Origin of the sequence: Nocardia higoensis NBRC 100133, assembly GCF_000308595.1 — a bacterium.
In the GTDB taxonomy this organism is placed as follows: domain Bacteria; phylum Actinomycetota; class Actinomycetes; order Mycobacteriales; family Mycobacteriaceae; genus Nocardia; species Nocardia higoensis.
This window is the reverse complement of sequence record NZ_BAGA01000109.1, coordinates 115,344-170,894: the sequence shown is the minus strand read 5'-3', so window position 1 is coordinate 170,894 and position 55,551 is coordinate 115,344. Positions and strand designations below refer to the sequence as shown.

Here is a 55,551-nt window from a genome sequence, read left to right as displayed (position 1 = left end):
AACCTTCGACGCCCGGGGGAAAGCCTCCCGGATTCTGCCCACTGACCTGTAGAACCGCGGTTCGACCGGCTCTGTCTCAATGGACGAGTTTCAGGCCGACGACGCCGCCGACGATCATCGTCAGGAACACCAGTTTCAGGACGCCGACGGGTTCCTCGCCGGTCGCCATGGCGTAGGCGACGGTGAGCACGGCGCCGATGCCCACCCAGACCGCGTAGGAGGTGCCGACGGGCAGCTCGCGCATGGCCAGGGCGAGGCCGGTCATGCTGGCGGCGAGGGCGGCGAAGAAGACGAGGGTGGGGCCGAGGCGGGTGAAGCCTTCGGTTCTGCCGAGGGCGGTGGCCCAGACCGCCTCCAGGGCGCCGGACACGACGAGCAGGATCCACGACGGGGACATGGCCGATCTCCTCGGGCCGTCTTGTCGCGTTCCGGGTACGGCGCCCCTCGTCCGGAAGCCCGCCTGCCGGGCTTTCCTCCACCGTGTCACCGGCGGCTGCCGAATGGCAAGTTCCGGCGACCGAGGTCACCACCCGGGCGCCCACCCACACCTGGGTGGGGATTCGCTCCACCTCGGGGAACGATCCGGGCACCCGAGGCCCCTGATGCGCGATGCGGGATTGCCGGAGAGTGGGAACCGTAGTCGTCCAGGAATCGGAGCCCGCAATGTCCACGACCCGCATGATCGCCGCCACGCAGGAGCGTCGCGTCACGGTCGTCGCCGACGACGGGGTGGCGCTGGCGGTCCGCGAGTACGGGCCGCGCGATGCCGAACTAACCGTGGTCCTCGCGCACGGACACTGCCTGCGCACCCAATCGTGGGCGCACGTCCGCGCCGCGCTGCTGCGCGAATACGCCGGCGCCCGGGTGGTCTGTTACGACCACCGCGGTCACGGCGACTCGGCGGCGGCGCCGTACCAGACCTATCACCTCGACCAGCTCGGCCACGATCTGCGCGCGGTGCTCGACGCAGTGGCCCCGTCCGGGCCGGTCGTGCTGGCCGGGCATTCCATGGGCGGGATGACGGTGCTCAGCTACGCCGCGCAGAACCCGCACGAGATCGGCACCAGGATCGTCGCAGTCGCGCTGCTGGCGACGGCGGCGAGCGGTGTCGCGGACGCCGGTTTCGGGCGGCTGCTGCGCAATCCGGCGATCCCGCTGTTCCAGCGGGCCGTGCGGCGGGCGCCCGGCGTGATGCATCGCGCGAAAGTACTGGCCTGCATGCTGTTCGCGCCGGTGATCCGGGCGGCGGAGTTCGGCAATCGCCGGGTGGGCCCGCAGGTGCTCGCGCTCGCGAACGCCATGCACAACGAGACCTCGATCGTCACGATGGCCAGCTTCCTCAGCGCGTTCCTCACCTACGACCGCACCGACGCGCTGCCGTTGCTCTCCCGCATCCCCACCGTGGTGCTGTGCGGGTCGGCGGATCTGATGACCCCGCCCTCGCACGCCATCGAAATGGCCGCCAGGATCGAGCACTCATCCCTCGCGATCGTCGAAGGCGCGGGACATTCGGTGATCCTCGAGCAGCCGACGCAGGTGGCAGAGGTGCTGGCACGCCTGCTGGCCCGGGTTCGCCGGGACGATCGGGTCGCGCACACGGCGGCCTAGCGGACGCGATTCGGCTCGGCCCGCACGGCTACGATCTCGCGATGCAGATTTCGATGTGGGTGCCGTATGACGAAGGCCGGCTGCGCCGCACGCTTACCTTCCTTTCCCGCTCACAGCTCAGAGTTCTCCGCGCTCTGGGTGTGCTCGGCGCTCTTTTCGGCCTCTTCTTGGTGGTGCGGACACCCGCCTCGCCGCCAGCCTACCTCATGGTGGCGATCGGGCTGTTCCTCGTGTTCGGCATGCAGCCGCTGGCGGTGGCCTGGTCGATACGGGGCCAAGCCCAGGCTGTCAAGGACAGCCAGCACATGACCCTCGACGAGGAGTGGCTCACGGTGATCACATCACTGACCGAGACGCGGCTGCGCTGGGCCGGGATCAACCGCATCGTCGAGACGCCCGAGGTCTGGTACGCCATGTACGGCAAGTACCAGGCGGTGGCCATACCGAAGGAAACGATGACCGAGCAAGAGCGCGCCACCTTCACCGCCTTCGTCGCGGCTCTACCTGCCGGGGGACGGCCGGGACACGGAAACGTCGACCGGACGGCCGAATCGACGTAACTTCGATGGGGTGACGGTTCCGACTGACCTCCCCACCACCGTCGGCGAACTGCGCGCGGCCGGCTACCGGCCGCGCGGGGTGAAGGCCGAGATCCGTGCGAACCTGCTGGCGAAGCTGGCGGCGGGGGAAGACCCGTGGCCGGGCATCGTCGGCTTCGAGCGCACGGTGCTGCCGCAGCTCGAGCGGGCGCTGCTGGCCGGTCACGATGTCGTGCTGCTCGGCGAGCGCGGTCAGGGTAAGACCCGCCTGCTGCGCACCCTGCTCGGGCTGCTCGACGAATGGACCCCGGTGATCGCCGGAGCCGAACTCGGCGAGCATCCGCTCGAGCCGATCAGCCCGGCCGGGCGCAGGCTGGCCGCCGAACTGGGCGACGATCTGCCCGTCGCGTGGCGGCACCGGTCGGAGCGCTACGCGGAGAAGCTCGCCACGCCGGACACCTCGGTGGGCGACCTGATCGGCGACGTCGACCCGGTCAAGGTCGCCGAAGGCCGCAGCCTGGGCGATCCCGAGACCATCCATTTCGGCCTGGTGCCGCGCGCGCATCGCGGCATCGTGGCGATCAACGAGCTGCCGGACCTGGCCGAACGCATCCAGGTCGCGCTGCTCAACGTGATGGAGGAACGCGACATCCAGGTCCGCGGCTACACCCTGCGCCTGCCCCTGGACGTGCTGCTGGTCGCCACGGCCAATCCCGAGGACTACACCAACCGCGGCCGCATCATCACCCCGCTCAAGGATCGCTTCGGCGCGGAGATCCGCACCCACTACCCGCTGGACGTGACCGCCGAGATCGCGCTGGTCCGCCAGGAAGCGGATCTGGTGGCGGAGGTGGGGGAGCCGCTGATCGAGGTGCTGGCCCGGTTCGTACGCCACCTGCGGGATTCCCCGGCGATCGACCAGCGATCGGGTGTGTCGGCGCGGTTCGCGGTGGCGGCCGCCGAGACGGTCGCCGCCGCGGCGCTGCGACGGTCGGCGCTGACGGGGGAGAGTCCGGCCGTGGCCAGGCCGGTCGATCTGGAATCGGTGGCGGTGGTGCTGCGCGGCAAGCTGGAATTCGAGTCCGGCGAGGAGGGGCGCGAAGAGGAACATCTCGCCCACCTGCTGCGCCGCTCGTTCGCCGAGGCCGCGCGCGACCGGCTGGGCGGGCTGAACCTGCGGCCACTGGTGGAAGCCGTCGCGGCGGGCCATCCGGTGACCACCGGCGACCGGGTGCCGGGTGCGGAGGTGCTCTCCGCCCTGCCGGAACTGCCGGTGCTGCACGAGGTCGCCGAGCGGCTCGACGTGGCGGCTTCCGACCACCCCGCGCGCATCGCCTCGGCGGTCGAATTCGCTTTGGAGTCCCTGTTTCTCGCGCGCGAGATCGCCAAGGATGCCACCGGGTCCGACGACGGCGCCACCGTGTACCGACGATCATGACCGGCGCCGACCGCTATTCCTACGGCCCGTATCACGACGGACCGGACCCGCTGGCGCCTCCGGTGGACCTGCGCGCCGCGCTCGACATGATCGGCCAGGAGGTCATGTCGGGTAGCTCGCCCCGTTCCGCGCTGGAGGAACTGCTGCGTCGCGGCACCCGCGAGATGCGCGGCCTCGAGGAGCTGACCAGGCGTGTGTGGCAGCGTCGCGCCGCGATCACCCGCGACCACCGGCTCGACGGCACGCTGCGCCGGGTCAGGGAACTGCTGGACGAGGCACTGGAAGCCGAGCGGCGCGCCCTGTTCCCTGATCCCTCCGACGACGCCCGCTTCGCCGAAGCACAGCTGGACGCCCTGCCGTCGAGCACGGCCGCGGCGGTCGGTGAGCTCGCCGAGTACTCCTGGCGTTCGGAGACCGGCCGGGAGAACTACCGGGCCATTCGGGATCTGCTCGGCCGGGAACTGCTGGAATCGCGGTTCGAGAGCATGAAGCAGGCGATGCAGAGCGCCACCCCGCAGGACCTCGATCGGGTCCGCCGGATGATGACCGACCTCAACGACCTGCTCGCCGCCCACGCGCGCGGCGAGGACACCGAGCAGCAGTTCGCCGAGTTCATGGCCGAGCACGGCGAGTTCTTCCCCGAAAATCCGCGTGACATCGAGGAATTGATCGACACGCTCGCCGAGCGGGCGGCCGCCGCGCAACGCATGATGAATTCGATGTCGCCGTCGCAGCGCGCCGAACTCGAGCAGCTGATCGACCAGGCCTTCGGCGATCCCCGGCTGGCCGAGCAGGTCGGCGCGCTCGACGCCAACCTGCGGCAACTGCGCCCCGGCGCGGACTGGAACTCCGCGCGCAGATTCCGCGGCGACGACCCGCTCGGTATGGGCGAGGGCGCACAGGCGCTGCAGGATCTGGCCGAGCTGGACGCGCTGGCCGAACAGCTCTCGCAGGCTTATCCGGGTGCGCAGCTCGAGGACATCGATCTGGAGGCCCTGGCCCGTCACCTCGGCGAGGACGCGAGTGTCGATGCCGCCCGACTGGCCGAGCTGGAGCGCGAACTGCGCAGGCAGGGCATGTTCGAGCGCGCTCCCGACGGGTCGTTGCGATTGACCCCGAAGGCGCTGCGCCGCCTGGGTGAGGTGGCGCTGCGGGACGTCGTCGGGCAGTTGCGTGCCAGGAGAGGCGAACGTGACACCGCTCGGGCCGGTGCGGCGGGCGAGCCGACCGGGGCGTCGCGGGCCTGGCGGTTCGGCGACACCGAGCCGTGGGATGTGTCGCGGACGGTGCGCAACGCGGTGCTGCGGTCGGCCTCGACCGGCAGCCGGACGGTGCGGCTGGATGTGGCGGACGTGGAGATCATGGAGACCGAGCAGCGTTCCCGCGCCGCGGTCGCGCTGTGTGTGGACACGTCCTGGTCGATGGTGCAGGACGGGCGCTGGGTGCCGATGAAGCGCACCGCGCTGGCCCTGCATCAGCTGATCAGCACCCGATTCCGCTCCGACGCGCTCGACCTGATCACCTTCGGCCGCCACGCCGGCACCGTCGACATCGCCGAGCTGACCGCGCTGGACGCGGTGTGGGAACAGGGCACCAATCTGCACCACGCGCTGCTGCTGGCCGGCAGGCATCTGCGCAAGCATCCGGACGCCGTGCCGGTGGTGCTGGTCGTGACCGACGGCGAGCCCACCGCCCACCTGGAACCCGACGGCGAGGCGTACTTCCAGTGGCCGCCTGCTCCCCGTACCTTGGCGGTGACCATGGCGCAGGTCGATTCGCTGGCCAAGCTCGGCGCCTCGGTGTCGGTCTTCATGCTCGGCGAGAATCCCCGGCTCGAGGCGTTCGTCGACCTGGTCGCGCGCCGCAGCGGCGGCCGGGTCATCGCCCCCGACCTCGACGGCCTCGGGGCAGCGGTGGTGTCGGATTATCTCCGCGGCAGGCGGGGCTGAGAAGCCGGCCGCACCCGGCGGCTAAGCCGGCCCCTGCGCTCGGCGGCGAACCAGCCTTTCGGCTTCAGCGGCGCAGGATCTTGCGGGCGGCCCAGTTGCCGACGAACTGGACGACCTGCACACCCGCGATGATCAGCAGCACCGCGACGAAGGTCACCTCCCAATCGAAGCGCTGGTAGCCGTAGACCAGGGCGAAGTTGCCCAGACCGCCGCCGCCGACGGTGCCCGCCATGGCCGACATGTCGACGATCGCGATGACCACGAAGGTGTAGCCGAGGATCAGCGGGCCCAGCGCTTCGGGGATGAGCAGGGTGAGGATGATCCGTAGCGGTCCCGCGCCGACCGCCCGGGCGGCTTCGATGACGCCGGGGTCGACGGTCACCAGGTTCTGCTCGACGATGCGGGCGATGCCGAAGGAGGCCGCGATGATCATGACGAAGATCGCCGCGTCGGTGCCGATGGTGGTGCCGACCACTTCGAGGGTCACCGGCCCCAGGGCGGCGAGCAGGATGATGAACGGGATCGGGCGCACGATATTGACCGCCACATTGAGCAGCCAGTGGATCGGGGCGTTGGCCAGCAGGCCGCCTTTGCGCGTGGTGTAGAGGGCGGTGCCCAGGAACAGCCCGATCAGCCCGCCCACGACGAAGGTGGCCAGCACCATGTAGATGGTGGTGCCGACGGCCTCGGTGAGGACCGGCCGCAGCTTGTCCCAGTCGGTGTCCATCAGGATTCTCCGGATTTCTTCGTCAGGGACGAGCGGCGGCCCTCGAACTCGGCGATGACCGCGTTCACCGCCACTTCGGGGCCGTCGAGTGCCAGCGTGATGCTGCCGAAGGTCTTGTCCTGCAGTGTGCCGATCCCGCCGTAGACGATCTCGAAGTGCACGCCCGCGCGGGCGGCCGTGGTCAGCGCGGCGCCGACCCGGTTCTCGTCGTCGACGTCGACGGTGATCAGCCTGCCCCGATGCAGTTCGTCCAGTCGCCGACGTTCCTGGTCGGCCGGGCGGTTGTGCAGCACGCTGTCGACGAACCGGCGAGCCGGCGCGGACTGCGGCGCGGCGAAGATGTCGAAGGTGGTCGCCAGCTCCACGATCCGGCCCTCGGCCAGCACCGCGACCCGGTCGGCGACCGCGCGGATCACGTCCATCTCGTGGGTGATGACCACGATGGTGACGCCGAGTTCGCGATTGATCTTGCGCAGCAGGTCCAGCACCTCGCCGGTGGTCTCCGGGTCGAGCGCCGAGGTTGCCTCGTCGGCCAGCAGCAGCGACGGCGAGGTCGCCAGCGCGCGGGCGATACCGACGCGCTGTTTCTGCCCGCCGGAGAGCTGATCCGGGTAGCTGCGGGCTTTGTCGGACAGGCCGACGAATTCCAGCAGCTCGGCCACCCGCGCCTTGCGCTTCGCGCGCGGCCACCGGGCGACCTTCAGCGGATATTCCACATTGCCCGCCGCCGTGCGCGAGCGGAACAGGTTGAACTGCTGGAAGATCATGCCGATGTCGCGGCGCAGCTTGCGCACCTCGGACTCCGCGACGCCGGTGATGGGCGTCCCCGAGATCTCGACGGTGCCGCTCGTCGGCTTCTCCAGCCCGTTGATCAGCCGGACCAGGGTGCTCTTACCCGCGCCCGAATAGCCGATCACGCCGAGGATCTCGCCGCGCTCGATCCGCAGATCGATCTCCCGCAGCGCGATGTGCTGCTTGCCGCCGACCGTGAAGTTCTTGCTGACGTCGCGGAATTCGACTGCGGGAAAGGCGGATTCGCTCACTGCCCGTCGCGGATGGTCTGCTGCACCCGCTCCAGGATCTCTTCGAGCTCGGGACCGCTGCGGTGGACCTCCACCGAGGTGCCCTTCGACGATTCGGCCACCGCCGCCTGGACCGCGGGGTCGTGCCAGATCTCGACCAGCTTCAGGTAGGTCGGATCGTTCTTGTCCTCCGCGCGGGTGACGAAGGCGTTGATGTAGGGCTCGGCGCCGGGGCTGTTCGGGTCGTCCTTGAAGATGGCCGACTGCGGGTCGACGCCGGACCGCTCCAGGTAGGTGTTGTTGATGATCGAGGCGTCCACCGAGGCCAGCGAGAGCGCGGTCTGCGCGGCGTCGACAGGGGTCACCGTCACCTTGGAGGCGCCCTTGTCGATATCGGCCGGGGTCGGCGATCCGGTGTCCGAGGACAGCTTCAGCAGGCCGGCCGATTGCAGCACGAACAGCGCGCGCGCCTGGTTGGACGGGTCGTTCGGGATGGCGATCTGCCCGCCCTGCGGGATATCGGCCAGCGAGGCGTGCTTCTTGGAGTACAGGCCGAGCGGCACGATCTGGGTCGCGCCGATCGGGGTCAGGTCCGCGTCGTTCGCGACGTTGTACTCGCCGAGGAACTTCAGGTGCTGGAACAAGTTGACGTCGATCTGCCGCTGCGCCAGCGCGATATTGGGCTGCGAGTAGTCCGAGTAGTTGGTGATCTCCAGGGTGATGCCCTGTTCCTTCGCCTTCTCCTCGAACACGTCCCACTCCGGGCTGCTCTCGGTGGTGCCGATGCGGACCACGCCCTCGGCGACCTCGTCGTCACCACCGCAGGCGGTCAGGCTCAACGTCGCGGCGGCGACGACGGCGGCGATCGTCATGACCCGGGGGATTCTCACGCGTGCTCCTGGACGTTCGGTGGCATGGGGCATGTCCATGCAACCGACAGCGGCCTACGCGGACGACAGTTCGGATTGTGGTGAGCGTAAACCTGGCGGTTGCTCGCAATCTGTGCGCAATCGCAACGGCCGGGATGCCGCCATGTTGCCCGCTACTCCCGCGGTGGTGCCGGGTGGTCGCCCAGCAGCGGACCGGCCGGCGCACCGCCACCGGCCGTCGCGCTGCGCCTGCCCGCAGCTACCGCGCTCCGCTACCACGTTCGGAACCTACCGCCCCGTAGGGTCCTGATCTGCGAGGATGTAAGGGGTTGTGCCCGTATGTGTCCGGTCGTTCGGGCAGACTGGGCCCATGACCGACAGGGTGGGTTCGGATCCGCAGTACGACCTGTTCGCCGAAGAATTCCTCGACCATGCGCGCGAGGGGTTCTACAACGCCCATCTCGACAGGCCCGCCTGCCTGGAGTTGCTGGGGGATGTCTCCGGGCGCACGGTGCTCGATGTGGCGTGTGGACCGGGGCTGTACGCCGAGGAACTCGTCGCACGCGGGGCCTGGGTGGTCGGGCTCGACATCAGCCCGCGGATGATCGAACTGAGCCGTAAACGCGTGCCGCAGGGGCACTTTCGCGTCCACGACCTGAGCACGCCGATCAGCTGGCTGCCGGACGCCTCGGTCGACATGGTGCTCTTCGCCCTGGCCGTCGAATACCTCGACGACCGCACGGCGACATTGCGCGAGCTGCGCCGAGTACTGCGGCCGGGCGGCGCATTGGTGCTGTCACGCCAACATCCGACCGGGGACTGGCTACGCCACGGCGGGGACTACTTCGAGCCACGGGTGATCGAGGAAGTCTGGTCGAAAGGCTGGCAGGTGCGCTACTGGCTGGCCCCGCTGGAACGCACCTGCGAAGAACTGCGCGCCGCGGGCTTCCTACTGGAACGCGTGCGCGAGCCGCGCCCCGACCCGGCCGCCGCCGCACTCGACCCCGAACGCTACGCCCGCCTCAGCAGCGAACCCGTCGGCTTCCTCGCCCTCCGCGCCATCCCCGACCCCCGCGCCTGAATCTCCGACCGCTCCTGCCGATCGCGATGCGGTGAGCGCTTCCGGACGTGTGCCCGGACCGGCATGGCGTCCGGTCGATTTCATCATAGGTTGACATCGGTGCGAGCTTAGGTGACCATATCAACACGGCACAGTTGTACCCGAAACCTGTGCGGCCCAACGATAAAGCCTTGATCCGATGTTCGGATCGAGGCTTTTTTCGCGCTCGGAGGCGATCTCCGTCGAGTCTCCTCTGACCGAACCTCTGTGCTGCCCGATCTCTCGTCATCGGGATCTCACACACCTTGGGACTGCTGCACGAGTTGAATCAGGTGTTCGACAGCCTGACGCAGCGCATTCTCGGAGTCGTCGAACAGGAGCCGGATCAGCGGTGGAGCGATCCGTCCCGGGGGGTCCGGTGGTATCTGCCCAATGTCGTCGTGTCTCCGACGGTCACCGAGAGGGCGGTTTACGTTTGGCTCGTCGGCCCCGACTACCAATTGTGGTGCGACGACATCGACAGGTCGCTCGCGGAGAATTGACCGGGGCCGGGGCCGGGGGCGAATGCGTTAGCCGCTGACGTATTCGGCGAGGTGCTTGCCCGGTGAGGGGAGCGTTCTGCGATGCGACCTGCGGGGAGCCTTCGAAGACGATCAGGCCGCCGGTCGTGGTCGGCGCTGGGGCCGAGATGGATGATTCGGTCGGCGTGGGCCATGTCGACAGCGCTGTGGAGGTCGTGCGTGTCAATCGTCCTGATGTGCTCGTCTATGCCGCTGACGCCGAAGGGGCTGAAGAATCGGACGTTCTGGAGCGGTTCGAATGTCGGGTGACCGATGTAGTCTCGACGATCCGAGTGTGCTGCGCGAGTTCGGTCGAGTGTTCGATATACTCGCGCAGCGCATTCTCGGGATCGTCGGAGGAGAGCCTGATCAGAGGTGGAGCGATCCGAGTGCGGGCGTCCGGCGGGATCTGCCGAATGGCATGGTGATCACGACGGTCAGCCCGGAGGCGATCTATGTCGAACTCGTCAGTCCTGAATACCAGGCGTGGTTGGACGAGATCGACAGGTCTCGCGAGGAGGACTGAGCGGCGCTCGGCGCGGGATCGGTGATCAGCCCCCTACGTATTCGGCGAGGTGCTTGCCGGTGAGGGTGGACCCGTCGGCGATCAGCTCGGCGGGGGTTCCTTCGAAGACGACGGTGCCGCCGTCGTGGCCCGCGCCGGGGCCGAGGTCGATGATCCAGTCGGCGTGGGCCATGACGGCCTGGTGGTGTTCGATGACGATGACCGTCTTGCCCGCGTCGACGAGGCGGTCGAGCAGGGCGAGCAGGTTGGCGACGTCGGCGAGGTGCAGGCCGGTGGTGGGTTCGTCGAGGATGTAGATCTCGCCCTTGTCGGCCATCTGGCTCGCCAGCTTGAGGCGCTGGCGTTCGCCGCCGGACAGGGTGGTCAGGGGCTGGCCGAGGGTGATGTAGCCGAGGCCTACGTCGGTGATGCGCTTCAGGATCTTCTGCGCGGCTGGGGTGCGGGCCTCGCCCGCGCCGAAGAATTCGGCGGCTTCGGCAGCGGGCATGGACAGGACTTCGCTGATGTCGCGGCCGCCGAGGCGGTACTCGAGCACCGAGGCGTCGAAGCGCTTGCCTTCGCAGAGCTCACACACCGTCGACACGCTCGCCATGGGGCCGAGGTCGGTGTAGACGACGCCCGCACCGTTGCAGGTGGGGCACGCGCCTTCCGAATTCGGGCTGAAGAGAGCGGGTTTCACGCCGTTGGCCTTGGCGAAGGCCTTGCGGATGGGTTCGAGCAGGCCGGTGTAGGTGGCGGGGTTGGAGCGGCGCGAGCCCTTGATGGCGGTCTGGTCGACGACCACGACGCCCTCGCGCTTGCCGAGGTTGCCGTGGATCAGCGAGCTCTTGCCCGAGCCCGCAACGCCGGTCACGACTGTGAGGATGCCGGTGGGGATGTCGATGTCCACATCGCGCAGGTTGTTCTGGTTCGCGCCGCGGATCTCGAGCGCGCCGGTGGACTCTCGCACGGAATCCTTGACCGAGGCGCGGTAGCCGAGATGGCGGCCGGTGCGGGTGTCGGACTTGCGCAGGCCGTCGATATCGCCTTGGTAGCAGATGGCGCCGCCGTCGGTGCCCGCGCCGGGGCCGAGATCGACCACGTGGTCGGCGATCACGATGGTCTCGGGCTTGTGCTCGACCACCAGCACGGTATTGCCCTTGTCGCGCAGGCGGATCAGCAGTTCGTTCATGCGCTCGATGTCGTGCGGGTGCAGGCCGATGGTCGGCTCGTCGAAGACGTAGGTGACATCGGTGAGCGCCGAGCCGAGGTGCCGGATCATCTTGGTGCGCTGGGCCTCACCGCCGGAGAGCGTGCCCGCGGGCCGGTCCAGGGACAGGTAGCCGAGGCCGATCTCGACGAAGCCGTCGAGGGTGTGGCGCAGGGTGGTGAGCAGCGGGGCGACCGAGGGTTCGTCCAGATCGCGTACCCACTCGGCGAGATCGGTGATCTGCATGGCGCACGCGTCGGCGATGCTGATGCCCTTGATCTTCGACGAACGGGTCAGTTCGCTCAGCCGGGTGCCCTCGCACTCGGGACAGGCGGCGAAGGTGATGGCGCGGTCGACGAAGGCGCGGATGTGCGGCTGCATCGCCTCGCGGTCCTTGGACAGGAACGATTTCTGGATCCTGGGGATCAGGCCCTCGTAGGTGACATTGATGCCGTCGACCTTGATCCGGGTCGGCTCCTTGTAGAGCAGATCGTTGAGTTCGCGCTTGGTGTACTTGCGGATCGGCTTGTCGGGGTCGAGGAAGCCCGAGCCCTTGAAAATGCGGCCGTACCAGCCGTCCATGCTGTAGCCGGGGATGGTGAGCGCGCCCTCGGCCAGCGATTTCGTGTCGTCGTAGAGCGCGGTCAGGTCGAAGTCGGAGACCTTGCCCATGCCTTCGCAGCGCGGGCACATGCCGCCGGTGACGCTGAACTCGCGACGCTCGCGGATCTCGCGCCCGCCCTTGGTCACGGTCACCGCGCCCGCGCCGCTGACGGAGGACACATTGAACGAGTACGCCTGCGGACCGCCGATGTGCGGGCTGCCCAGGCGGCTGAACAGGATGCGCAGCAGCGCGTTGGCGTCGGTGGCGGTGCCGACGGTGGAGCGGACATTGGCGCCCATCCGCTCCTGATCGACGATGATCGCGGTGGTCAGACCCTCGAGCAGATCGACCTCGGGGCGGGCCAGGGTCGGCATGAAGCCCTGCACGAACGCGCTGTAGGTCTCGTTGATCATCCGCTGCGATTCGGCGGCGATGGTGCCGAACACCAGCGAACTCTTGCCCGACCCGGATACTCCGGTGAAGACGGTGAGCCGGCGTTTCGGGATCTCGACGCTGATGTCCTTCAGATTGTTCTCGCGCGCGCCCTGCACGCGGATCACATCGTGGGTGTCGGCAACGTGCGAGATGTCCTTGGTGGGGGCCGGGCTCATCGGTTCTCCATCGGTCGGCAGATCGGGGCTGTGAGTCGGGGCGAAAAGGTCAGCGGCGCTGCTGGATACGGATCATGTTGCCCGCCGGATCACGCAGAGCGAAATCACGTACACCGTACGGCTGATCGATGGGTTCCTGCACGATCTCCACATCGCTGGCCTGCAACTTTTCGAAGGCGGCGTCCACATCGTCGGAGGCGAGCAGGACCGACCCGTAGGTGCCCTTGGCCATCATCTCGGTGATGACCCGGCGCTCCTCGTCGGTGATGCCGGGGTCGGCGGCGGGCGGGTGCAGCACGATGGAGGTGCCGGGCTGTCCGGGCGGGCCGACGGTCAGCCAGCGCATGCCCTCGTAGCCGACGTCCTGGCGCAGTTCGAAGCCGAGGGCGTCGCGGTAGAAGGCCAGGGCGGCCTCGGCGTCGTCGTGGGGGAGGAAGCTGGAAGCGATGGTGATGTCCATGACGATCACGCTAGTTTCGACGGGTCCGGCTGCGCTTCTCGATTCCTGACCGGTCTGGTGACCTTCTTGACCACGAGGGAGGGCAGATCGACCGGCGCTTCGGCGGCCTGTTTGCGGTAGACGCTCGGCGAGACGCCGACCAGCTCGGTGAAGCGGGTGCTGAAGGTGCCCAGCGAGGAGCAGCCGACCTCGAAGCAGACCTCCGTGACGCTCAGGTCGCCTCGCCGCAGCAGGGCCATGGCGCGCTCGATCCGGCGGGTCATCAGGTAGCTGTAGGGGGATTCGCCATAGGCGGCGCGGAACTGCCTGCTCAGATGGCCCGCGGACATGTGCGCGTCGCGGGCGAGCGCTTCGACGTCGAGAGGCCGGGCGTATTCGCGGTCGATACGGTCACGCACTCGGCGCAATCGAGCGAGATCGCGGAGGCGCTGTTCAGAGCCATTTTTTCCGGTCACCTGGCCAATCGTCGCACATCTGCCGCACCCGGCCGGTGCGGGCGCGACCGGGAATGCGTGCCGCGTCGCGATCTCGTTGGCGGGGAGGTATCGCGAGTGCGCCTGCGCCGGCCGAAAGCACTGTTTCGAGATCGTGGAAACCGGACATTTTCCCGAAATCCGGGGCTATCCTGAGCGCCACCGATGCTCGCCGCGGCGGATTTCGCCACGGTCGGGAATGGGTGTCCTCATCGCTCAGGAGGTCACGATGTCGAAGCACATCACGGCTCGCACGGTCTGGCGATACCTCATGCGCGGATTCCTCCTCTACGGCGCGGGCGTCGGCGGCCTGATGCCCTGCTACGAGGAATGGCTGCGTCGCTCCGAGGACGAGGAACGCGCCGAGGCGCTGGAGCGCGCCGCGCAGTGGGACTGGTCGGTGCCACACCGCTGGTACGACGCCGCACACGGGCCGAGACAGAACTGAACCCAGCGCGGGCCCGCACCGCCGGCCGACGCGAACCGGCGGAGATCCGACGCGGCGAAGGACCGGCTCAGCGTCCGCCACCGGGGAGCGACGCCCGGCCCGAGGGCGGCGCGGCCTGCCCGGAGTCCTCGAGCACCCCCGGTACACCGTTTTCCACCACATAGGTGGCGCGGGTGTGGATCGGCCCGCCCCTGCGGTCGATGAAGGGGACGACCCGGAAGTCGTTGCGCCAGTGCCGATGATCGAGATCCACGCGTACATAGCCGCGCTGGGCATTGAAGAACCGCAGGTCCGGATTGGCGGCGAGGAGCACGCGGCCGATGTCGTCGATGTCGCGACCGTTGCCGCCGGTGGTGATCGACGTGCCGGTGAACTCCGCGGCGACCACCGGCGACCCCGGATCGGAATAGTCCGCGCGCAGGTTCGCGGCATGGTTCTGGTGCCGGTCCCCGGTGATGACGACGAGATTGCCGACGCCGTGACGCGCGGCCGTGCCCAGGACGAGGTCGCGGTCGGCGGTGTAGCCGTCCCAGGAGTCGGTCGAGATCTTCAGACCGGGCCCTGGGTCGATGTCGGTCTCGCCCATGCCGACCTGATTGCCCAGGATCTGCCACCGGGCCGTCGAGCACGTCAGCCCGTCCAGCAGCCAATCCCGTTGCGCCGCACCGAGAATGCTGCGCTCGGGGTCGGCGACCGCCGGGCAGTCCGAGGTGACGTTCTCGCTGCACACCTGGACCGAGCGGTACTGGCGGGTGTCGAGCATGGTGAGATCGGCGAGATCACCCCAGCCGAAACGCCGGTGCAGCATCATCGAGGCGCCCTTCGGCAACTGCGCCAGGCGCAACGGCTGGTGCTCGTACATGGCCTGGAAAGCGGCGGCCTTGCGGCGGCGGAACAGCGGCGGCAAGCGGTGGATGTCCAGGCCGAGACCGGGATGGTCGGCGGCCCAGTTGTTGTCCACCTCGTGATCGTCGAAGGTGACGATCCACGGGAAGGCGGCGTGCGCCTCGCGCAGCTCTCGCTCGGCCTTGCCCTGGGCGTAACGGAGGCGATAACCGGCCAGGTCGGTGGCCTCGCCGGTGAGGACGGCGGGCTCGTCGAGCCGGTTGTGCCGCCAGCTCTTCTCGTAGATGTAGTCGCCCAGGTGCACCACGAGTTCGAGATCCTCGGCGGCCAGATGCTCGTAGGCGGTGAAGTGGCCCGCGCTCCAGGCCTGGCAGGACGCGAAGGCGAAACGCAGCCGGTCGACGGCCTGGCCGAGGGCGGGCGCTGTGCGAGTGCGCCCCACCGGGGAGATCACCGACCCGGCGCGGAACCGGTAGTAGTACCAGCGATCGGGTTCCAGACCGTGGATCTCCGGATGCACCGAATGGGCCAGCTCCCTGGTGGCCACGGCGGTGCCACGCCGCACCACCGACCGGAAGTGCTCGTCGTCGGCCAGTTCGTAGTCCACCGACACCGGAGCGTTCATCATGCCGCCGTGTCCGTCCGGAGCGAGCGGGTCGGCAGCGAGCCTGGTCCACAGCACGACGCTGTCCGGCGCCGGGTCGCCGGAGGCGACGCCCAGCGTGAACGGGTCCGCCGACCAGCGCGGAGTCCGGAACCGGCCGCTGCTCGCCGCCGAGGTTCCCACCAGAACGGCGACCGACCCGTCGGCGGCCAGGCGCAGCGCCTGCCTACGGGGGAGTGCCATATCGCCACGCTACCGTTGCCCCGACGCGCCGGAGCGGGCATCGGGGAGCTATCCAACCGGCGTATGTGGCCGATCTCGCTTCCTGGTTGAGCGCCGCCGTGCCGGGTAGCCCGACCGTGACACATTCGACGATCGGAAAGGCATGCGCGATGTCCCAGCCCATCACCAGCACCCTCGATCCCGAGCAGCAGCGCATCGCGGGCGACGCCTTGCGCGCGACGGTGGTCGACATGATCGATCTCTCGCTGATCGCGAAGCAAGCGCACTGGAACGTCCTCGGCCGGAACTTCCGGTCGGTGCACCTGGCGCTGGACGAGCTCGTCACCGCTGCCCGTGACTTCACCGACTCGGCCGCCGAGCGAGCGACAGCGGTCGGCGTCAGCCCCGACGGCCGGGCCGCGACCGTCGGCCGGGACTCGGGCGCGCCGGGCATCGGCGACAGCTGGCTCGAGGACACCGCCGTGATCGAATCGATCGTGGCCAATCTCGCCGCGATCATCAGCAGACTGCGGGAGCGCATCGATGCCACCGAGAAGGCCGATCCGGTCACCCAGGATCTGCTCATCGGTATCGCCGCGCGACTCGAGCAGTTGCACTGGATGTGGCAGGCCCAGGTCGCCGCGGGCTGATCGCTCCAGCGCGCACGTCGACACCCCGGCATGTCCACAACCGGACGGGCCGGGGTGCGGCGCGGCCCTCGGGGCGGTTCCCAGGACCGCCCGTTCGTCCCTGGTAACCGGCACAATCTTTGCCGTTTCGGCTACCGCGTAGCGCTGCCGGTAGCGTTGACTCGTTGCCTGGCGCCGCACCGTCCGACGGCGCCGGTCAGCCACCATCCACCGACTGTCGGAGGAAGACATGGCCGGATTCGGGTTCCCGGTGCGACGGTTGCCGGGTCTGCGGTCCGCGGTCGCCGCACTGGCCGTGTCGGCGTTCCTGCTCGGCGCGCTCGGTCCCGTGCGGGCCGATGCCCCGGCGCCCGCCATCACCGGCGTCCGGCCGGGCACCGATCGGGCGCTCACCGTCGAGGTGTTCTCGCCCGCGATGGCGGGCACCACCGAGGTGCTGGTCCTGCCCGCGGCCGATCCGACCCGTCCCGCTCCCACCCTCTACCTGCTCAACGGCGCCTCCGGTCACGTCGACGGCAGCTGGCACGACAGCACCGACTACCAGAGCTTCTTCGCCGGCGAGCAGGTCAACGTGGTCATCCCGCTCGGCGGCGCGGGCAGCTACTTCACCGACTGGCAGTCCGATGACCCGGTGCTCGGCACCCAGCGCTGGGGCACCTTCCTCACCGAGGAGTTGCCGCCGCTGATCGACGAACGCTTCCACGGAAACGGCGCGAACGCGGTGGCGGGAGTCTCGATGTCCGGCACCTCGGTGTTCCAGCTGGCGCTCGGCTCGCCCGGCCTGTATCGGGCGATCGGCTCGTTCAGCGGCTGCGTGCGTACCAGCGACCCGCAGGGCCAGGTCATGGTCAATGCCGTCGTTACCGCCCATCACGGCAATCCGATCAATATGTGGGGCCCGCCCACAGATCCCCGCTGGCAGGCCAACGACCCGTACCTGCACGCGGAAGGCCTGCGCGGTACCGAGATCTACATCTCCAGCGGGTCCGGCATCCCCGGACCCCTCGACACCCCGGCGGCCGTGGGCGGCGACCCCGCCGAACTCGCCTACCGCCTGCTGTTCGGCGCCCCGCTGGAAGCGGTGACGAACATGTGCACGCTGCAGCTGCGAGATCGTTTGCAGGAACTGCGCATACCGGCCACGATCGACCTCCGGCCCACCGGCACGCACGCCTGGGGCTACTGGCAGGAGGATCTGCACCGAGCCTGGCCGGTCTTCGAGGCGGCGCTGTCGCGCTAGCGGATTCCGGCAGCGGGGCCGCCTCAGCCGAGGATGCCGCCCATGAAGCCGCTGCCCTGACCGGCCTGCTGACCGCCGCCCGTGCCGCCGATGAACCCACCCGGCGGAAGTTCCGAGGGCTGCACGATGACGAAGCCGCGACCGCTGAACGCCAGCGTCAGCCCCTCACCCGTCGTGCGGCCGAGCAAGGTGCCCAATCCGAACGAGTCGTTGCGCTTGATGCTGGTCTGCAGGCTCGACGACCACGCGACCGCGGCCTGTGGGTCGGCGTAGGTCGGCTGATCCACGTTGAGCACTACCGGCCCGCCCTCGGTGGTGATCGCGATCCGTCCGCGCCCGGTGAACACGCAGTTGAAGAGCCCGGCGTTGCTCGCGTAGCCGGCCGCGCCCTGCACCCGCTTGATGTCGAAGCGCAGCGAACTGTCGAAGGCGAGCACATTCGCGCCGTTGACGGTCAGTCCGTCGGAGCCGTCGAGATCGATCAGGTGGACGTCGGCCGCGGCATTGGCCAGGAACAGGTCGCCGCGCCCGGAGACCTTCATCAGCGGCACGCCCTCACCGGTCAGCCGCGCCTGGATCGCGCGCCCGATCCCGCCGGAACCCTGTGCCTGGAAATGCAATTCACCCTGATAGGCCACCATCGACCCGGACCTGGCCATCACCTCGCCGTTGACCCCGACCTTGACCATCTTGCTGCCCTGCTTCTGGATGCCGAGGCCGTTGACCTCGGCATGACGGGCGTCGAACAGATCGCTCTGCATCGGCAGTGCTCCTTGCTGTGGGGCGATCGGGGGTGGGTAGCCGGGGCCACCGGGTGGGAGGTGGCTCCCTCCGGGTGCGGACGGCGCCGGCGCACGGCCGGGCGGTGGGCCGCCGGCTGGGGCGTGCGGTGGGCGACCGGGCGAGCCCGGCCCCGGTGCGTGGGGCGCAGGCGTCCCGTGCGGAGGTGGAAGATAGCCCGCGGGTGCGGCATTCGGCGGTGACTGCCGGGCCGGAGGCGGCGGGGGAGGAGGAGCGGCGGCCGGCGGAGGCGCGGGTTCGTCGTCGACGTTCACGCCGAACGCGGTGGCGATCCCCGCCAGGCCGTTGTCGTACCCCTGGCCGACGGCACGCACCTTCCATGCGCCCGCACGCCGGTAGATCTCCACGCAGACGACGGCGGTTTCGGTGGTCAGCCCGGTGATGGGGAAAGTCAGTGTGCCCGATTCGGATCCGATGGTCACCGTGAGGCCGCCCGCCGCGGCCAGGGTGGTGGCCGTGCCGCGCCCGTCCAGGCTGGCCGTGACCACGACGGTCTCGATCTCCGGCGGCAGCGCGGAGGTCTGCACATCGATCATGTCCGGCCCGCCGCGCCCGTGCCGGTAGCCGACCCCGTGCCCGGCGGGCTGGTTGAAGAACACGAAATCCCCGTCGGACCGCACCCGGCCCGACGAATTCAGCAGCAGCGCCGACACATCCAGCGGCGCGGCGCTGGTGACGGTGACCGTCATCCGATCCCCGGGCGCGGGCCGGTTCTCCCCGCGCGCCAGCGCCGTCACGACCCGCCCTCGCGGGCGCTCATCGACATCGCACTCACGACTCCAAGTCTGTCCCGGATCGCGGTTTCGCGCCACGTCCACGGGCGCGCCACGGCTGACCCGCCGAGGAGGGAGAAAGATCGCGGCGTGCGGTGTTGACCCGTCGATCGTCGCGGGGCAGTGTGGGGCGATGGGCAGCGACGAGGAGCGCGCGGGCGTCCGGATGACGAATCTCGATCAGCCGCTGTTCGACGGCGCCGAGGCGACCAAGCGCGATCTGCTCGACTATCTGGAGGCGGTCGCCGAACCGTTGATCGGGCAGTTGCGGGACCGGCCACTGTCGGTGGTGCGCGTGCGGGCGGGGCAGGAACCGTTCATGCAGAAGAATCTGCCGAAGTACGCGCCCGACTTCGTCCCGCGGGTGACCACGTGGGCGGCGAGCGTGAACCGGAAGATCACCTATCCGCTGTGCCAGGATCTGCCCACCCTGATGTGGCTGGGTAACCAGCGTGCCGTCGAGTACCACCCGACGTTGCTCACCACGGACACCGCGGCCGGGCAGACCCACCTGGTGCTGGACCTGGACCCCGCACCGGGACAGACGTTCCGGCACGCGGTGCTCGCCGCCCAGCTCATCCGCGACGCGCTCGCCGCCGACGGATTGTCCGGCGCGGTGAAGACCAGCGGGTCGAAGGGGGTGCACGTCTTCGTCCCCATCGAACCGGGCATTCCGCTCGAGGACGCGGCCGCCGCCACCCGCGCCGTCGCGGCCCGCGCCGAACGGCTCGACCCGGATCTGGCGACCACCGCGTTCATTCGCGAGGACCGCGAGGGAAAAGTGTTCCTCGATTCCACCCGTTCCGGCGGCGCGACGGTGGTCTCGGTCTACAGCCCGCGCGTGCGACCCGGTGTGCCGGTGTCGTTTCCGGTGAGCTGGTCCGAGCTGCCCGAGGTCGCGCCCGCCGACTTCACCGTTCGCACCGTCCCCGGGCTCCTCGCCGGGCGCGACCCCTGGGTCTCGGAGATGCCCGCGCCGCAATCGCTTCCGGCAGATCTGGTGGAGGAGGGACACACGATCCCGGTCGCGCGCGTGCAGGCCATGCACGAAGGCAAGCGCCGGGCGAAGGCCCGCAGGGAAGGGTGAGACTGGGATGGAACGATGACACCGTCGCTGCGCGACCGGCGCTGGACCGTGCACCGCCACATCCCGGCGCCGCCGGAGGTGGTGTGGCAGCTGCTCACCGACCTCACCGCTTGGCCTCGATGGGGTCCCACGGTCAGCGCCGCCACCATCGACGGCGATCGGCTGGCCGCGGGTGCGCGCGGCACCGTGACGATCTCGGTCGGGGTGCCGCTGCCGTTCGTGATCACCGATTTCGACCCGGGACGCCGGTGGGCGTGGGCGGTCGCGGGCATTCCGGCGACCACGCACGAAGTCGAACCGGCGGAGGGCGGATGCCGAGCGTCGATGTCGGCGCCGCTGTGGGCGCCCGCCTACCTGCCCGTGCTCGACATCGCGCTGCGCCGTATCGACCGGATGGCCCGACGCTGAGACCTCGTTCTGCGATTGGGTCCCGCCGGAGAGGCGGGCGGCTCGATCCTTCCGGTTACCCTGAGAGGGATGTTCTTCCTCTTCGGATACGGCCGCAAGCAGCAGCAGCTCGGTCCGGGCGCCACCCGGACCTGCCCGCGCTGTCACAACACCACGCAGTGGGTTCGCGTCCGGGAGTTCTCCCAGTTCACAGTCTTCTTCATCCCCGTGGCGCGGTGGGGCCGCAAGTACCTCGAGGCTTGCGGGATCTGTGGCACCGCTATCACGGTCTGACCGGTGCCCGCACCGGTTTTCCGGACGGCTGTCGGCCAGGATCGCGCGCGAACTCCTTGCACGAGACGATCGCGGGCGCGACCGGTCCCTGCCCGCGACGACACTGTCGAGATCCGCGATGGTGCCGCTCGGGTCGGCGTCGAGCAGATCACGCAGTTCCGGCGGGATGCGGGCTCGATGTGATCGCCGACGCTCCGTGACAGCGCAGCGGCCACTTGGTCGCGGTCGGGGGTGTCAGACGATATCCATCGCGTCGAGAAACCGAGTCGCCGCCTCGATGTCGCCGTCGAGCACCAGATCGCCCGCACGCCAATCGGACCGGGTGGTGGCCCAGCTCGGAAAGTCCAGCGCGGCGCCGCGGATCACCGCCACCGCATCGCCGTCGCGGCCCGCGGTGATCGCGCCGTCCGGGCCGATCACCCACTCGCCACCGCCGGGTCCGGTCAGGACGAGTCGCACCGCGCCGGGGACCGTCGTCGGCGCGGCCCGCAACTGGTTGCCGAGGACGGCGAGCATCCATTCGAGCACCACCGCCATCCGGTTGGCATCGGTCGACGGCGCGGGCAACCCCAGGCTCGATGCGATGTCGTGACGCAGGTGGGTGTGGGTGTCGAACACCAGCGCCGAGGTGAGCATCCGGTCCAGTCGGAATCGTCCCAGCTCGCCCAGTGACGAGCGGATGCCTGCCATCGGCGTCTTCGACACCACCCGGGCGAGCCGGATCACCCACGCGCTCCAGCGCTCGTATTCGGACAGGACCTGCTGCGGCGTCAGGTTCCGTCGTCGGTCGACGAACGTGTCGTTCGCCGACTCGATGTCGTCGGTGCGCACCAGTGTCAGCGCGGCCGGGGTGAACAAGGCGCGGCAGCTCGCGCCCATGTGCGCCACCACATCCTGCACTCGCCAGCCCGCGGCGGCGCTGTCACTGCGCCACTGCGGCTCCGACAACTGCGCGCAGAAGCGCAGCACCTCGGCGCGTTCGTCGCGCAGTGCGGCCACTCTGTAGATGTCCATCGTTGTGCCCTGCCTTCGATATCGCGGCTCACAGCGGGCGGCGGTGCCCGTTCGCCACGGTAGTTGTGCGCCGGGGTGTGGTGCGCGGAACCCCTACTGTGGGTGGGGTTACAGACCGGAGGGATGCGCGTGCGGCTGGAGATACGAGGACTGGCGAAACGGTTCGGTGCGGTGACCGCGCTGAGCGATGTGGGTTTCGAGGTCGGGACGGGGGAGATCTTCGGCTTCGTCGGCAGCAACGGCGCGGGGAAGTCGACCACCATGCGGATCGTGCTCGGCGTGCTCGCGGCCGATGCCGGTGAGGTCCGATTCGACGGCGCTCCGGTGGATTTCGCGTTGCGCAGGCAGTTCGGATACATGCCGGAGGAGCGGGGACTGTATCCGAAGATGAAGGTGGCCGAGCAGTTGCGCTATCTCGCCGAGCTGCACGGATTGGACAGGCGCTCGGCGGCGGGGGAGGTCGATCGCTGGTGCGAGCGGCTGGGGATCACCGACAAGCGGGAGCGCAGGCTCGAGGAACTGAGCCTCGGCAATCAGCAGCGCGCCCAGTTGGCGGCGGCGCTGGTGCACCGGCCGCGACTACTGGTGCTCGACGAGCCGTTCTCCGGGCTGGATCCGGTGGCGGTGGACGTCATGAGTGAGGTGCTGCGGGAACAGGCCGCGGCGGGGGTGCCGGTGATGTTCTCCTCGCACCAGCTCGATCTGGTGCAGCGGCTCTGCGATCGGGTCGGGATCATCGTCGCGGGCAGCATGCGGGCGGTGGGCACGGTGGCCGAGTTGCGCTCGCGCGGCGGGCGGAGGCTGGCGGTGAGCGCGCCGGACGCGCCGCCGGATTGGGCCGACGCGTTGCCCGGTGTGCGGGTGCTCGAGCACGACGTGACCGAGCCGGGGGAGCCGCCGCGGACGCTGCTCGCTCTGGACGAGGACACCGACGATCAACTGGTGCTCGACGCCGCGCTGCGCACCGGACCGGTCCGGCATTTCGCCTCCTACCAGGCTTCGCTGACCGAGCTCTTCCGTGCGGTGGTGGCGGCATGAGCAGCGGTGACACCCAGGTGTTGCGGACCGTCGGGCTGGTGGTGCGCAGGGAGTTCCTGGCCCAGGTGGGCGCCAAGGCCTACCGGTGGAGTCTGCTGTTGATGAGCCTGGCTGTGGTCGCCGCCGCGGTGGTGTATTCGGCGTTCGCCGACGACGGGCCGCAGCGTGTCGACGTGGCGGTCGTCGGCGCCGGAACCACCCTGGCCGAGCGTCTGCCGGAGACCGCGCGGACGGCAGGGCTCGAGCTGCATGTCCGAGACGATGTCGACGAAGCGAGCGCGCGGGCCGGGCTGCGGTCGGGAAGCTACGACGCCGCGGTCGGACCGACCGGCGATCGGTCCTACACCGTGCTCGTCGGGCAGTCGCTCGACCCGGCCCTCGGCGCGGTGCTGTCCGAGGCGATCCGCGCCGAAGTGGTGACCGAAGTGCTGAACGACTACAGCGTCGATCGCGACGCCGCCCTCGCCGATGTCGCCGGCCTCGACATCTCGGTCGTCGCGCTGGATCCGCCCGACCCGCAGCGCAGCGAGCGGATGAGCATGGCGTGGGTGGCCTTGCTGCTGTTGTTCACCACTGTGCTCACCTTCGGCGTGTATGTGGCGATCGGCGTGGTGGAGGAGAAGTCGACGCGGGTGGCCGAGCTGCTGCTGGCCACCATCCGGCCGATCCACCTGATGTGGGGCAAGGTGCTCGGCATCGGGGCGTCGGCGCTGTTGCAGGTCGCGGTGATCGGTGCGGCGGGACTGGTGGCGGGTCGCGTGGTCGGCCTGATCACGCTGACCGGTACCGCGGTCTCGGTCTTCGCGGCCACGCTGGTGTGGGCGCTGCTCGGCTATCTGTTGTTCTCGCTGATGTACGCGGCCGCGGGCTCGCTGGTGTCGCGGCAGGAGGAGGTGCAGGGCGTCACCACACCGCTGATGTTGCTGGTCATGTTCTGCTACGGCATCAGCATCGCCGCGGTCGGCGATCCGGACGGCACGATCGCCCGCGTCGCCGGCTGGGTGCCGCCGGTCTCGGCGTTCGTCATGCCGGTCCGGACGGCCTCGGGGCAGGTCGAGCCGTGGGAGATGGCCGGGTCGGCGCTGGTGATGCTGCTCGCCTGCGCGCTCGTGGCCTGGGTGGCGGCGCGGGTATATACGCGCAGCATCCTGCACACCGGGGCGCGGTTGTCCTGGAAGGCGGCGCTCACTCGCTGAAACCGTCCCGGCACGTTCGACGGCGCGCCGGTGTTCAACAGCGCGAGCTTGCTGTACTACAACCATCCTTCCCTGGCGTGCGACGAGCATGCCGTCCGGCGGTCGAAGCATTCGGGAATCCGTATATGGCGCCTCGTAGGGGTGCGAATCCCCTTGACGGGCAGTGGTTCTGGTCGATACTGGTGCACTCGTGGCGTGAGGGAAGTGGGGGTGTCTGCGGTTGGTGATGTCCACGGGTGAGGTGATTCGTCGGATACGCAGGTCGTATGGGATGACTCAGCGTGAGCTGGGTGCGTTGATCGGGTATGCGCAGCCGATGATCTCGCAGTTGGAGAACGATGCCGCGTGTGTTCATGACGTACGGATGTTGCGTCGTGTAGCTCGTGCGTTGCATGTTCCGCTTGCCATACTGGTGGTGGGGTCGAACGAGGGGGCGGACGTGGATCGTCGCAATTTCCTACGAGCCGGTGCCCTCGGCGCCGGTGGTGTCATGACTGCCGGTGTGGCGGGCGAGACCACTGCCATTGCGGCATCCCCGTCCGCTATCCGGGTCGGTGTCACCGACGTTGCGGCGGTCACTGCCGGTACGAACCAGATTCACGAACTCGACCTGATCGTCGGTGGTGATCGGTTGTGCCGGGTGGCCGCCAACGGAGTTCGGTACGTCCAGCAACTGCTGGACGGTGGCACCTACACGGAGGCTGTCGGCCGCGAACTGACCAGTGCCGCCGCCGAGATGATGACCGCTGCGGGATGGGTGCACTACGACGCCGGCCGACTGGACGAAGGGCGTCGGTACTACGCCGATGCCGCGCAGGCCGCAGCCGCGGTCGATGACGGGATCGCGGTGGCGCATGCTCTCGGCAACGCCAGTTCTTTACTTTCCGAATGGAACGGTGGTACTCCCGCGGGCGCTCGGCAAGCGGTGCAGTATGCCCAGACCGCCTCCCGTGCCGCCATGAGGCGTGGAGGTCCACGATTGCGGGCACTCATGGCAATTCGTGAAGCCGATGCTCTCGGGATGCAGGATCCGATCGCCAACAAATCGGCTGTCACCGATGCCCTGAGCCGGGCCTACCGGGCGTACGAGTCCAGCCGAGGATTCGATCCGGACTGGGTCTATCTGCCGGAGGCTCTGCTGAGCGGCATGACCGGCATCATGCAGATGTACCTCGGCGAGCACGAGACCGCTTCCACACGAATCCAGGCGGCGATCGAGGGATCCGCCGCCTGGCCTCGCGAACGAGCGGAATGGCAAGTCCAGCTGGGACGCAACCTGGTCCAGGCCGGAAACATCGCCGAGGGATGCCACGTTCTCACCGAGAATTTCGACGGCATCCAGCAGATCGGCTCGACTCGAGTTCATCAGAAACTCCGAACGGTGGCCACCAGCGTCCGGCCGCATTCCCGTGTGCCGGAAGTGCGGGAGTTCCTGGGGACGTTGGCTGCGAGTTGAGAGGCTGAGCGGTGATGATGCCCTCATCTTCCGAAGCGCAGTGCGGATCGGCAACCACCAGAAGGTGACCTGCCCCATCCTTTGGGTTCCAGTCCGGGTGGCTAACTGGCGGCGCATGTTGGTGTCGTGTCGGAGAGTAGTTGGGCACGCGAGCACTATCTGCGTCGCCGCGCACACGGTGACCGGCACTCCGCCGCGCTTCGCAACCTGGTGAACAAGATGTTCGGTCAGCTCTACTACTGCCTCCATCACCGGCAGGAATTCGACTCGGTCAAGGCATTCGCCCACCCCATCACAACTGCCCCGGAACCCGTCGCCGCTTGACACTTAAAAGCATCGGAGGTCTTGTTCGTGCTGTTCACCGGGATCGGATGGGAAGAGTTGCCCCAAGAACTCGGGTTCGGCTCAGGAATGACCTGCTGGCGCCGGTTGTGCGACTGGCAAGCAGCCAGGGGTGTTCGAGAAGATGCACCAGCAGATGCTCACCCACAGCCACGCTGCCGGGCTGATCGACTTCCACCGCGTGTGATGGTCGACGCCTTACACGTCCGGGCGAAAAGGGGGCGCCGCGGCAAGCCCCTCCCCGGTCGATCGCGCCAAAACCGGTTCGAAGCACCACATCTTGACCTGCGGCAACGGGTTTCCCCTCGCGGTGACACTGTCCGCAGCCAACGTCAACGACCACCTCATGCTGCCCGAACTCCTCGACCGGGTGAAACCGCTGCGTGGCCGGCCCGGCCGGCCACGACACCGCATCCGCATCTTGATCGCCTTCAGGCCGGTTCTCTCGATGTCGTCGAGGGCTCGAGAGATCTGGTCGACCCGCCCGAATGCGATCTTCGATCCGAGCCGACCTGTCATCCAGTGTTGAACGACACATCGAGATCAAGACCGAGTGCGCAGCAAATCAGGCATTGATCATGGGCATATCATGACAAGGCTTCGCCAGCCTCCCACAAGGCGAATGTCTGAGAATATATTTTGTCGATGAGTTCGATCTCTTCGCGCGTGAGCCTTCGATTCTCGCATTCCGCATCGTCGAATATGCCCTTGACGATCCGATAGAGTGGAAACACGGGACCTTCGCCCGAAATATAGGCGGCTCGCATGCTTTCGGTTTCGGTAACGAATTCTCTGAAAGTCATACGCCAGATATCTGCGCTGGTCATGTTGATCATCGCCTCGCCGACGATCCGGTCTTCGGCTTCCACAAACTGGCCGGTCCTCCAGTCCAGAACCGATCCCACACGTTCACCATTCTCGGCGATCTCGATCCGCAGTTGGCGTCCGAAGTAGTGATAATATTTTGTCTCGGTCATGGCTTCGGCAATCCTTTCATGAGTTCGGCTAGTACTCCAGCCGGACTTTTTGATCGGTGATGCTGCTGGTCAGCGGGCTGGACGTGGAGCGGCCACCGCGTGATCATGTCGTGTTTGTGTGTGACACAACTGAATTGGCGGTGGCCGCGGCTGCCATCGTAGACCCTGATCGGTGGCAGCGGGAGTTCGAGGAGCTGACCAGGCGCGTGGGTACCCGGTTCGCCAGGGTCCCGTCATTGTCGGGTTTCAGCAGGTCAGTAGCAGTTCGAACGGTCGATTGAAGTTGTTGGCGTAGTGGCGTTGAGCGGCGGCGATGTTCGAGTGGCCGGCAAGGCGGGCGAGGCTGATCGCGGTGTTGCGCAGCGTTGCCAGGACCTGTGGAGCCGAGCCGGTGCGGGCTCGGCAACGGTCCTCGTCGTAGGTGACATCACGAATCCAATGGGCACGGTTCTCGATTCCCCAATGTCCTCGCAACCATCCGGCGATCTGTTCGGGTGTGGCATCGGTCGCGGTAAGGCTGGTGACGGCATACACGGTTTCGGTGCTGCGTTTGCCGGTGGCGCGATCGGTGCGGGTGCGGGTCACTCGCAGTACCTGTTCGGCACCAGCGAATCCGATACCGGCACCGACCGCTGCCGCCTTCAAGGTCCGGCGTTCGCGGCGGCCGTGGTCGGACCCGACGCTCGACGTTGCGACCGGAACATGTGACCAGGGAAGCGATTTCAGTTGTTTGCGCAGCGTCGGCTGATTGTTCTTCACGGTAAGGATGTAGTGGCCGCCGCGCTCGGTGATGGCTTCGGCGGTCTCGCGGCAGCAGTGCGCGGCGTCAGCGGTGATCACCGCGCCGACGATGTCGAGGGTGGCCAGAAGTGCACGCAGACCAGGGACTTCACTGGTCTTGGCTGCGACCGCGACCTGGGTCAGGATCGTGCCGGTTGCCTGACACAATCCGGCAAGCAGGAACGGTAGGTTGCCTGCCGCGTCACGGGCTCGCCGCACAGCTTTGCCGTCGAACGCGATGACACGACGCCCGCCGGTTCTGTCGGTGCGCAGCCACATCCACGCCCCGATCGCGGCATCGAGACTGTTGCCGTCGATGTGTGAGAACAGTCGGCGGATAGTCGCCTCCGACGGCACGGGCCGAGCACCGAAGCCGGTCAGGACCGAGGTGGGGGCGTCGGCGGCCCAGTGCGCGATCGCGACGAAGGAGCGGGCACCGGCCAGGGTGGCTGCCACTCCAAGCGCCAGCACAGTCGCCAACCGGTGGCGGCGACCCCGCCGTTTCCGTGGATCAGGAACCTCGGCAAGCACTTCCAGCAAACCTGTGGGTACGACAAGGTCGTAGACAGAGTCTGCCACGGCGGGCGATCGGGGCCCCGCGGTGGCATTCGTGTCGGCGACCGGCGATGATGACAACGCGGACACAGCAACGGCTTTCGACGATCAGGTGTGAGAACCACGATCATCACCGGGTCGGGGCTGTGTCCGCGCCAGCGACACACCCCGATTCTGCAGGTCACACCCTCACTTCATGACCTTGACGGGACCCTGGTGGGCTTCCTGGTTGTCGACGACCGCCTCGGTGACCGCCGCCTGGAAATCCTGCGATTCCATGAACTGCTTCTTCGAGTTCACCTTGGTCTGGTTCACCAGGTCCGGGTAGGCGAGCAGCCGCTGCACCAGTCCTTGCACGAATTCACGGATCTGCGACGCGGTGAACGACTCGGCGCCGAAGAGGTCGTTCATCTTGTCGATGACGACCTGTAGCGCGACGTACTTCGGCTCCTTCCGGGTGCCGGTGCCCGCCACGTGTCTCTGCGAGTACGTCATCGAGTTTCTCGGTGGGGGCGTGCTCGTTTTCGGGCCTTCTCGATCGGTCCCGGATCGTAGCGCAGTTCGCATTCATCGACGCTGTACGACTCTTCCCACCAGCTAGGGACATATCCATTCAAAAACGTCTCAAATGCGTAGCAGTTCGAACACCATTCCCACAATCTTCCGGGGCCAGCGAAACTTACACCGCGCAGGCGTTTCGGGAGTCTCTCATCGAGCTTGTGCCATCGGTGTAGGCTATGCGATCCGCATACCGGGCAAACACCTTCGATGTCGGCGCCTTTCCAGTCATTGTTGAACACCCTTCGCCAGGGCTTGTAAAATTCCTCTTCGATCGGATGCCATTGCATTTCTGTATTCATCGGTATCCCTCGATCCAGCTCTGAAGGGCGTTTCCGGAACCAAATGGCGTGCCATCGTCCAAGGATGGCGCACTCACCACCTGAAATCGCTTGTCATCAGGCTTCGACCGTATTTCGGTCACGACTGGTGATGCTCCAGAGTGCGCCACTCCGAGGGGGCGAGAGGTCAGGGGCCGAGAATCGCAGCGGGTTCGCGCCCCTGGAGTGCGAAGCATGCTCGGCGGTAGCGTCGTTGCACCCAGGTGCAACAGATGATCCGGGTTCGCGGCAGGGCGCGCCCTGGGTGGCGTCCGAGGGTCTGCGCCAGGACTACGGTGCTGAGGCTTCCCGTAGCAGTCCTGTCTCACGCATCATGACAAGGCTTCGCCTGCCTCCCACAGGGCGAACGTTCGACGGTAGATTTCCAGGATGGTCTCGAGCTCCTCGACGGTGATCGGACGCCCTTCGCTTTCCGCGACCTCTCGTATGCCCTGGATGATCCGGTACAGAGTGAACGCGGGTCCGTCGCCGGATGCAGCGGTAGATCGGGCATCAACTCTGTTCTCGACTCCGCCAGCGCCGCCCAGCGAACAGCCGCCTTCGCCATCCGTACACCCAACCCGCCGATTCCGGAGCGCCTCAGCACTTCCTCCATTTGAAGCTCCAACTCCCGATGCAGCTCGAAACCCGGTGCGACAGAATCGATAATATCGCCGAAAGGCCAGTGCTCAGCCGCGTTGTAGTGTTTCGCCCACAGGGCGCTGCGACGCAAATATTCCGACATCAGTTTTGCTCTGGATCGAGCGTGGCACTCGACGTCTCGGCGAACCAGTCCACCGCATCAAGGCGGGCTACGATACTGCTCGGGGACGCGTTGATCATCTGACATCCACTTCGTTGATCGACCGTGTGGTGCAAATATGATGACGGCGAGGTGTGCGGTCAGTTCCTGGACCTTAGTGTCGTATCATCAGGCTTCGACCGCATTTCGGTCACGACTGGTGACGCTCCGGAATGCACCACTCCGAGGGGGCGGGAGGTCGGGGGCGGTGGTCCGAGGATCGCAACGAGTTCGCGACTGCGGCGCTGGGGCTTCGCGCAGCAGTCCTGCCTCGCGCATCATGACAAGGCTTCGCCTGCCTCCCACAAGGCGAACGTCTGCTGATAGATCCTGTTGATCAGTTCCATCTCTTCTCGGGTGAGCCGTCGTTTTTCTCGCTGCGCGACTTCATATATTCCCTTGGCGATCTGATAGAGAGGAAACACCGGACCTTCCCCCGAAACGAAGGTGGCTCGCGCTCTTTCGGTTTCGGAAACGAATTCTTCGAAAGTCATGCGCCAAATATCCGCGCTTGTCATGTTTACCTGGGCTTCTACCATGACTCCACGTGGGGCCTCGACGAACTGTCCGGTACTCCAGTCCAGAACGGATCCCCTCTGCGCTCCGTTGTCGCTGGTTTCGATTTTCAATTGACTACCAAAATAATGGAAGTATTCAGTGTGGGTCACAGCTTGGGCATCCCTTTCATGAGCGCTTGGATGAATATATCATTAGCCCGCTGACTGAGTCCATCTATAATGGCCTGTCCGGCGAGGCTCGGAATCTCGTCATGTGGAGATCCGGTGTTGATTTTTAGTCCGCGCGAGATTTCATACAGGGCATGGTCGAACTTGTCTGAAACTTTGTCTATACTCTTGAGGTGTAGCCGGAGTTCGACAACGAGGCCATTCGGTGCTTGCACGTTCATAAGTATGTCACGGTACCCGCTCGACGCTGGGTCTATGAACCGGTCCTTCACTCTCAGGATTTTCAGGCCTGATCGCTCGATGTCGTCGAGGGCTCGATAAATGTCATCGACCCGCTCGAATGTGATCTTCGATCCGGCCAGATCGACAAGTCGGGCGGCATCGTTCTTGTACTCGACGAGCTTTTCGTCGACTCGCGCTCGGCTCTTGGGTAACTCTCGCCCCTTGGATACGCCTCCAACACGTCGTTCCAGGGTCTTCGTCAGGTCATCCAGGAATCGTTGTGCGTCGTCCCACTTGTCGTACATCTCGTCCACGAATTTTCCAACATACTCAGGATCTGTCGCTCGTTGCAGGTCGAATCCTGGTTGGCGAGGCGTGGGTGCCCCTGCGAGGTTCGTCTCGGCCGTTGCCTTCGCGCGCGAAGAGACGGCCAGCTGTGAATCTGTCAAGCGGGTCGACTTCAGCATCTCGCTTGTGTTCTTGGAGGTATAGCGTATCCCGTGCCGAAGGCCGTAGACCGTATCGTGCAAAATGTCCACAGCTTTCGGGTGTTTCAAGAGGGAAACCAGCGTCTCCGGAGATTTCAGCAAGAAGGATTCCAGAGTGGTGTTCATCTGGATGGCTTCCAAGGCCTTCTGATTCGTCGGCAGCAGGAAGCGGACTGCGTCTCCGGTCGACAGCTCTCTCAAGCCGATCTTCGTGGGCTTGCCGGCTGCACTCGCGCGGTCGAGTGCTTCGCGAACGTACTGTCGGTCGAGATACTCGCCGACAGTGAGGCGTGACGGATTTCCGACATTGAGGAAATCGGAGATTCGGGTCGATGTTGTGCGTAGCGCTACGGAGGTCTCGGTGTAGAGGGCGCCGGTCAGCTCTCTTCCCGCCCGGATGCCTGCTTCTGTCTTTTGTCCGAGCGCGATAGTCGCGTCCCACATTCCGGTCGGTGCATAGACCTGAGTGGCTGGCAGTGTGAGAGCGGGTCTCCGGGCGGCGCTGCTTGCTGCGAGGAATGCTGTGCTGCCCGGGCCACCGAGTTGGTTCAGGGTGAGGGCAATGTTGGCCTTCGAGACCCCTTGGCGTGTCAGTTGTGTGGCGATGAGTCGGTTGCCGATTTGGCGGCCGATGTTCAGCCCGAGGGACGGGATGCCGACGAACATGAAGGTGGTTTCCAGCACGAGTGCCGACTGGTCTTCGACATGCCCGGAATCGAGGAAGTTGGTGGTGAGTGGTGTCGTGATGCCGTCTTTGGTGTCGAATTCCGTGATTCTCAGGCCCAGGTAGTCGAGCGTTTCGAGTCTGGTGATGTTGCCTTCGGCGTCGAAGCGTGCGGTGCTGGAGAACTCTTTGCCGTTCTCGTCGAGAGCGAACCATTCCTGGTAGCTGGTTCCGTCCGCGTTCATGAGGATCGGGCCGCGACGGTGGTATGGGTCGGAGCGCCAGGTGGCGGTCAGCGGGTCGAACTGGTTGGCGTAGTTGGGGCCGCCGATGGCGTTGTTGTAGCGGTCGATCGGTACCTGGGTGCCGTCCGGATAGAGCACGAAACGCGAGCGATCGGAGCGAGTGACGATGCTGAGTGGTTCGCCGTTGGTGTGTCCGGGAATTGTCGCGATCGCGACTTCGGTGCCATCTGCGGTGGCGAGCGCCGTCTCCAGTATTCCGTCCGGGCCGGTCCGGAATGCGGACGAGTAGGTCGAGCCGTCGGGGGTGATTCCTGTGGAGTGGCCGCCCAGCCCATCCGGGTCCAGTTGCGCGACCTCGATCGTTTTCCCGTCCAGCTCTTTGAAGATCTGGTGGTCGGGATACTGGACCGAGTGTGTGCCATCGGGGTTGGCGGTCCAGGTGGTGTATCCGCCGCGGCCGTTGCTGACGGACCGCATGGAGGTGAGGCCGCGGGAATCGGTGATGGTGGTGTCGCGGCTCATTCCGGCGGTGCCGGGCACCTCGGTCGATACGGCGGCGGAGATCACGATGCCGTGTTTGTTGTAGACGTCGGTGTGGATCGCGCCGGTCTGCTGGTCGATGCGGGTGACCGATTTGGTCTGGTCGGGGTTGACGGTGATGGTGATGCCGCTGGGGAGTGTCCGGCTCTGGCCGGGCTTCAGCGCCGGCCCCTTGCCCATGGCGAGGAGATCGAGAACGGATCCCACGTTCGGCAGGTCGGGGTTGTCGGTGCCCGGTTCCGGTAGGGCTGTGTCGGGTTGGGTTCGAGCGGGCTGTGCTGCCGCCTGGTCTTCTGTACTCGAATTGGGCGCTGCCTGTGGGGCGCCGGAATTCGGGCCAGGTGTGGTCCCGGAAGGTTGTGGCCAAATCTCTTCCGGGCCGACCGGGTACTCCGGCGGCGTGGCGGGGCTCGGTGCCGGGGCGGGCATGGCAGGCCAGATGCCTTCGGGGCCCACTACCGGTGCCTGTTCTGGAATCGGTTCCAGGCCAAGGAGCATCGACGGGGGCAGTCCCGAGACGGCCTGTACCTTCATATCGTCCACGCGGCGTAGGCGTTCGAGCATCGCTGCCGCACTTGTCGGGGTCATCCCGTTGAAGGTGAAGACCCGTCCCTCGGTTTCGGGATCGGCTGCCGGTGCGGGAGTCATTCTGGTGATCCAGGCAGCGCGTTCGGCGACCCAGGACGGGGGTTGCCACTGGTGGCGAGGAGCAGCCATATCGCATCTCTCTCCTTGGTAGAGCAGTTGACCAGCGGCTCGACGGGCGACTTCACCGGCGAGCCGCTCGGTCTCTGAAGGCATGAAAAAGATCCGAACCCCGCAGCGGGATCCGGATCGGTGGACGCGGCCCCGGAACCGATGGCATCGGATGTCCGCGAAGACAACAGAGCAGCGAAGCCGGGGCTCGAGCGGTAGGTGATCGAGATGGTCGGCCGACTGAAGATGCTCAGCCCGCGGTGCCGCCCGAGGTTCTCCGTCGGGCGCGCGGCACGACGCGACACGGCCTGCTGCGGTGGGTGGACGGGTTCGAAATGGACTGTGGCCCTGTGCATCACTGGATGCCGCAGGGCCACGAAAGGAGGTTTCCCGGCTGATCTCCGGGGATGTGGGCGCAGATATAGCGCTGCAACAAGAATCACGCAAGCACGATCAGATGTCAACGACTATCTCTACGCCCGAGGCGAAATGGCTGGTAGAGCTGCTGATTTGGCTGCGCTGGCCGGTGCGAACCGGCGCGGCCTGCTGCACGGCGCGGTGACACCCCTGCAGAACCGGATCAATCACCGCTGCCCGACCCGAACAAGGATTCGACCGCAGGAGGCACACGCACCTCGACTACCACGACATCGTGCCGTCAGAGCGGCGTCCCCGCCGAAAGCAGGACAGAGCCGTTGGTCTTTCAGTCCCGCATCGGGAGAGCACTCCCAAGAACTTCCTCTGCGATGCGGGATTGCAGACACGCGCCGAAAACCGAGCCCTACGCTGCCGTACACGACCAGCAAACACCGAGGGGCGGGCGTAATGATCGTAGTGACGAAGTGGACCGGGTTGGAGGTGCGTGCTCTGCGCCGGGAGGCTTTGCGCATAAGCCAGCGCGAACTGGCCGAGATGACCGGCTTCTCCGAGGCAGCGGTCGGGAAGTGGGAGCGTCGCGGCAAAACGATCACCCTGACTGGTGAGTTCGCCGCAGCCATGGACACGGCGCTGAGCAGGCTCGATAGCCAACAGCTGGCCCGATTTCAAGCTCAGCTGACTGACTTGGTGCAGCGCGACGCATCCGATCGTGGTTCGGAGAATCGTCCTATCATCGGGGCGGAAGGCGCCGGCGATCTTCCGGTACCCGATGCCGCGACAAGGGAAGCCGAGGACGAGGTGAACCGCAACGAGTTTCTGCGCGGACTGCTCGTGGCCTCGGCCGCAGCCGTGACCGAGGGTCTCGATGCGGTCGGGAGTACGCCTTCCATCGAGCCACCGGTTCCCCGCCGGGTGGGGATGGACCATGTTGCCCAGGTACGAGCATGGGCAGGACTGTTCCGCGCCGCCGATGACGCGGGCCTGCGGATCGGTGAGGCGATAGCCGCGCAACTGCGGACAGCTGTCGGATATCTCGATGCGGACATGCCGACGCACGTGCGGACCGCCATGCAATCGGCGGTCGGGACATTTTTCCGCGTCGCTGGATGGGCATACTACGACCGCGGACAGCACGGTCCGGCTCGAGCACATTTCCAAGCAGGTTGGCGATTGGCCGATGAGGCCGGCGAGTGGTGGTTACGCGCTGCAATTCTGACTTGTATGGCGCGGCAATCCATCTATCTCGGCAAGGCCGATGAGGCGCTGACCATGCTGGGTGTCGCCTCGGTGCGCTCCGACCGCATCTCCTTGCTGCGTCGAGCCGACATCGCTGCTGTACAGGCGCGTGCGTTCGGCCGGCTGGGCAACGACGTGGAGTGTGTCAGGTCTGTTCGGCAAGCGGAGCAATTCTTTTCAGAGGCAGCAGACCAACACCACGCCGATACAGAATACGAAGGGTTCGGTACCTACTACACCGAACAGTTGCTGAACAGCGACGCCGCACATGGGTTGTTCGATCTGGCATACGAGCGAAACCTTCAGGTAGACAACATTGTCGACCGTCTGCGGGGTGCGCTGCAACTGTCAGACAAGCATGCCCGATCTCGGCAACTCGGTCTCACACGGTTGGCGGCTTTACAGCTCCGCCACGGCGACCTCGACGAAGGGGTGGCCCTCGGCGTAAAGGCTGTCGAGAATGCCTCCGGCACAACGTCGATGCGCGTGCTGGACGAGTTCAAGAAGGTGTATCAGGCAACCGGCGAAGACCGGATCAAGAACGCCACAGGCGTGCTCGAGCTGCGGCGTGGCATCGCCGACCTCTTCGAGACCGTGTAGTTGAGATAACCGAGCACAGCAAGGAGTTACAGTGATTATCGCCTTCTCGGTTACGCCGGTAGGTTCCGGAGAAAGTGTTGGTGCGGCAGTCGCCGAAGCTGTGCGCATTATCCGCGCCAGTGGTCTACCCAACGAAACCAACGCATTGTTCACGACCATTGAAGGCGAATGGGATGAGGTCATGGCGGTGATCAAACAAGCCATCGATGCTGTCATGGAAGTTTCGCCACGATGCAGCATCGTGCTCAAGGGTGACGTACGCCCTGGTTCATCGAACGCGATTACGTCGAAAATCGAGTCGGTGGAGCGCCATTTGAAGGAATCCAGGTAGGAAGTCGCCCCTCTCAGTGCTGCTTGCCAGCAGGCCGATGGATCGAGACCTGCTCAGCCACAACCGCGCACCCGGACGTACCGATGCGATCGGAAGTGATATGTCGCTCGTCCGAATTTCCCCGGGCGGTGCCCATCTGATCGCCGCTGATATCGCCGGACCGGTGTTATTATAAATGGCGGAAGAATGGAAAGTGGGATTTAAGATGAACTCAGGGACGTTATGGCCACTCCCGATGGTGGAGCGTGGTATTCGATGACGCTCACTATTACTCCTGATATGCGGGTTGTCGCGAGATTCGATTACGAGAACGAACCGGAGTGGAGCGGCTTCGGTCCACCGGCCTACAACAGCTTCGTGAGGGAACTCGAAAGATTTCCCCGATCGGAGGAGAAATTGCCCGCTTGGTTCCGTCCCCGGATGGAAGAGTCGCGCCTCGAGGCATTGGAGTACGAGGCCATACTTGCCGAGGACGACTGATTCTGGATTCGCTGATGAGATCGGCTGCGAGCCTTTCCGGCTTGTGCTTCGGCAGTCGGTGGACCTGCCGGCAGGCCGGAAGTGGTTGCTGGACAATGTGAAACTGAGTTCTTGGGGGATGCGGGCGGTTCGGGCGTAGCTGTTCACCGGGGGACGGGGCCTCCAGTGGCATCGAGAACGGACGATCGCCGATGTCGCGTGTCACGGCGGGGCGGTCGTCGCCCGTGCGAGCCTGCGATTGGTGGCTCGCAGTTGCTGTTCGGTGCTGATTGTCAGCGCTCGCGCTCGGGTGGGGGTCAGCCGGTCGCACAGTCGGTTCCAGTGCAGTGCGACCAGTTGACCCGGTGCCGCGTCGGGTACCGCGGAGAAGCCGTCCGCCCACACCGGGATCGACCGCGTCTCGGGTGCGCTCAGGGTCAGCCGGTGGCCGTCGAACTCCAGGCGGGGGCACTCGACCACGACCTGGTCGTCCGCACGCGCCAGGATCGTGCCCCAGTTGATCCGGCAACTGTCGAGCACATGTACCGGATGGTCGCCGCCCCGGCCGAGCAGGCGGGTCCACGGATAGATACCGAAGACGTGGAAACAGTGGTTCGCCGCCGCCTCCTCGTTCAGCGAACCATCGGTGAGGTATTTCCAGTAGTGCCCCGCGGCCGGACCTATCACCGCCAGCAACTCGGCGACGAAGGTCGCCGGGTCCAGCCGCGCACCGATACCGCCTCCGAGCCAATACGACTCGACCAGGCGGTGATCCAGCGGATCGTCGATGCCGGTCATGCGCGACATGACCTGCAGGTAGGGCCATGCTCCGGTGAAGCTGCGCGCGACGGCCCGCACGTCCGCGGCGGAACCGTCACGCAGCGCCGTCGTTCCCGACGGGCCGCAATAGCCCAGGTGATTCGGCGCGTAGGCGAACCGGGCGAACATCTCGGCTCCCCCGGTCGCGGTGGCGGGTGTGTTCACGAGTCCACCGGCGATCCCGGCCGCCAGCGCCGTTCGACATCACCGATCCGCCAGACCGCTACCGCGACCGCCCAGGTGAGGACGAACAACCCGACGATGATGAACCCCATCGCCCCGAGATCGAGTTCGCCGACCCAGGCCAGCGGACCCGAGTCGAGGTCGAGCTTCTCGGTCATGATCGAGATGATCTCCTGCGCGCCGATCAGCAGCGCCACCGCGACCGACAGGCCGGTCACCACGATGTTGTAGTAGACCTTGCGCACCGGTCCCGCGAAGGCCCAGCCATAGGCGTAGTTCATGACCGACCCGTCCAGTGCGTCGAACAGCGTCATGCCGGCCGAGAACAGCACGGGCAGTACGAGAATCGCGAACCACGTCAGGTCGGTTGCCGCCGCGCCGCCCGCGATGACGAGCAGGCCGACCTCGGTGACGGTGTCGAAGCCGAGTCCGAACAGCAAGCCGACCGGATACATCTGCCGTGGTGTGCGGACCGCGCGCATCAGCGGCCCGAACACCCGGTTCAGCGCACCCCGATCCAGCAGCCTGCGTTCGAGTTCGGCCTCGTCGAAACAGCCCTGCCGCATGCCGCGGAACACCCGCCATATCCCTATCAGGGATATCAGATTCAGCAGTCCGATCAGGATCAGGAAGGTGCCCGAGACGCCGGTGCCGAAGACGCCGGTCCACTGCTGCAGCCGCGAGTTGTCGTCCTCCAGATTGGCCGCGAGCGTCTTGACACCGGCCGCCAGCAGGGCGACCAGGACGAACACGATGGTGGAATGACCGAGCGCGAACCAGAATCCGACCGTCATGGGTTTCCGGTTCTCCGCCACGAGTTTCCTGGTCGCGTTGTCGATGGCGGCGATGTGGTCGGCATCGAACGCGTGCCGCGCGCCCAGGGTGTACGCGGTGACCCCGAGGCCGACGCCGAACACCGCGCCGTCCACGAGGTAGCCGCCGGGCACCACGAGCAGCAGCAGCGTCGCGAATCCCAGCAGGTGCAGCGCCGCGATCGCGAGAGCCATCCCCGTGACGCTGCGTCGCTGCCCCGGCTCCAGGTCCGACCAACCGGCGCGTATCGCCGCCGTCGACAACCGCACTGTCGGGCACCTCGTTTTCTTCCCGGCCGGCGGATCGGATGACCCGCCGCGTCAACAGATACGCGGCAACTGCTCCCCGGCAGGCAGATCCACCACCCGGGTACCGCCGAGCGCTGTCCGCGCCACGACCATGCCCGGATGCTCCTCGACGCAGACGCCGATCACGGCCGCGCGGGCGCCCAGCGGGTGCGCGCGCATCGCCTCCAGCACCCGGTCCGCGTCGTCGGGCGCCACGAAGGCGATCAGTTTGCCCTCGTTGGCCACGTACATCGGGTCGAGGCCGAGCAGTCCGCAGGCGTCGCGCACCGCGGCGGGCACCGGCAGCGCCGTCTCGTCCAGCGAGACCCCGATACCGGCGGTGCGGGCGATCTCGTTCACCGTGGCCGCCACCCCGCCCCGGGTCGGATCGCGCAGGGTGTGCACATCCGCGCCGCTGCCCAGCATCGCGGCCACCAGGCCGTTCAGCGGGGCGGTGTCGCTGAGCACCGTCGTCCCGAATTCCAGCCCCTCCCGGCAGCTCATCACGGCGATACCGTGCACCCCGATATCGCCGCTGATCAGGACGATATCGCCCGGCCGAGCACGCTGGGGCCGGATATCGACCTCGCCGTCGATGATGCCGATGCCCGTGGTGTTGACGTAGATGCCGTCACCGTGGCCCGCGTCCACCACCTTGGTGTCACCGGTCACCAGGGTCACTCCCGCGGCCGCCGCGGCGGTGCCCATCGCCTGGGCGACGGCGGCGATCTCGGACAGCGCGGTGCCCTCCTCGAGGATGAACGCGGTGGACAGCGCCAGCGGCCGCGCACCGGCCATCGCGAGATCGTTGACGGTGCCGTTGACGGCGAGCTCACCGAGCGAGCCGCCGGGAAACACGCGCGGTTTCACAACGAAGGAATCGGTAGAGAACGCCAGCCGCGTGTCGCCGACCGTCAGCACGGCGGAATCGCCCATGCCCGCATCGGCCGCGGCGCCGAAGGCGGGCAGGAACAGATGCTCGATCAGTTCGCCCGACATCGCCCCGCCGCCGCCGTGGCCCATCACGATGTTCGGCGCGTCGCGCAACGGCATCGGGCAGACCCACGCGTCCGCGTCGATCGTCGCCCGGGCGGGCATGATCGGATCCTCACGCATGGGCCACCTCCGCGGGCTGGTCCAGGCGCCGGTAGAGGTAGTAGGCGGCGCACGCGCCTTCCGAGGACACCATGGTGGCGCCCAGCGGGTTGCGTGGTGTGCACGTGGTGCCGAACGCGGCGCACTCGTTCGGCTTGATCAGACCCTGCAGCACCTCGCCGGAGCGGCAGACAGCCGATTCGGCGGTGTGCAGATCGCCGACGGAGAAACGGTGTTCGGCATCGTAGTCGCGGTAGCGCGGGGAGAGCCGCCAGCCGCTGTCCGGGATGACCCCGATGCCGCGCCAGGCCCGGTCGGTGACCTCGAAGACATCGGCCAGCATGGCCTTGGCGGCCGGATTGCCTGCCTCCGACACCGCCCGCGGATAGGCGTTGTCGACCTCGTGGCGGCCGGACTCCAGCTGCGCCACGGTGCGACGGATGCCTTCGAGGATGTCCAGCGGCTCGAATCCGGTGACCACCATGGGGACCCCGTAGCGCTGCGCGAGCGGCGGATATTCCTGGGTTCCCATCACCGAGCACACGTGCCCGGCCAGCAGGAAGGCCTGCACCCGGCACCGCGGCGACTCCATGATCGCGGCGATCGCCGGCGGCACCAGCACATGCGACACCAGCAGCGAGAAGTTCCGGATGCCGAGACGCCGAGCCTGGTACACGGTCATCGCGTTGGCGGGGGCGGTGGTCTCGAAGCCGATGCCGAAGAAGACGACCTGACGATCCGGATTGGCTCTGGCCAGTTCCAGCGCGTCCAGCGGCGAGTAGACCACCCGGACGTCTCCGCCTTCGCTCTTGACGTGGAACAGATCCTTCTCGCTGCCGGGAACCCGGAGCATATCGCCGAACGAGCAGAAGATGACCCCGGGCCGCGCGGCGATCTCGAGTGCCTTGTCGATCACCTCGAGCGGCGTGACACAGACCGGGCAACCGGGTCCGTGGATCATCTCGATCCGGTCCGGCAGCAACTGGTCGATACCGTGGCGGATGATCGAATGTGTCTGCCCGCCACACACTTCCATGATCGCCCAGCGGCGGTCCGTGGTGGCCCGGATCCGTTCGAGAAGGCGCTTGGCCAGCTCCGGGTTGCTGAATTCGTCGAGATACTTCATGGCTCCTCCTCGGGGTCACGCTGGTCCGTCGTGTCCGGGTTCTCCTCTCCCGCTTGCGCGGCCGCGACGGCGAAACCGTCCGCGAACTCCTCCTTCAGCACGCCGAGGTGTTCGAATTCGGCGAGGGTCTGCAGCGCGGACTCCTCGTCCAGGCGCTGGATGGCGAAACCGACGTGCACGACGACGTAGTCGCCGACCGCCGCGTCCGGTATGTACTGCAGGCACACGTCCTTGTGCACGCCGCCGAAGTCGACGACCGACATCAGCGTGCCGTCACGCTCTTCGAGGCTGAGCACCTTTCCGGGAACCGCCAGGCACATATCTGCTCCTTTCCGCTCAGCCCGCGGCGACCGCGAGCACCTGCCCGTATGCGAGGCCACCATCGTTGGGTGGCAGTCTGCGGTGTGTGAGGACGGTGAACCCGTTGTCGCGCAGCAGTCTTCGAGTGGACGACAACAGCAGCGCGTTCTGGAACACGCCGCCCGAGAGCGCGACGACCCGTTCTCCCGCGAATTTCGCGGCGATATCGAGCACCAGCCGCGAGACGGCGGCGTGGAAACGGGCGCCGATCGTCGCCGCCGGTACAGCGGCCACCGCGTCGGCGACGACCGCGGCGATCACCGGGCCGGGGTCGATCAGCGCGGGATCCGATCCGGTGCCGACGGTGAACCGATACGAGCGGTCACCGGGAGCCACGCCGCGGGCGAGCCCTTCGAGTTCGATGGCCGCCTGCGCCTCGTAGTCCACGACGTGGCGCACGCCCGCCAGCGAGGACACCGCGTCGAACAATCTGCCCATGCTGGAGGTCGGCACACAGCCCAGCCCGGTGCCGAACTGGTGCGCGAGCACCGCGCGCTCCCCGGCCGGGCAGGCGGCCACCGACGGGATCGCCGCCGACCAGTCGATACCCGCGGCGCGCAGATGCGCCAGCGCCATCCGGTACGGCCGGTGCACCGCGCTGTCGCCGCCGGCCAGCGGGACGTACTTCAGATGGGCCAGCCGCTGGTAGCCCTTGTACCCGGCGGCGAGGACCTCGCCGCCCCACACCGCGCCGTCGGGTCCGAAACCGGTGCCGTCGAAGGCGATTCCGAGGACGGTGTCGGTGTGACCGAGTCCGTGCTCGCCCATGACGGCGGCGATATGCGCGTGGTGGTGCTGGACGGTGCGCACCGGTCGCTCGCCCGCGTGCCGGCGAGCCCATCCGGTGGACCGATAGCCCGGATGCGCGTCGGCGACGAGTTGGGCGGGGCGCACTCCGGTCAGCTCCTCGAGGTGCCGTTCGGTGGCGTCGAACGCGCGCAGTGTCGCCAGATCGTCCATATCGCCGACGTGCTGGCTCAACCAGGCATAGCGGCCGTCGGCGACGGCACAGACGTTCTTCAGATCGGCGCCGACGGCGAGTGTCGGCGGCATGGGCGCCGGAAGGGCGAGCGGCAGCGGCGCGTAGCCGCGCGAGCGGCGGACCGGGGACTCGAGGCCGTCGACCAGGCGCACCACCGAGTCGTCACACGGGACCAGGATGCGGCGGTCGTGCCAGAGCCAGCCGTCCGCCGACCCGGCGAGGCGCTCGCGCGCATCGGCGTCGTCGTAGCAGATCGGTTCGCTGCTGCGGTTGCCGGAGGTCATCACCAGCACGTCCGGGCCGATCGGGTCGCCGGGCAGGCCGAACAGCAGGATGTGCAGCGGGGTATAGGCCAGCATCACACCGAGGTCGGGGTTGCCCGGCGCGACGGCCTCGGCGAGCGCTCGGTCCCCGCGAGGCAGCAGCACGATGGGCCGCTGCGGGCCGGTCAGCAGTTCGGCGGCCGCGGCGTCGACGACCGCGATCTCCCGCGCGCGCCCCACATCCGGCGTCATCACCGCGAAAGGCTTGCCGCCCCGGCGCTTACGGCGGCGCAGTTCGGCCACCGCCACCTCGTTCGTCGCGTCGCAGGCCAGGTGGTAGCCGCCGATGCCCTTCACCGCCAGGATTCCGCCCGACCGCAGCAGTGCACGGGCCGCGGCGAGCGGATCGCCGTCTCCGGGGCCGGCGTAGGACAGCCGCGGGCCGCACTCGGGGCAGGCGATCGGCTGCGCGTGGAAACGGCGGTCGGCGGGATCGTGATATTCGCGGGCACAGCGTTCGCACATCGGGAATTCGGCCATGGAGGTGCGGGCCCGGTCGTAGGGCAGCGCGGCGATGATGGTGAACCGGGGACCGCAGTTGGTGCAGTTCACGAACGGGTGGCGGTACCGCCGATCGGACGGGTCGCGCAGTTCCGCCTCGCATGCGGGGCAGAGGGCGATATCCGGGGAGGCGAGGGTGCGGCCGTCGCCGCGAGTGGTGTCGGCGATCCGGAATCCGGTACCGCCCCGCACCGGGATCTCGGCGCGTTCCACCGATTCGACGACCGCCAGCGGCGGCGGCGAGCACCGTAGCCGCCGCTCGAACTCCGCCAGGGCCGCGGGTGTGCCCTCGACTTCGATGAGGACGCCACTGCTGTCGTTGGACACCCGCCCGCTCAGCGACAGCTCGGCCGCGGTGGTGTAGACGAACGGCCGGAAGCCCACGCCCTGCACCACACCGCGCACCACGAACCGGTGGCGCGCCCGGTCGGCGGTCACGGCTGCTCACCGCTGCGGAGCATGCGCAGTCCGGACATGGCCTCGGCCGCACCGGCGGCGTCGGTCTTCTCGATTCCGAAGCCCATGTGGATGATCACCCAATCGCCGGGCCCGACCGGATCGTCCTCGAGCAGGCCGATGTTCACCCGTCGTTTCTCACCGGATACATCGACCAGGGCGATCTGTCCGTGGTAGCCGTCCGGTATCTCGAGCACCAGGCCGGGAATTCCGAGGCACATCCTCACACCTCCTGCTTCGTCCGCAGCAGATCGGCCACCACGCGGTGCACCGCGCGCACCGCCGTGTCCACCGCCGCCGCGACCGGAACCGACAGTCCGATCCGCTCCGCGGCCGACAGCGCCTGACAGCCGACGACGACCGTGGGTGGCACTGTGCCGCCCAGCGCCCGCACAGCCGCGAAGACCGCCGCCGGATGCATGGCGTGCGCGTCGAGTCCCGCCGTGCCCGCCTCGTCGGGTTCGGCGCGCAACACCTCCACCTGCCCGGGTGCTCCGCGGTCGGGCAGCGCGTCGACGAGCACCAGCGCATCCCAGCCCGTGAGCAGGTCGTAGGCCAAGTGCATACCGCGGATGCCGTAATCGACCACCCGCACGCGCGGCTCCCCGTCGAAGCGCAGCCTGCGCGCCACCTCGGAGCCGAATCCGTCGTCGCCGAGAAAGATGTTGCCGATCCCGGCGACCAGTACCCGGTCCGTCATCTCACATATGGCGGATTCGCAGGTACCGGCGCATGTCCGGAACCGACCGGATGCCGATGTACACGCCGATCGCCGCCACCACCGCGACGATTCCGGTCGCGATCGCTCCCACGGTTGCCATGGTCGGCCTTCCTTTCCGTTGTCTCGCCGCTGCCGAGCCCACCGGTCGGCGGGCGGTCATCCCTGCCCTTCGGTCGGTGATGTGGCTCCGCCGACATCCGCGTCGTCGACGGTGCCGGTCGCCGTCTCGTCGGGTTCGTTCGCGGTCTTCTTGCGCTCGTCGTAGGGCGGGACCGGAGGTTCGCTGCCGGGGGCCGGCTCCGAGACGAACGCGGCCTCGCGCTCGGCGGCGGTTCCGTGCGCCGAGGTCGTCTCCTCGTGTCCGATATCGCCCGGCTCACGGTTGGTCTCGCCCGCGGCCGCGGTATCCGCGCCGGTATCGCGCGATCCCGGCTGTCCGCGCGCCTCCTGAGGTTCTTCGCTGCGGTCCTGCATGGTGTCTCCTTCCAGATCTCCGGGACTGTCGAGCGGCTCCAATTCGTCGGGTGCGAAATAGAGATAGCGGCCGAACCATTCGTGCAGATCGGCGGCGGGATCGTCGTCCAGTACGACACCGATGTGTGCCTGCCCGTCGACGTCCTCGTGCACCGAGACGACCCGGGCGCACCGGCCCGCGGTGAACAGATCCTGGGCGTCGGCCCGGCGGGACGGGTGCAGCCTGACCCGGCTGCCTCTGCGCACCAGCACACCCGAGACCGGCACCGCATCGGTATCCGGGCGCACGGCGCCGTCGGCCGCCGGATCCCACCAGTCGATCCCCTCGGGCACTTCGGGAACCAGAGGCGAACGGCCCGGATGCGGATCGCGCAGGACGCCGTGCAACTGCCGCATCGCCTCCGGGGTGATGGCATCGCAGCGGTCGATGATCTCGCCCGCCCGCGCGTCTGTCGCGCGGGCCTGCGCTTTCTCGTCGTCGGTCATGGTCATCACGCGCAGCGTGAGGATCTCGTCGATCTCGGTGGAATCGAACAGCGCTCCCTCGCTCTGTTCCGCGATCTCGGGATGGTCGTAGAGGATGATCGGCGAGATCAGCAGCAGACTGCGGTCGCCGGGCGGGCCGGCGAGCACCGGGAAACACCGGTGCCGGCCGCAGCGTTCGACCGCGGGCGCGGCGTCCGCCGGTGGTTCGAGCGCGGAAACGAACTGTCCACGGGCGACTTCCACGACGATGTGTGCCCCGATCAGCGAGCGGGCGAGGGCGTCGTCCTTGTCGGTCGCGAGTGCGGCCACGTTGCGGACCTCGGCGGCCAGCCGCAGGAACCGGCCGTCCCGCTCGACGCCCAGTTCCAGTTCACCGGCCAGCGGCTGCCTGGTCCGCACCAGCGTCCCGACGGCCTCGCCTGCCGCGCCGGCGATCTCCTCGATGTCGGAGCCACCGGAAACCGTCAGTGCGCGTACGAGATTCCCGGGCGCCAGGGGGCCGACGACGATCTCCCGCGCGACCGCCTCGTCCCAGGACAGCCAGGATCGCCCGCCGGCGGTGAGTTCGGCGCGTGGCACACCCGCACCGTCGAGCACCTGACGGTGCTGGAGCTGCAGGAACCGGACCGTCCACGTCAGTACTGGGTCCGTACCGGGCTCGAGGACGAACTCGGCCGACAGCGACGACTCTTCGCCGAGTCCGGCCGCCGCCGCCCCGGCGGGACCGAGCACGCCGAACTGCCAGCGGGACCGGTTCTTGGGGGTGTTCGCCCGGTAGGGGTAGAGCAGGTAGCCCTCGTAGAGCACCGCGTCGGCGACGGCGCGGGCCCGGGCGATCCCCGCGGCGGTCATCGCGACTCTCCGGCGTCGGCGAGCAGGCGGGTGACGGCCTCGTCGAATCCGAGCAGACCGTGGCCGGACTTGTAGGCGGACAGCGCCTCGAGCGTGTCCCGGTGCAGGCGTAGCCAGCCGGTGTTCGGGAAGTGCGCGGCCATCACGTCCTGCCATACCGAGACCGGCATGTCGAAGGTGTCCTCGCGATCCCAGGGGATCTGCTGGACCGCGAAGCCGCCGCTGCCCCGGATGAAGACCGTGCCGCTGAACAGGAACACCAGCGGTACCGTGCCCTCGCGTAGCGCGTGCAGGTACTTCGAGCCGGTCACCTCGAAGTCGTAGGTGCACGGCATCGGCAGATCCACCTCGGCGCCGCCGGAGAACCCGGGAACCATGGTGGCGCAGTGCATCCACAGGAACGAACGCTGCGTATCCCGCCAGCGCTCGCGGTCGCCGAACAGATCGGTCAGCCCCGCGCCCTCCTCGTCGGAGTAGCGGCGGCGCGACGGCTGGATCCGCACCTGCGCACGTAACGCGACGGCGTGCACGGGTTCCTCGGCGAGCGCGGCGAGACCGACCCGTGCGGTCAGGGTCGGCGCCACCGCGTACGGCTCCGGCTTGATCTCGAGCACGGCGAAGGTCATCGAGTGGACGGGACTCATGGCGCGCCGTCCGTTCGTGCCCGGGCCGAGACAGACGCGAAGAACTCGTCCAGATAGCTGCGCACCTCGGTCCCGCCGTCGAAGCCGCGCCACAGCAATCGCATCCGCCCGACGAACTCGTAGCACGCGTCGATCGGCAGCAGCAGGCAACTCGCGGTCGCGGTCCCGCTCTCCGGGACCCGGATCAGCAGGGCTTCGACATCGTCGGCGAGAGCGTCCAGTTCCGGATGTCGCTGCACGATCGTATTCCACTGTGCCAGCGGCAGTTCCGATTCGGTCGCGCCCGCCGGTCCGGGATAGAACGCCACGGTCCGGTCCAGTGCGGAGTTGCGGAAGAAGAACGCGAGTCCCACCGGAATCTCCAACGCGTCCCATTCCCCCTGGCCGATCTCGAAATCGGGGAAGGCGAGATAGCGGTCCGGCACCGCCCGGTAACGCAGCGCCGCCTTCTGGTCCACGAACAGCAGGTAGCAGGCGCGGCATACGCACAACAGCTGCCTGCCTTCGATATTCACGACGTGCTGATGCTCGCCGGCGATCGGATCGGCGCACATCTCACATCGCTCGCCCGCCCGTCGCGGGGGCGGGCGCTCGGCGGTGATCCGCTGCAGCACTCGGAACGGTGTGTTCACCCGTGCACCCCCACCGGTACCGCCACCGACAGCACGCCGTCCCGCGCCAGCACCGGGAGCGGCTCGAGGTGACCGTCGCCGTCGATGCGCGCCCCGGCCGCCACGATGTCGAAATGCGCGCGGCAGGTCGGGCAGCGCAGGACCGCGTCGCCGACCGGGAGGCCGGGCCGCCGGTGCAGCGCGGCCCCGGCGAGCGAATGCGCGCAGACCGGGCAGAGGTCGCGGTATGCGAATACCTGCTCACCCACCCGGCAGGCCAGTACCGGGAGTCCGGCCACGGCGAATCCGCCGACCTCGCCGGGCACCAGGTCGGCCAGTTCGGGCGTGGCGACCCAACTGCCCGGAGCGTCGCTCGAACGCACCCGGGAGAACAGCGAATCGGCGGGGATCGGCGCCGCGTGCTCGGTGGGCGCGGCGACGACTTCGATGGTCTCGATCTCCGGCGCCGCCGCGCGGATCGCGTCCTGCACCGCCAGCTCCAGGGTGACCGACGAGGACGGGCAGCCGTGGCAGCTGCCGGTCAGCCGGAGGCGGACCACCGCGTCCACGATCTCGACCAGTTCCACATCGCCGCCGTGCGACCCCAGGTAGGGCCGCACACTGTCCAGCGCCGTGCGCACTCTGGCGTCCACGTCGTGCGGGTGCAGCCCGTGGACGAGCAGCAGGCTCGCGACCAGGTCGTCGCGAGCCAGCCGTTCCAGGGTGCCGGCGTCCAGTAGTCCGACCAGGCGCGCCAAGCCCGCCCCGTACAGGTCGACGACCTCGCGCACCAACTGCTCGGCGCGTTCACGAGCCGCCGCGCCGCCCGCCGAACTCGCCTCGAGCAGTGTCTCTATCCGATCACCCGCCGTACGCCAATGGCTCTCACCAGGGTTGGAGTCGGCCTGTTCTGCCGGGCGGACATCCACCGCCATCCTCCCGTCGCCGGTACCGATACGGACTCACTCCGGGGTCATCGCCTGCGTCGGCGAGTGCAGTTTCCGCAAGGTCTGCCCCTTGCCGAGATACATGTGCACACCGCACGGCAGGCACGGGTCGAAACTGCGCACCGTGCGCATGATGTCGATGCCCTTGAAGTGCTCGCGGTCGTTCTCCTCGAAGATGGGCTGCCCCTGCACCGCGTCCTCGTACGGGCCGGGGGTGCCGTAGGCATCGCGCGGGCTGGCGTTCCACGGGGTCGGCGGATACGGGTGGTAGTTCGCGATCTTCCCGTCCCGGATCACCATGTGGTGGGAGAGCACACCACGCACCGCCTCGGTGAAACCGCAGCCGATGCCTTCCTCGGGCACCTCGAACGGCTCCCAGGTCTTGGTGTGGCCGGCCCGTATCTCCGCGAGCGCCTTCTCCGCGAAATGCAGGGCGCAGGCCGCCGAGTAGGCCTGGAAGTAGGTGCGAGCCCGGTCGCGTTCGATGGTGTTGCTGCCGTGGACGGGGATCTTCCACTCCAGCGTGACCGGACCCTTCAATGCGGTCTTCGGCAGATTGATCTGGACACTGTGACCGGTGGCCTTCACGTATCCGATATCGACCAGGTTCGCCAGCGCGGTCGACCACAGCCGTGCCAGCGGTCCACCGCCGGTGTCCAGCGCGAGGTGATCGGTGCCGTCGAACCAGCGCGGCGACATGACCCAGCTGTACTTGTCGTCCAGGTCGCGTTTCTGCGGCTTGGGATTGGTGTGCTGGTTCCAGGGGTGGCGCCGGTCCACCGGATTGCCCAGCGGGTCGGTCTTCACGAACATCTCCTGGTCGGTCCAGTCCTCGTAATAGGAACTGCCGAGCAGGATCCGCAGGCCGAGGTTGATGTCGACCAGGGAGGTGGTGACCAGTTCGCCGTCCACCACCACACCCGGGGTGACGAACATCTTGCGACCCCAGTCCTCCATGTCCTTGTACTCGAAATTGCAGACCTCGGGGTCCTGGAACGACCCCCAGCAGCCGAGCAGGGTCCGCCGCAGGCCGACCTTCTCGTAGCCGGGCAACGCCTCGTAGAAGAAGTCGAACAGGTCGTCGTGCATCGGGACGACCCGCTTCATGAACTCGACGTAGCGCATCAATCTGGTCATGTAGTCGGTCATCAGCTGCACCGTCGCCACCGTGCCCGGGCCGCCGGGATACAGCGTCGACGGATGCACATGCCGACCCTCCATCAGGCAGAACATCTCGCGGGTGTACCGGCTGACCTGCAGGGCCTCCCGGTAGAACTCCCCGGTGAACGGGTTGAGGGCGCGCATGATGTCGGCGATGGTGCGGTAGCCGTGGGCTTCGGCGTGCGGCGCCTCGGTCCGCTCGGCCCGGGCGAGCACCCCGGGATTGGTCTCGGCGACCATCTTCTCGCAGAAATCCACCCCGACCAGGTTCTCCTGGAAGATGTTGTGGTCGAACATGTACTCGGCGGCCTCGCCGAGGTTGACGATCCACTCGCCCAGGTGCGGCGGCCGGACTCCATAGGCCATGTTCTGGGCGTAGCAGGAGCACGTCGCGTGGTTGTCACCGCAGATACCGCATATCCGGCTGGTGATGAAATGGGCGTCGCGCGGGTCCTTGCCGCGCATGAAGATCGAATAACCGCGGAAGATGGACGAGGTGCTGTGGCACTCGACCACTTCCTGATTCGCGAAGTCGATCTTGGTGTAGATGCCGAGGCTGCCCACGATACGAGTGATCGGATCCCACGCCATCTCGACGAGGCTGTCCGGTTCGATCGTCCGGTGTGACGGCTCGGGGATGATCTGAGTCATCGGAGCTTCTCCTACCAGGTGCGGGTGGCGCCGGTCTCGAGCTTTTCGCCGCGATGCCGCCAGCGCGGTTCCTTGTCGACGGTGCGGCCGGTGATGTTCCGGAGGCTGCGGATCACCGTTCCGTAGACGCCGGAGGCGCTGGACGAGAGCTTCCCGCCGGGCGGCTCGTCCATGAACGGCATGAACTTGTCGGGGAATCCGGGCATGGTGCAGCCGATGCAGATGCCGCCCACGTTCGGGCAGCCGCCCACCCCGTTGATCCACCCGCGCTTGGGCACGTTGCACTTGACCACCGGGCCCCAGCAGCCGAGCTTCACGATGCATTTCGGTGAGCCGTACTCGGTGGCGAAATCGCCCTCCTCGTAATAGCCCGCACGGTCGCAGCCCTCGTGCACGGTCGCGCCGAACAGCCATTTCGGCCGTAGCGCCTCGTCGAGCGGAATCATCGGCGCCTGGCCGGTGGCCAGGTAGAGCAGGTAGGTGAGCGTCTCCGACATGTTGTCCGGGTGGATGGGGCAGCCGGGCACACAGACGATCGGGATGCCGGCCTTGCTCTTCCAATCCCAGCCGAGGTAGTCGGGCACGCCCATCGCGCCGGTCGGGTTGCCCGCCATCGCGTGGATGCCGCCGTAGGTCGCGCAGGTGCCTGCCGCGACCACCGCGGTGGCCTTCGGGGCGAGACGGTCCAGCCATGCGCTGGTCGTCATCGGCTGGCCGGTGGCAGGATCGTTGCCGAAACCGCACCAGTAACCTTCGTCGTGCAATTGCTCGTTCGGTATCGATCCCTCCACCACCAGGACGAAGGGTTCGAGTTCACCCCGGTCCGCGCGGAAGAACCATTCGAGGAAATCGTCGGCTCCGCCGTTGGGGCCGCACTCGAAATCGATGAGCGGCCAGTGCACGGCCACTTTCGGTAGACCGGGTAATGCGCCGAGGGCGATTTCTTCGACACTGGGCTGGGTGGCGGCGGTCAACGCCACCGAATCGCCATCGCAACTGAGACCGGCATTGATCCAGAGCACGTGGATCAGCGTCTCCTCAGCTCGGACCGCTTCCTGAGTGGGCATATGCTGCCACCTTCCGGAGTCGGAGCGGCGACTCGTCGCTCCGGCCCGCTTCGCGGGTTTGTGACGCCGATCACGTCAGTCTAGGCGGGGTCGATCACACCCTCAAGGCTCGCCGAGACCGTCCGGCGCTGTTCACCCAGCCACCCGTACCAGTGATCGAGGCCCTCGCCCGTGGTCACCGACATCGGCAGGATCTCCACGCCCGGATTCACCGCGCGCGCGTACTCGGTGCACGCGCCGAGATCGAAATCGACATACGGCAGCAGATCGATCTTGTTCACGAGCACCAGACCCGCCGCGGCGAACATGTGCGGATACTTCAGCGGTTTGTCCGTGCCCTCGCACACCGAGATCATCACGACCTTGCGGTGTTCCCCGAGGTCGAACAGTGCCGGACAGACCAGATTGCCGACATTCTCGACGAACAGCACGGTGCCGGGCGCGGGGTTCAGCGCGTTCAGTGCCCGATGCGTCATCTCGGCATCCAGATGACAGCCGGACCCGGTGTTCACCTGCACGACCCGCGCCCCGGTCGCGGCGATTCGCTCGGCGTCGAGTTCCGTCTCCTGGTCACCTTCGATCACCGCGATCGGGGTGTCGGGCAGCGCGCGGATCGTCCGCTCGAGCAGTGTGGTCTTCCCGGCGCCCGGGGAACTGGTCATATTCAGCGCCAGGATGCCGCGATCCCGCAGCCAGTCGCGATTGTGCTGGGCGAGATGGTCGTTCTTCGCCAGCACCTTCTGCTCCAGCGAGACCGTCTCGGTCAGGGGTGCATGCTCGTGCTCGGCGACGTTCCCGCATCCGCAGGTTGCGCACATTCTCGGCTCACTTCCATCGACCGGATTCGCAATTCCCGGCCCGCCCTGATCTCCACATCGGCGCTTCCGCACCGGCAGAGCAGGAGCAGATCGGTGACGGTGAAGTCCGCACCGCAGTCGCGGCAATGTGCCGCGCCCGGTACGCACCGGATATCCAGGCTCGCTCCCTCCGCGACGGTGCCCTCGGCGGCGAGGTCGAAACAGAACCGCATCGCGTCCGGGACCACCGCGGTCAGAACGCCCACATCGACGGTCACGCTGTACACCCGTCGGCCCGCCGCGTGCTCGCATACGGCGGCGATGACACTCTGCGTAATGGCGAGTTCGTGCATCCTGATCCGACTCTTCGAGGGATAGTTGGATGCTACTACCGCCGATACCCATCTGCTATCGCATCACTGTGCGCGCTGAACCCGCCGCACCCGCCGCGCCATGTTTAGCCGCGGGATAGGGCGGCATGCCTCCGGCAAGGACCGGTCGCGTGCGCAGGACCGGTCGTGCGCCGAAGGAGAGGAGCGGGCCGATGGCCGAATTGGATGGTGTGCGGGTGCTGGTGGTCACCGCGAACACCGGAGTGGAGCACGACGAATTGGTCGTGCCACGCGACCGACTGCGCGAACGCGGGGCCGCGGTCACGCATGCCGCGCCGAAGGCGGAACAGGTGAGCACGTTCCGTCACGACCTCGAGCCCGCCGAGGTTGTCGACCCGGACCTCGGGCTCGACGAGGTGCGGGCCGACGATTTCGACGTGCTGGTGCTGCCGGGCGGCACCGTCAACGCCGACAAGCTTCGTCTGGACGGGCGCGCGGTGACGCTGGCCAAAAGTTTCGCCGGCGCGGGCAAGCCGATCGCCGCGATCTGCCACGGACCGTGGTTGCTCGCCGAAGCCGATCTCGTGGCGGGAAAGACACTGACCTCGTACCCGTCGCTGCGGACCGATCTCGGCAATGCCGGCGGCAGTTGGGTGGACGAGCCCGCTGTCCGTTCCGGTGAGGGCGACTGGACGCTGATCACCTCCCGCAACCCCGGTGATCTCGACGATTTCGTGTATGCGATCACTCGGGAGGTGCGGGCGGCCTGACCGGCCGCCGCGCGGCCAGGTCGTTCGGAGGGCGGCGACCGCATACCCCCGGGGGTGAATTCAGTGTTGTTCCACCACAACCTTCGATCGAAGAGGTGAACGATGACCACTCCAGAAATCACAGCTCAGAGCGCACCCTCGATGCCCCGGATCGGCGACCCCGCGCCCGCGTTCACTGCGCAGACCACGCAGGGAAGGATCAACTTTCCCGCCGACTACCAAGGCAAGTGGGTGATTCTGTTCTCCCACCCGGCCGACTTCACCCCGGTGTGTACCAGCGAATTCATCACCTTCGCCTCGATGCAGGAGGAGTTCGGCAAGTACAACACCGAGCTCGTCGGACTGTCCGTCGACGGTCTCTACAGTCACATCGCCTGGCTGCGCACCATCAAGGACAAGATCACCTTCAACGGCATGAGCAACGTCGAGGTGACCTTCCCGCTCATCGACGACATCACCATGGAGGTGGCCCGCAAGTACGGCATGATCATGCCGGGCGAAGACAGCACCAAGGCTGTACGGGCGGTCTTCTTCGTCAACCCGCACGGGATCATTCGCACGATCATCTACTACCCGCAGAGCGTGGGCCGCAACTTCGACGAGTTGCTCCGCGTGCTCAAGGCCCTGCAGACCACGGATGCCTTCGAGGTGGCCACGCCCGCCGACTGGCGTCCCGGCGACCGGGTGATCGTGCCGACCGCCGGGTCCTGTGGCGTCGCGGCGGACCGGATGGCCGGGACCGAGGAAGGCGTCGAGTGCGAGGACTGGTTCTTCTGCACCAAGCAGATCAGCGAGGAGGACATCGAGAAGGCCATCCGCACGGACTAGTTCTCGATGTCCGAGCCGGTTGCCTGCCTGGTCAGGCGTCGGCGGCACGCAACGCGAACCACCCCTCGCCGGGATCGGCGAAACCGTGGTACACGAGCGGCGTGCGCTGGTCGATGTCGAAGTGCCGGTAGACCGCGAGCATCGCCTGGCGGACCGACCACGCCTGGAAATCCTCGATGCGCCGCATGCCGATCCGGTGCTCGGGCAGCGTCGCCAGGCGCTGCACCTCGGCGCGGTCGCCGAGATCGAGGCCGGCGGGAGCGGGATCGGTGATGAGGTGGTCGCGCAGGACGGTGCGGATCAGATCGGGGTCGCAGGGGCGCGGATCGTAGGTGCTGAAGATCGCCCGATAGGGCGGGGTGACGGTTTCCTGGGCGGCGTCGATCAGTTCGCGATCGGGCCGGGCTTCGCCGGTGGCGCGCACGTCGTCCTGTTCGAGCACGTGCAGGATGAGCCCGCCGGGCATCAGTGGTTCGGGAACGAGGAACAACGACATCGACGGTCGCCGACCCTCGGTCACGCAGACCTTGGTGTTCGGCGGTAATCCGGTGGGTCCGGGAACCGGCCCGTAGGTGGGCAGTGGTACAGGGGCGGGATCGGACATCCGTCCTCCAGGAAGGCTCGGAACTACAAGGGGCGGCGCGCGATCCGTGAGCGCGGACCGCACGGCCTGGCGGTGTCGATACGCGTAGTGCTCGCTGTGTCCTCGGCTCCCACCGTACTCGCGTCGGGTCGGCGGCGAGCCGGGATTTCCCCGGATGGTCGCGGACACCGGGATCGCCGTCCAGTGCCGGGTTGCCCGGTCGGAACGGGCATGCCCGAGGGGCGGAAGCGCGGCGAAAGCCCCCAAAATCCTCGACACTCGAACGTGGGTGATTTCTCTCGAAAACCATCGTCCCGGTTGGGGATTGAATACGCTCCGGCTGTTTACGGCAGTCCGCCGCAAACGGACGACCGGAAGTTCCCGGTGATTCGCCCGGCCGCGACGAGGCGGCCGGAGAGATGAGGCACGACCATGAGAACCACGATGACCGGACTGGCGGCGGCGACGGTGGCAGCGTGTGCGCTACCGGTGATCGCGGCGCCGAACGCGGCCGCCGAGATCGACAAGCTGATCGTGATGGGCCCCGACTACGGGATTCCCTGTTCGACCGAATGGGGATGCCATATCCGCGCGGTCACGAGTGGGGTGGACGCCCTCGACCCGGTGACCATCACGATCGACGGCGAGGTGGTCAGCACCACCGGCGGCTTCGACTGGCATCCGACCGAAGACCGCACCTACACGATCGTCGCCACCCAGAATGCTTCGAAGCGATCGATGACGATCACGCTGCCCTACGACTATCAGCGGCCGCAATCGTTGTCCGCCGGCGTGCCGTTGCCGAGCAGCGGATCCGCGAGCTGACCATCGCGCTCCGCGATCTGCCGTCCCGGCTCTCCATTACGGGCCGATTCGTCGGGTCGAACAGCTGATTCATCAGGGTCGAAGCCCTGAGCGGCGAAAAACCGGCGCATCCGCATGCCCACAATCCGAAGTGTGCACGTTTCAGACTGTGGGCCATGGATGCGCCGGTCACTTCGTGTCCGGGTGACGCGGTAGCAGCACCGGCACCAGATATCCCGCGGCGAAGGCGCGCAGTTCCGGCTCGTCGCGCAGTCGTGGCGGCGCGTCCGGGGTGAGGATCAAGGAGT

57 protein-coding genes, 1 pseudogene and 1 riboswitch (1 of these 59 cut by a window edge) are annotated in these 55,551 nt (G+C 67.3%); of the genes and pseudogenes, 24 read left to right on the top strand and 34 right to left on the bottom strand.

Annotation, left to right across the window (positions count from 1 at the left end):
* Positions 1-76 precede the first annotated feature (76 nt).
* Positions 77-397: a DMT family transporter gene (locus ON26_RS19875; protein ID WP_040797671.1), complete on the bottom strand. Its 321-nt coding sequence runs from the start codon at positions 395-397 to the stop codon at positions 77-79.
* Positions 398-407: 10 nt separating this feature from the next.
* A riboswitch (guanidine-III (ykkC-III) riboswitch) is annotated at positions 408-474 on the bottom strand.
* A 189-nt stretch (positions 475-663) separates the two neighbouring features.
* Here ON26_RS19875 and ON26_RS19870 point away from each other — a divergent pair.
* From ON26_RS19870 to ON26_RS19855, 4 genes are read left to right on the top strand one after another with little or no spacing between them, the layout of a single operon-like run.
* Positions 664-1,608, top strand: coding sequence for an alpha/beta fold hydrolase (locus ON26_RS19870; protein ID WP_040797670.1), 945 nt, complete (start codon positions 664-666; stop codon positions 1,606-1,608).
* A gap of 41 nt (positions 1,609-1,649) precedes the next feature.
* A complete protein-coding gene (locus ON26_RS19865; RefSeq protein WP_040797669.1) occupies positions 1,650-2,168 on the top strand; it encodes a YcxB family protein in 519 nt (172 codons plus the stop codon).
* A gap of 10 nt (positions 2,169-2,178) precedes the next feature.
* Positions 2,179-3,585: an ATP-binding protein gene (locus ON26_RS19860; RefSeq protein ID WP_040797668.1), complete on the top strand. Its 1,407-nt coding sequence runs from the start codon at positions 2,179-2,181 to the stop codon at positions 3,583-3,585.
* A complete protein-coding gene (locus ON26_RS19855) occupies positions 3,582-5,534 on the top strand; it encodes a vWA domain-containing protein (RefSeq protein WP_040797667.1) in 1,953 nt (650 codons plus the stop codon). Before ON26_RS19860 ends, ON26_RS19855 begins: the two co-directional genes overlap by 4 nt.
* 64 nt (positions 5,535-5,598) lie before the next feature.
* Here ON26_RS19855 and ON26_RS19850 read toward each other — a convergent pair whose 3' ends face one another.
* Genes ON26_RS19850 through ON26_RS19840 form a run of 3 tightly spaced genes read right to left on the bottom strand, consistent with a single transcriptional unit; the run spans position 5,599 to position 8,155 of the window.
* Positions 5,599-6,261: a methionine ABC transporter permease gene (locus ON26_RS19850; protein WP_040797666.1), complete on the bottom strand. Its 663-nt coding sequence runs from the start codon at positions 6,259-6,261 to the stop codon at positions 5,599-5,601.
* A complete protein-coding gene (locus ON26_RS19845) occupies positions 6,261-7,304 on the bottom strand; it encodes a methionine ABC transporter ATP-binding protein (RefSeq protein WP_051027248.1) in 1,044 nt (347 codons plus the stop codon). The genes ON26_RS19850 and ON26_RS19845 overlap by 1 nt, the downstream gene beginning before the upstream one ends.
* Entirely contained in the window at positions 7,301-8,155 is an 855-nt protein-coding gene (locus ON26_RS19840; RefSeq protein ID WP_040797665.1) for a MetQ/NlpA family ABC transporter substrate-binding protein, read from the bottom strand. Before ON26_RS19840 ends, ON26_RS19845 begins: the two co-directional genes overlap by 4 nt.
* A gap of 367 nt (positions 8,156-8,522) precedes the next feature.
* On the opposite strand from ON26_RS19840, the gene ON26_RS19835 reads away from it, so the two are divergent.
* The 3 genes from ON26_RS19835 to ON26_RS19825 all read left to right on the top strand — a co-directional run bounded on the left by ON26_RS19835 (position 8,523) and on the right by ON26_RS19825 (position 10,298).
* On the top strand, positions 8,523-9,233 hold the full coding sequence (locus ON26_RS19835) for a class I SAM-dependent methyltransferase (RefSeq protein WP_040797664.1): 711 nt from the start codon (positions 8,523-8,525) through the stop codon (positions 9,231-9,233).
* Positions 9,234-9,517: 284 nt separating this feature from the next.
* Positions 9,518-9,754, top strand: coding sequence for a DUF6301 family protein (locus tag ON26_RS19830; RefSeq protein ID WP_040797663.1), 237 nt, complete (start codon positions 9,518-9,520; stop codon positions 9,752-9,754).
* Positions 9,755-10,067: 313 nt separating this feature from the next.
* The gene (locus ON26_RS19825) at positions 10,068-10,298 is read left to right on the top strand and encodes a hypothetical protein (RefSeq protein WP_040797662.1); all 231 of its coding nucleotides are present in this window, start codon (positions 10,068-10,070) and stop codon (positions 10,296-10,298) included.
* Positions 10,299-10,323: 25 nt separating this feature from the next.
* Here the strand turns inward: ON26_RS19825 and ON26_RS19820 are convergent, their stop codons facing one another.
* Genes ON26_RS19820 through ON26_RS19810 form a run of 3 tightly spaced genes read right to left on the bottom strand, consistent with a single transcriptional unit; the run spans position 10,324 to position 13,617 of the window.
* Positions 10,324-12,702 carry an ATP-binding cassette domain-containing protein gene (locus tag ON26_RS19820; RefSeq protein ID WP_040797661.1) on the bottom strand — a complete coding sequence of 793 codons (2,379 nt, stop codon included), beginning with the start codon at positions 12,700-12,702 and terminating at the stop codon, positions 10,324-10,326.
* Between the two features lie 49 nt (positions 12,703-12,751).
* On the bottom strand, positions 12,752-13,162 hold the full coding sequence (locus tag ON26_RS19815; protein WP_040797726.1) for a VOC family protein: 411 nt from the start codon (positions 13,160-13,162) through the stop codon (positions 12,752-12,754).
* Positions 13,163-13,167: 5 nt separating this feature from the next.
* Positions 13,168-13,617: a helix-turn-helix transcriptional regulator gene (locus tag ON26_RS19810; protein WP_040797660.1), complete on the bottom strand. Its 450-nt coding sequence runs from the start codon at positions 13,615-13,617 to the stop codon at positions 13,168-13,170.
* A 247-nt stretch (positions 13,618-13,864) separates the two neighbouring features.
* Between ON26_RS19810 and ON26_RS19805 the strand changes: the two genes are divergently transcribed.
* Positions 13,865-14,083, top strand: a complete 219-nt coding sequence (locus ON26_RS19805; protein WP_157171947.1) for a hypothetical protein — start codon at positions 13,865-13,867, stop codon at positions 14,081-14,083.
* A 67-nt stretch (positions 14,084-14,150) separates the two neighbouring features.
* On the opposite strand, the gene ON26_RS19800 is transcribed toward ON26_RS19805, so the two are convergent.
* On the bottom strand, positions 14,151-15,776 hold the full coding sequence (locus ON26_RS19800) for an alkaline phosphatase D family protein (RefSeq protein WP_040797658.1): 1,626 nt from the start codon (positions 15,774-15,776) through the stop codon (positions 14,151-14,153).
* 149 nt (positions 15,777-15,925) lie between these two features.
* Here ON26_RS19800 and ON26_RS19795 point away from each other — a divergent pair, with 149 nt between their 5' ends.
* Both ON26_RS19795 and ON26_RS19790 read left to right on the top strand, forming a co-directional pair.
* The gene (locus tag ON26_RS19795) at positions 15,926-16,405 is read left to right on the top strand and encodes a Dps family protein (protein WP_040797657.1); all 480 of its coding nucleotides are present in this window, start codon (positions 15,926-15,928) and stop codon (positions 16,403-16,405) included.
* Between the two features lie 229 nt (positions 16,406-16,634).
* Complete coding sequence (locus ON26_RS19790; RefSeq protein ID WP_051027247.1) at positions 16,635-17,645, top strand: alpha/beta hydrolase; 1,011 nt, start codon at positions 16,635-16,637, stop codon at positions 17,643-17,645.
* Between the two features lie 23 nt (positions 17,646-17,668).
* Here the strand turns inward: ON26_RS19790 and ON26_RS19785 are convergent, their stop codons facing one another.
* A complete protein-coding gene (locus ON26_RS19785) occupies positions 17,669-19,135 on the bottom strand; it encodes an AIM24 family protein (RefSeq protein ID WP_051027260.1) in 1,467 nt (488 codons plus the stop codon).
* Between the two features lie 217 nt (positions 19,136-19,352).
* On the opposite strand from ON26_RS19785, the gene ON26_RS19780 reads away from it, so the two are divergent.
* The 3 genes from ON26_RS19780 to ON26_RS19770 all read left to right on the top strand — a co-directional run bounded on the left by ON26_RS19780 (position 19,353) and on the right by ON26_RS19770 (position 20,987).
* A complete protein-coding gene (locus tag ON26_RS19780; protein WP_040797655.1) occupies positions 19,353-20,306 on the top strand; it encodes a DNA polymerase domain-containing protein in 954 nt (317 codons plus the stop codon).
* Positions 20,307-20,321: 15 nt separating this feature from the next.
* Complete coding sequence (locus tag ON26_RS19775) at positions 20,322-20,714, top strand: SRPBCC family protein (protein WP_040797654.1); 393 nt, start codon at positions 20,322-20,324, stop codon at positions 20,712-20,714.
* 69 nt (positions 20,715-20,783) lie between these two features.
* Complete coding sequence (locus tag ON26_RS19770; protein ID WP_040797653.1) at positions 20,784-20,987, top strand: zinc-ribbon domain-containing protein; 204 nt, start codon at positions 20,784-20,786, stop codon at positions 20,985-20,987.
* Positions 20,988-21,221: 234 nt separating this feature from the next.
* Here the strand turns inward: ON26_RS19770 and ON26_RS19765 are convergent, their stop codons facing one another.
* Positions 21,222-22,001: a maleylpyruvate isomerase family mycothiol-dependent enzyme gene (locus ON26_RS19765; protein ID WP_040797652.1), complete on the bottom strand. Its 780-nt coding sequence runs from the start codon at positions 21,999-22,001 to the stop codon at positions 21,222-21,224.
* A gap of 123 nt (positions 22,002-22,124) precedes the next feature.
* Between ON26_RS19765 and ON26_RS19760 the strand changes: the two genes are divergently transcribed.
* The 5 genes and pseudogenes from ON26_RS19760 to ON26_RS35090 all read left to right on the top strand — a co-directional run.
* A complete protein-coding gene (locus ON26_RS19760) occupies positions 22,125-23,039 on the top strand; it encodes an ABC transporter ATP-binding protein (RefSeq protein ID WP_085999051.1) in 915 nt (304 codons plus the stop codon).
* Positions 23,036-24,235: an ABC transporter permease gene (locus tag ON26_RS19755; protein WP_040797651.1), complete on the top strand. Its 1,200-nt coding sequence runs from the start codon at positions 23,036-23,038 to the stop codon at positions 24,233-24,235. Before ON26_RS19760 ends, ON26_RS19755 begins: the two co-directional genes overlap by 4 nt.
* Before the next feature lie 226 nt (positions 24,236-24,461).
* Positions 24,462-25,691, top strand: a complete 1,230-nt coding sequence (locus tag ON26_RS32425) for a helix-turn-helix domain-containing protein (RefSeq protein WP_083884221.1) — start codon at positions 24,462-24,464, stop codon at positions 25,689-25,691.
* Between the two features lie 126 nt (positions 25,692-25,817).
* Entirely contained in the window at positions 25,818-26,015 is a 198-nt protein-coding gene (locus ON26_RS32420; RefSeq protein WP_174375420.1) for a hypothetical protein, read from the top strand.
* 274 nt (positions 26,016-26,289) lie between these two features.
* Positions 26,290-26,562: pseudogene (locus tag ON26_RS35090) on the top strand (transposase); the annotation flags it as partial.
* A 58-nt stretch (positions 26,563-26,620) separates the two neighbouring features.
* On the opposite strand, the gene ON26_RS19735 reads toward ON26_RS35090, so the two are convergent.
* The 5 genes from ON26_RS19735 to ON26_RS19720 form a co-directional block, all read right to left on the bottom strand.
* Positions 26,621-27,010, bottom strand: coding sequence for a hypothetical protein (locus ON26_RS19735; RefSeq protein ID WP_051027245.1), 390 nt, complete (start codon positions 27,008-27,010; stop codon positions 26,621-26,623).
* 246 nt (positions 27,011-27,256) lie between these two features.
* Positions 27,257-28,321: an ISAs1 family transposase gene (locus ON26_RS19730; protein WP_218000607.1), complete on the bottom strand. Its 1,065-nt coding sequence runs from the start codon at positions 28,319-28,321 to the stop codon at positions 27,257-27,259.
* A gap of 213 nt (positions 28,322-28,534) precedes the next feature.
* Positions 28,535-28,840 (bottom strand): hypothetical protein, encoded by a 306-nt coding sequence (locus ON26_RS19725; RefSeq protein ID WP_245545916.1) that lies wholly within the window; start codon positions 28,838-28,840, stop codon positions 28,535-28,537.
* A gap of 1,463 nt (positions 28,841-30,303) precedes the next feature.
* Positions 30,304-30,693 (bottom strand): hypothetical protein, encoded by a 390-nt coding sequence (locus ON26_RS33485; RefSeq protein WP_157171945.1) that lies wholly within the window; start codon positions 30,691-30,693, stop codon positions 30,304-30,306.
* Positions 30,690-33,671 carry a nucleotidyltransferase family protein gene (locus ON26_RS19720; RefSeq protein WP_157171944.1) on the bottom strand — a complete coding sequence of 994 codons (2,982 nt, stop codon included), beginning with the start codon at positions 33,669-33,671 and terminating at the stop codon, positions 30,690-30,692. The genes ON26_RS33485 and ON26_RS19720 overlap by 4 nt, the downstream gene beginning before the upstream one ends.
* Positions 33,672-34,391: 720 nt before the next feature.
* On the opposite strand from ON26_RS19720, the gene ON26_RS19715 reads away from it, so the two are divergent.
* The 3 genes from ON26_RS19715 to ON26_RS19710 all read left to right on the top strand — a co-directional run bounded on the left by ON26_RS19715 (position 34,392) and on the right by ON26_RS19710 (position 36,591).
* On the top strand, positions 34,392-35,780 hold the full coding sequence (locus ON26_RS19715) for an NsdA family TPR-like regulatory protein (protein WP_040797645.1): 1,389 nt from the start codon (positions 34,392-34,394) through the stop codon (positions 35,778-35,780).
* Between the two features lie 31 nt (positions 35,781-35,811).
* The gene (locus tag ON26_RS32410; protein WP_083884219.1) at positions 35,812-36,111 is read left to right on the top strand and encodes an MTH1187 family thiamine-binding protein; all 300 of its coding nucleotides are present in this window, start codon (positions 35,812-35,814) and stop codon (positions 36,109-36,111) included.
* Positions 36,112-36,390: 279 nt separating this feature from the next.
* On the top strand, positions 36,391-36,591 hold the full coding sequence (locus ON26_RS19710; RefSeq protein WP_051027243.1) for a hypothetical protein: 201 nt from the start codon (positions 36,391-36,393) through the stop codon (positions 36,589-36,591).
* A gap of 201 nt (positions 36,592-36,792) precedes the next feature.
* Here ON26_RS19710 and ON26_RS19705 read toward each other — a convergent pair whose 3' ends face one another.
* The 17 genes from ON26_RS19705 to hypA form a co-directional block, all read right to left on the bottom strand.
* Positions 36,793-37,554, bottom strand: coding sequence for a DUF6390 family protein (locus tag ON26_RS19705; RefSeq protein WP_040797644.1), 762 nt, complete (start codon positions 37,552-37,554; stop codon positions 36,793-36,795).
* Positions 37,551-38,612 carry a Nickel transporter NicT gene (nicT, locus tag ON26_RS19700; protein ID WP_218000606.1) on the bottom strand — a complete coding sequence of 354 codons (1,062 nt, stop codon included), beginning with the start codon at positions 38,610-38,612 and terminating at the stop codon, positions 37,551-37,553. Before nicT ends, ON26_RS19705 begins: the two co-directional genes overlap by 4 nt.
* Before the next feature lie 93 nt (positions 38,613-38,705).
* Positions 38,706-39,788, bottom strand: a complete 1,083-nt coding sequence (gene hypE / locus ON26_RS19695; RefSeq protein ID WP_040797642.1) for a hydrogenase expression/formation protein HypE — start codon at positions 39,786-39,788, stop codon at positions 38,706-38,708.
* On the bottom strand, positions 39,781-40,893 hold the full coding sequence (gene hypD, locus ON26_RS19690; RefSeq protein ID WP_040797641.1) for a hydrogenase formation protein HypD: 1,113 nt from the start codon (positions 40,891-40,893) through the stop codon (positions 39,781-39,783). Before hypD ends, hypE begins: the two co-directional genes overlap by 8 nt.
* Positions 40,890-41,213 carry a HypC/HybG/HupF family hydrogenase formation chaperone gene (locus tag ON26_RS19685; protein ID WP_040797640.1) on the bottom strand — a complete coding sequence of 108 codons (324 nt, stop codon included), beginning with the start codon at positions 41,211-41,213 and terminating at the stop codon, positions 40,890-40,892. Before ON26_RS19685 ends, hypD begins: the two co-directional genes overlap by 4 nt.
* Positions 41,214-41,229: 16 nt before the next feature.
* A complete protein-coding gene (gene hypF, locus ON26_RS19680; protein WP_083884218.1) occupies positions 41,230-43,497 on the bottom strand; it encodes a carbamoyltransferase HypF in 2,268 nt (755 codons plus the stop codon).
* A complete protein-coding gene (locus ON26_RS19675; protein ID WP_040797639.1) occupies positions 43,494-43,736 on the bottom strand; it encodes a HypC/HybG/HupF family hydrogenase formation chaperone in 243 nt (80 codons plus the stop codon). The genes hypF and ON26_RS19675 overlap by 4 nt, the downstream gene beginning before the upstream one ends.
* Positions 43,737-43,738: 2 nt before the next feature.
* Positions 43,739-44,215: a hydrogenase maturation protease gene (locus tag ON26_RS19670; RefSeq protein WP_040797638.1), complete on the bottom strand. Its 477-nt coding sequence runs from the start codon at positions 44,213-44,215 to the stop codon at positions 43,739-43,741.
* 1 nt (position 44,216) lies between these two features.
* Entirely contained in the window at positions 44,217-44,336 is a 120-nt protein-coding gene (locus ON26_RS35085; RefSeq protein ID WP_085999049.1) for a DUF6893 family small protein, read from the bottom strand.
* A gap of 56 nt (positions 44,337-44,392) precedes the next feature.
* Positions 44,393-46,048, bottom strand: a complete 1,656-nt coding sequence (locus ON26_RS19660) for a hypothetical protein (protein WP_306307249.1) — start codon at positions 46,046-46,048, stop codon at positions 44,393-44,395.
* On the bottom strand, positions 46,045-46,692 hold the full coding sequence (locus ON26_RS19655; protein ID WP_040797637.1) for a DUF6084 family protein: 648 nt from the start codon (positions 46,690-46,692) through the stop codon (positions 46,045-46,047). Before ON26_RS19655 ends, ON26_RS19660 begins: the two co-directional genes overlap by 4 nt.
* A complete protein-coding gene (locus ON26_RS19650) occupies positions 46,689-47,324 on the bottom strand; it encodes a DUF5947 family protein (RefSeq protein ID WP_040797636.1) in 636 nt (211 codons plus the stop codon). Before ON26_RS19650 ends, ON26_RS19655 begins: the two co-directional genes overlap by 4 nt.
* Complete coding sequence (locus tag ON26_RS19645) at positions 47,321-48,232, bottom strand: NifU family protein (RefSeq protein WP_245545915.1); 912 nt, start codon at positions 48,230-48,232, stop codon at positions 47,321-47,323. Before ON26_RS19645 ends, ON26_RS19650 begins: the two co-directional genes overlap by 4 nt.
* A gap of 33 nt (positions 48,233-48,265) precedes the next feature.
* Positions 48,266-50,062: a nickel-dependent hydrogenase large subunit gene (locus tag ON26_RS19640; protein WP_040797635.1), complete on the bottom strand. Its 1,797-nt coding sequence runs from the start codon at positions 50,060-50,062 to the stop codon at positions 48,266-48,268.
* Positions 50,063-50,073: 11 nt separating this feature from the next.
* Entirely contained in the window at positions 50,074-51,129 is a 1,056-nt protein-coding gene (locus ON26_RS19635; RefSeq protein WP_040797634.1) for an NADH-quinone oxidoreductase subunit B family protein, read from the bottom strand.
* Between the two features lie 80 nt (positions 51,130-51,209).
* Positions 51,210-51,947 carry a hydrogenase nickel incorporation protein HypB gene (hypB, locus tag ON26_RS19630; protein WP_040797633.1) on the bottom strand — a complete coding sequence of 246 codons (738 nt, stop codon included), beginning with the start codon at positions 51,945-51,947 and terminating at the stop codon, positions 51,210-51,212.
* Positions 51,893-52,279 carry a hydrogenase maturation nickel metallochaperone HypA gene (gene hypA, locus ON26_RS19625; protein WP_040797632.1) on the bottom strand — a complete coding sequence of 129 codons (387 nt, stop codon included), beginning with the start codon at positions 52,277-52,279 and terminating at the stop codon, positions 51,893-51,895. The genes hypB and hypA overlap by 55 nt, the downstream gene beginning before the upstream one ends.
* A gap of 191 nt (positions 52,280-52,470) precedes the next feature.
* Here hypA and ON26_RS19620 point away from each other — a divergent pair, with 191 nt between their 5' ends.
* Together ON26_RS19620 and ON26_RS19615 are read left to right on the top strand one after the other, a co-directional pair.
* On the top strand, positions 52,471-53,028 hold the full coding sequence (locus ON26_RS19620) for a type 1 glutamine amidotransferase domain-containing protein (protein WP_040797631.1): 558 nt from the start codon (positions 52,471-52,473) through the stop codon (positions 53,026-53,028).
* A 102-nt stretch (positions 53,029-53,130) separates the two neighbouring features.
* Positions 53,131-53,856, top strand: a complete 726-nt coding sequence (locus ON26_RS19615; RefSeq protein ID WP_174375419.1) for a peroxiredoxin — start codon at positions 53,131-53,133, stop codon at positions 53,854-53,856.
* A gap of 31 nt (positions 53,857-53,887) precedes the next feature.
* On the opposite strand, the gene ON26_RS19610 is transcribed toward ON26_RS19615, so the two are convergent.
* On the bottom strand, positions 53,888-54,460 hold the full coding sequence (locus ON26_RS19610) for a hypothetical protein (RefSeq protein WP_245545914.1): 573 nt from the start codon (positions 54,458-54,460) through the stop codon (positions 53,888-53,890).
* A 468-nt stretch (positions 54,461-54,928) separates the two neighbouring features.
* Between ON26_RS19610 and ON26_RS19605 the strand changes: the two genes are divergently transcribed.
* A complete protein-coding gene (locus ON26_RS19605) occupies positions 54,929-55,264 on the top strand; it encodes a hypothetical protein (RefSeq protein WP_169333739.1) in 336 nt (111 codons plus the stop codon).
* Between the two features lie 168 nt (positions 55,265-55,432).
* On the opposite strand, the gene ON26_RS19600 is transcribed toward ON26_RS19605, so the two are convergent.
* A protein-coding gene (locus ON26_RS19600) for a TetR/AcrR family transcriptional regulator (RefSeq protein ID WP_083884217.1) crosses the window boundary here: on the bottom strand, positions 55,433-55,551 show its 3' end. It continues 550 nt past the right edge of the window; only the last 119 of its 669 coding nucleotides appear in the window; the start codon falls outside the window, past its right edge; its stop codon occupies positions 55,433-55,435.

Excerpts from the sequence above, each read along its gene's own strand:
- ON26_RS19875 (WP_040797671.1), bottom strand. The coding sequence starts at position 397 with ATGTCCCCGTCGTGGATCCTGCTCGTCGTGTCCGGCGCCCTGGAGGCG.
- ON26_RS19870 (WP_040797670.1), top strand. The coding sequence starts at position 664 with ATGTCCACGACCCGCATGATCGCCGCCACGCAGGAGCGTCGCGTCACG.
- ON26_RS19865 (WP_040797669.1), top strand. The coding sequence starts at position 1,650 with ATGCAGATTTCGATGTGGGTGCCGTATGACGAAGGCCGGCTGCGCCGC.
- ON26_RS19855 (WP_040797667.1), top strand. The coding sequence starts at position 3,582 with ATGACCGGCGCCGACCGCTATTCCTACGGCCCGTATCACGACGGACCG.
- ON26_RS19850 (WP_040797666.1), bottom strand. The coding sequence starts at position 6,261 with ATGGACACCGACTGGGACAAGCTGCGGCCGGTCCTCACCGAGGCCGTC.
- ON26_RS19840 (WP_040797665.1), bottom strand. The coding sequence starts at position 8,155 with ATGACGATCGCCGCCGTCGTCGCCGCCGCGACGTTGAGCCTGACCGCC.
- ON26_RS19835 (WP_040797664.1), top strand. The coding sequence starts at position 8,523 with ATGACCGACAGGGTGGGTTCGGATCCGCAGTACGACCTGTTCGCCGAA.
- ON26_RS19820 (WP_040797661.1), bottom strand. The coding sequence starts at position 12,702 with ATGAGCCCGGCCCCCACCAAGGACATCTCGCACGTTGCCGACACCCAC.
- ON26_RS19815 (WP_040797726.1), bottom strand. The coding sequence starts at position 13,162 with ATGGACATCACCATCGCTTCCAGCTTCCTCCCCCACGACGACGCCGAG.
- ON26_RS19805 (WP_157171947.1), top strand. The coding sequence starts at position 13,865 with ATGTCGAAGCACATCACGGCTCGCACGGTCTGGCGATACCTCATGCGC.
- ON26_RS19800 (WP_040797658.1), bottom strand. The coding sequence starts at position 15,776 with ATGGCACTCCCCCGTAGGCAGGCGCTGCGCCTGGCCGCCGACGGGTCG.
- ON26_RS19795 (WP_040797657.1), top strand. The coding sequence starts at position 15,926 with ATGTCCCAGCCCATCACCAGCACCCTCGATCCCGAGCAGCAGCGCATC.
- ON26_RS19790 (WP_051027247.1), top strand. The coding sequence starts at position 16,635 with ATGGCCGGATTCGGGTTCCCGGTGCGACGGTTGCCGGGTCTGCGGTCC.
- ON26_RS19785 (WP_051027260.1), bottom strand. The coding sequence starts at position 19,135 with ATGACGGTCACCGTCACCAGCGCCGCGCCGCTGGATGTGTCGGCGCTG.
- ON26_RS19780 (WP_040797655.1), top strand. The coding sequence starts at position 19,353 with ATGGGCAGCGACGAGGAGCGCGCGGGCGTCCGGATGACGAATCTCGAT.
- ON26_RS19775 (WP_040797654.1), top strand. The coding sequence starts at position 20,322 with ATGACACCGTCGCTGCGCGACCGGCGCTGGACCGTGCACCGCCACATC.
- ON26_RS19770 (WP_040797653.1), top strand. The coding sequence starts at position 20,784 with ATGTTCTTCCTCTTCGGATACGGCCGCAAGCAGCAGCAGCTCGGTCCG.
- ON26_RS19765 (WP_040797652.1), bottom strand. The coding sequence starts at position 22,001 with ATGGACATCTACAGAGTGGCCGCACTGCGCGACGAACGCGCCGAGGTG.
- ON26_RS19760 (WP_085999051.1), top strand. The coding sequence starts at position 22,125 with ATGCGCGTGCGGCTGGAGATACGAGGACTGGCGAAACGGTTCGGTGCG.
- ON26_RS19755 (WP_040797651.1), top strand. The coding sequence starts at position 23,036 with ATGAGCAGCGGTGACACCCAGGTGTTGCGGACCGTCGGGCTGGTGGTG.
- ON26_RS32425 (WP_083884221.1), top strand. The coding sequence starts at position 24,462 with ATGTCCACGGGTGAGGTGATTCGTCGGATACGCAGGTCGTATGGGATG.
- ON26_RS19735 (WP_051027245.1), bottom strand. The coding sequence starts at position 27,010 with ATGACCGAGACAAAATATTATCACTACTTCGGACGCCAACTGCGGATC.
- ON26_RS19725 (WP_245545916.1), bottom strand. The coding sequence starts at position 28,840 with ATGACGTACTCGCAGAGACACGTGGCGGGCACCGGCACCCGGAAGGAG.
- ON26_RS19720 (WP_157171944.1), bottom strand. The coding sequence starts at position 33,671 with ATGCCTTCAGAGACCGAGCGGCTCGCCGGTGAAGTCGCCCGTCGAGCC.
- ON26_RS19715 (WP_040797645.1), top strand. The coding sequence starts at position 34,392 with ATGATCGTAGTGACGAAGTGGACCGGGTTGGAGGTGCGTGCTCTGCGC.
- ON26_RS19710 (WP_051027243.1), top strand. The coding sequence starts at position 36,391 with ATGCGGGTTGTCGCGAGATTCGATTACGAGAACGAACCGGAGTGGAGC.
- hypE (WP_040797642.1), bottom strand. The coding sequence starts at position 39,788 with ATGCGTGAGGATCCGATCATGCCCGCCCGGGCGACGATCGACGCGGAC.
- hypD (WP_040797641.1), bottom strand. The coding sequence starts at position 40,893 with ATGAAGTATCTCGACGAATTCAGCAACCCGGAGCTGGCCAAGCGCCTT.
- ON26_RS19685 (WP_040797640.1), bottom strand. The coding sequence starts at position 41,213 with ATGTGCCTGGCGGTTCCCGGAAAGGTGCTCAGCCTCGAAGAGCGTGAC.
- ON26_RS19675 (WP_040797639.1), bottom strand. The coding sequence starts at position 43,736 with ATGTGCCTCGGAATTCCCGGCCTGGTGCTCGAGATACCGGACGGCTAC.
- ON26_RS19670 (WP_040797638.1), bottom strand. The coding sequence starts at position 44,215 with ATGACGGACCGGGTACTGGTCGCCGGGATCGGCAACATCTTTCTCGGC.
- ON26_RS35085 (WP_085999049.1), bottom strand. The coding sequence starts at position 44,336 with ATGGCAACCGTGGGAGCGATCGCGACCGGAATCGTCGCGGTGGTGGCG.
- ON26_RS19660 (WP_306307249.1), bottom strand. The coding sequence starts at position 46,048 with ATGACCGCCGCGGGGATCGCCCGGGCCCGCGCCGTCGCCGACGCGGTG.
- ON26_RS19655 (WP_040797637.1), bottom strand. The coding sequence starts at position 46,692 with ATGAGTCCCGTCCACTCGATGACCTTCGCCGTGCTCGAGATCAAGCCG.
- ON26_RS19640 (WP_040797635.1), bottom strand. The coding sequence starts at position 50,062 with ATGACTCAGATCATCCCCGAGCCGTCACACCGGACGATCGAACCGGAC.
- ON26_RS19635 (WP_040797634.1), bottom strand. The coding sequence starts at position 51,129 with ATGCCCACTCAGGAAGCGGTCCGAGCTGAGGAGACGCTGATCCACGTG.
- hypB (WP_040797633.1), bottom strand. The coding sequence starts at position 51,947 with ATGTGCGCAACCTGCGGATGCGGGAACGTCGCCGAGCACGAGCATGCA.
- hypA (WP_040797632.1), bottom strand. The coding sequence starts at position 52,279 with ATGCACGAACTCGCCATTACGCAGAGTGTCATCGCCGCCGTATGCGAG.
- ON26_RS19620 (WP_040797631.1), top strand. The coding sequence starts at position 52,471 with ATGGCCGAATTGGATGGTGTGCGGGTGCTGGTGGTCACCGCGAACACC.
- ON26_RS19615 (WP_174375419.1), top strand. The coding sequence starts at position 53,131 with ATGACCACTCCAGAAATCACAGCTCAGAGCGCACCCTCGATGCCCCGG.
- ON26_RS19610 (WP_245545914.1), bottom strand. The coding sequence starts at position 54,460 with ATGTCCGATCCCGCCCCTGTACCACTGCCCACCTACGGGCCGGTTCCC.